The organism is Pseudomonas sp. GWSMS-1, assembly GCF_049847425.1.
Classification (GTDB): Bacteria; Pseudomonadota; Gammaproteobacteria; order Pseudomonadales; family Pseudomonadaceae; genus Aquipseudomonas.
Genome location: NZ_JBMHHV010000005.1, coordinates 2508288 through 2562408, shown reverse-complemented (window position 1 = coordinate 2562408; position 54121 = coordinate 2508288). Strand labels below are relative to the sequence as shown.

Sequence of the window (54121 nt, the reverse complement as noted above, 5' to 3'; positions counted from 1 at the left end):
TGGGCCTTTAGGTAGGCGGGCTGGCTCATGGCTTGAGACTGGCCAGCTTGGCGTCGATAAGACGGTGCAGTCGCTCGCGCTCAACATAAATCGTGTACTCGCAGCAGTGTGCCTTTTCATCCAGCGGCACCGGCTTGCATGGATCAATGCGCGGGAACTTGCTACGCAACAACTCAACCAGCTCAGCGTCAGGCGATGGCTGGGCTGTGTAAAGCGGAACAGCCTTGTTGCCATGCTCATCGAGTAGCTCGCACATGCCAATCGCCGACCGACACCACATGCGAATGTTTCCGTTTTCAGCAAAGGCTGCGTAGGCAACAGGCTCAACTGTCAAGGATTGCTTGACGGTTGATAGTTCTCGCTCAAGCCTGCCGACCTTTGCGCGTAGTTTTGCGTTCATAGCGCCAAGCGATTTGCGGCTGCCTTTTGTATCGTGCTTTACGATTTGCTCTTCATAGCTGCGCGAGTCGGGGTGCCAGGTTGTTACAACCTCAACAGCCTCGCCCCCTTGGCTGGGCAGCTGGGCGCGGTAATCAGGCGAAAGTATTCGACATATCTCGCCGTGCTGATGATCCGTCATCTCTCCGCAAATTGTGCTTTGGCCGCTCGCCCACTTAATAACAAGTTCGTATTTGCCAGTAGTCATAATCCTGCCTCGATCATTCGCCCTTTCAGCTCTGCCGTTTCTTTCATCTCGCTAAGCATCGCAGCGGCGTGCTCGTCAGATATTGCGTGGAAATACCAGCAAAACTCGCCGTCAGGCGTATTGAATTGGAATGTGTACAAGCTCCATTGGATACCATTAACAATGCAGCTAATTGGCAGTTCTACTTTGTCTGACATCGTTAGTTACTCCGCTGCTGGTCGTTGTAGTCCTGCCAGGCCCAGCGCCACACGGCCCAGCGGTTCCAGTGAATGGCTGATTCTTCCTCGTCGCTCTCGCGCTCAAAGAGAAAGTGCCCGCTGTCTAGGCCGATCAGCAAATAGCCTGGCGGCATCTTCTTGATGCCCAGTCGGTTGGTGTAATCGAAGCTGGTGACGTTGTTTGCTGCCATCACCCTTGCTCCTTCTGACTGCCTGCTGATGGGGCGGCGTCTTCTACCGCGCAGCAATCAGCACAGCGGCGTTTTGGCTGATCACCGAAAAACATAAAGCGATGCTGGCAGGCAGCCGATGGGGCGGCGGCTATCCCCGCGAAATACAGTGACTGAGTTTCAACCAAATCCGAATCGAGCCCCTGGCGATCAAGCTCTGCCCATATCGCCGCCTTCATTTCAGGCGTGGCGACACGCGGAACCTGCACCTGCTCACTATGGTTAGCGGATAGGGCGGCGCGGGCGCTCCAGGCCATCCAGGCTTCCTGCTCGGCGGTGTAGTAGTAAACGTCTGGCGCGTTACTGCACTTTTTCAAGCGCTCGACACCACCGCAAAACTTCTCAAGCCGCCAAGCCTCAAACGCCACCCGCTCATCCACCACGCCTGTGATGACAGTAAGTGCTCCAGCAAGGTACTCACGCAGATAGCCTGCCGAGTCCATGTCGTTGGTTGGTTCTTCGTGCGAGCAGCGCTGACACACCCACACTTCATTGTCGAAGCGCTCCATCAGGTACGACAGGGTTTCCCGGTCGCCAGCGCTGGCAGGCTGGTTGAGGCGGGCGACTTCAGATAAGCACGCTTCCCACACCATCCAGCCGAACAGGGCAAAATCGTTTATGTACTGGCCGCCGCTATAGCGCAGTGGAGTATTACCGAGAGGGAGCGGCAAGGTCTTTGCTTTCTCAGCGTAAAAAGCCTCGTAAGCACTCGCATCGTCACGCTCCGGCAGCACCACCCCGCTCGGCTGTGCTTTCATGGCGGCAAGCTCAAGGCGAATCTGGCCCCAATCAACCAACACATCCTCAAGCTCGGCACCAAGCCGCTCAATCTCCCGCGCCTGCTCGGCTATGGTTGTGATCGGCTTACCATCCGCATCCGCATCCGCATCCGCATCCTCGTACTTGGCCAGGCGGGCGCGGAGCACTTCGCAGTTATCAATCGTGGTGTCGATAGCAGTTTCAATTCGGGCTTGTTCGCTCATGGCATGCGCCTCCAGTTCTCGGGGTTGTTCAGCTGTTCGCGGCTGCGGTAGTTGGTGCCTCGGCCAATGCTTTCCAGCTCGCACATGCCGGCGCGCTCCATGACTACCCGGTAAACGATGCCGGTTGATAGCTGCTGGAAGCGTTCGTTTAGCTGGGCGTTGATGCGTTGTACGGCGGCGCTTTCGGTGAAGGTGGTCATGCTGCCTCCATATCGGCGTCATTCCAGCCGCCCAGCCATAGGCAGCGGCGGCGGATATCCAGGGTTGCGAACGGGCAAGCATTGCGCCCTTGTCCGGACTGCCTAGCAATCCGGCCGTCCAGATAAAGCGGGTGCCTATGGGGTGGTATGTCCATTGCTGGTTACTCCGGCGTGATGGGCTGGCAGCAGAGGCAAGGGCATACAGCCATGCGCTGCTTGGTGTGGCGGCAGTAGGTGGGGCGGGTCATCGCGCTATCACGCAGATGTCGTCGATTGTCTGGCCGAATATCTCGCGGGCGGTCTTGGCTGTAATCGGGACAACAATCAGCCCCTGGCTTAGCGCCTCCGCAACATTCTCTGCATCCTGCTCAGCAACGAAGCAGCAGCGGCGGTCTGATGGGTTGATGCCAGCGATGGCGAGAGTGACGGTTTCAATAGGCATGGTTATCCCTCGCCAGTGGCGTGATTCGTTTAAGTGGGGCTGCAACTGCAAAACCAATTTTTGCAATTGCAAAGGAATATTCTGCGGCGTGTGCTTAACTACCGCCGCCAACCTCCCGCCCGAGCATCAGGCAGGGAGTGGGCGGGTAGGGTGGTTACTTCCTGCGCCGGCGGTGGTGGTCGTGAAAGAACAGCTTACCCACCTCACCGCTTGCCGTTGTGAACTCAGTGCAGATGACTACCGTGTCGGCGCCGTCCTGCCGGTGTACTGGCATGGTGTGGAAGGGAAGGTGCAGGCAGTCATTAAGGCGCTTTGAGCAGGCTTGGCAGCGCGATCGCTTGGGGTAGTGGGTCACGGCTTCAAATCGTCCCATGGCTTCCCGATCAGCTCTTTAACCGCGCCCATGCTTTGCAAGATGGCGCTAAGCCGCTCTTCCTGGCTTGCTACCAATGCCTGATCGAGCAGCGCTGACTTGATCAGCCGAAGAACCTCATTGAGCTGTGAGCGGTTCTTATCCATCCGCTCAAGCATGCTGGTTACTTGTCGTCCTGCTCGGCTTACCTGATCAGCCAGGCTTAGCTTTTCGATCAGCTCGTCGTCATCGTCGCGGTCGTCGTAGTCGCCGCCAAGTTTCGTCGCGGCATCTACCCGCAATGCCAGCTCTTCAATCAGAAGCAGTAGGTACTCTTCTCGATCATTGTCAGGCTGGATCGCAAGCCTCAGCTCCATCGGGCCCAGGGTTTTGCATACGACTGGCACGCCCTTGCGGCCAATCAGCACAGATGAGTGCATATCTTTCTCCAGGCAATATCAGCCCGCTGCGCTGCTGGCGCTGGGCTTGGGATAGGGGTGTTAGGGCAGGTCGTCAGCGTCGAGCTTTGCCGCGCGGCGTGCACCTAGGTTGTATAAATCACGCGCCACGTTTTCGTTTATCTCGAAAGTGTGGCGCGGGCTTTTCAGTGCATGGGCGGAGCCTTCAGGCCCCAGGGCATGCAGGTTGATGATCATGCTCTGGATGGCTTCGGATATGACCGTGATGCCGTGCCAGCGCATGAGGTCGGCCAGCATGGCGCGGATGCCGGGGCGTACCTTGTGGCGCAGTTCTTCCTCGCCGGCTGCTGCCGCCTTTTTTGCCGAGTTCGCTGAGCGCTCCTGGGTGGTCTTGGCCATCACGCCTCCAGATCATTTTGGCGGCCGCGTGGGATGCGGTGGGTCCAGATCATGTTGAGCACGTACTTGGGCGTGAGCTTTGGCGTGAAGGGCGCCTGGTCGGCGATGTCTTCAATGGTCAGGCCCTTGCCGGCCAGCTCAGTGATGGCGGCGATCTTTCTTTGCTTGAGCACCATGTTGGGCCGTGGCTTGCGCTCGCCTGCCGTCTTGCGCACACGCACCACCGGGATTGCCTTGGGCTTGTCGGGGCAGTTGATGCGGAAAGCCGGCATGGGCTCGTTGCCGATGCGGATGGGCAGCGTTTGAACGGGGCCGTTGTGGGCTTCGAATGCGGCCATTTTGGCGGCCAGGTTGTGGCGCAAGCTGTTGCGCGCCTCGATGCTTGATTGGTCGATCATGGGGTGACTCGCAAAGAAAAGGGCGCTGTGTGCGCCCTGGTGTTGGTCAGATGATTAGGCACCGAGCGCCCCGGTAGGGGTCGGCAAACGGTATGTCGTCATCGAAGCTGTCGAAGTCCGGTGCCGGTTGCGCGCTGGGCCGGGGTGCCTGCTGCTGCGGGCGGGGCGTTTGCTGGCGATCAGGCGCGCTGCCCGACTGCTGACCTTCTGGCCGGCCGCCAAGCAGCTGCATACGGCCCTGCATATCCACCACAATCTCTGTGGTGTAACGCTTGATGCCGTCCTTCTCCCACTCACGGGTTTGCAGCTTGCCCTCGATGTACACCTGCGAGCCTTTGCGCAGGTACTCGCCCGCAATTTCCGCGACCTTGCCGAACAGCGACACGCGGTGCCATTCGGTCTTCTCGACCTTCTGGCCGGTTTGCTTGTCCGTCCACTGTTCGCTGGTGGCCAAGCTCAGGTTGGTGACCGCGTTGCCGTTGGGCAGGTAGCGGGTTTCCGGGTCTTGGCCGCATGTGCCCACTAGGATGACTTTGTTTACGCCGCGCGCCATTAACCTGCACTCCCGGCCATTGCTGGGGTGCCGGTGTTGCCGCTCACCAGGTCTCGCCCTAGCTGATCGGCCTCAAGGTAGCCTTGGCGAAAGCCAAGCGGCCGGCCGGTGTCGGCGTCACGGATGTGGACCATGCCGCTAAACACATAGAGCTGAACCGCGCGCGGCTTTGGCACTTCTGGCAGGCGCTTGGCTGCGAATGCGGCGCGGGCATGCTCTGTGCCACGCAGCAGGGTGGCAAGGTTTTGAATGGTGGCTTTGGCTTGCTGAATGGCGTTCATGCTGTGCACCTGTGTTGTTAGTACCCATAAGCCAGCCACACCTCACCACCAGACTCCCGCAAGGATGCGGCTTGATGGGGCTGCTTATGGGTACTGGGTAGGGAAAAAGCCCGGCATCGGGAACCCGGTGCCGGGAATCGCGCTGTACGTTCGGGTGGGGCTTTGGGCTTGGCCCAATGATGCGCGGTCACATCGTCGCCCCGCTTGGCCGCTGCCTGTCAGGTGCTGGGCGCAGCCTTCAGGCTTACTGCGCCGCGCAGGTGTTGCGATGGCTTACTTCATGGCTATGGCCTCCGGTTGCGCGCTCACTGGGCACGCAGTGGCCACCTATGGAATTAGTGCCGGTTGCGCCCTCCGGCTGCCTTTGGGTGTAGTAGCCCTGGCGGAATCAATCCCTATGTAAACCTGGCTCGCGAGTGCCGCCTCCCGGCGGTGTACCTACCCAGTCGGAATGAACGATTCGCTCTGGTTGTGATGCGCGAAAGTGCGCATCGGGGTTTGATCTGGCCGCCTCGGTGGCGGTGGCATTTTTTCGGCTCAGCTTTACCCGTTAACCGCTGGTGCTACCCCGGCATACGCCAGACGGGCTGCCAACTTCCAGTTGTGCGCTTTCCTGCGCATCCAGATCACACCCGATACGCCCTGCATGCAGGTGATCGGTGCCTTATGCCCAGGCGGCAAACCTGCATAGCCCCAGCGCGGCATCATGCGTTGCTGGGTGGCGCCCCCGATTTGTCGGTGGGGGATTGGGTTAGCGGTAGCGCTGAACCTGCTCAACTGCATCCATGCGACTAAGAGGACGCAACTGGAAGTGGCGACGATTCAGACTGGTGCGCAGTACACGCGCCATGCTGTGTTCGCGAATAAGCTGCTTGCAGCTCTTATGGTTGTTAGGGCTGGCCATGGTGGTTCCTCTACTCGGTTGTTTTCCCAATGCGCCCTGTTGCCAAGGCGCATCAGTGAAAACTTGGTGTCTCTAAAGAGCATCTCCATCTGGAGCCAGTCGGTCCCTTTGTCAGGGGCTGGGGGATCGGTTCGCCTGTCCCGTGCTAGCCGGCGAGTCTCCGGCTTGTCTTGCTGCCGGTGTTGGCCGGCGATGGAGTAAATATCAACCACGGGTTGATATATGTCAACAACCGAAAGTTGATATTTTATTCCAGGCATAAAAAAACCCGCCGAAGCGGGTTTTTGTGGAGCTTTAGGTTAGGCGTCGCACTTAAGCGGCTCTTGCTCCCAGCGGCGGGCCAGTACCTCGAACTCTTGGAATAGGGTTTCGATCTTGTTCTGGCGGCGCAGCTCCATGATGAAGGCCTTCATTGCCCGCCAATCACGCAGCACTTGGCTGTAAACGGCGCGCTTGTAGATGTTTTCATCCAGTGCGCCTTCACGTATGCCTAGGGCAATAAATTCGTAATTGTTGATGATTGATAGGATGTGCCCGCGTTCCGGGTCTTGGGTCTTATTGGCCGCCGCCAGGGAGGTGAAGTCCCCTCCGGTGTTGTGGATAGACCCAACCGCTTTTTTGGCGGTGGTAAGGGTGTTGTCTGCGCGCTGGGTCATCAGCAGGTCGATGGTGGCCCGTTGCCGTGCAATTTTTTCGTTGTGTTCAATCGACGCCCTGTTGAGTATGCCGTTGTGATTGATCGACTCACGTGACAAGCGCCCATTGAACCATATAGTAAGAACGGCAGCCCCTGCGCCAAGCAGGATGACTGCCGTCTGTATCCAAAACCCTATGGTTTCGCCGAGTATTAGGTACGCTCCTTGTTCCGCTACAGCCATTTAGTAGTCTTCCCAGCCATCTCGTAGGTTGTGCATAGGTCCCCTCCTAGGTTTGTTTTGTGTTCACTGTATTAGTCTAGTTTATAGCATCTTGGTTCCGTCTGGATTATTACCAGACGTAATGATGTGTTACCGGTGCTTCACTCTTCGGTCACTAGTTTGTAGGTGGCTCGCTCTTGTTCAGTTAGCGGGTCACGCTCAACGTAGCGCATCACTTTAACGGCAACCGTCATGCCTAAGGTGTACTGCTGCACATGCTCGTACTGTTGGCGGTTGTAGCTGATCTTCACCTGGCTGCCATCCTCTTCGCGGATGTAAAACGCGCCGGTGTCTTTAAGCTGCGCTACGCGGCCATGCAGGGTTATTTCTTCTGGCTTTATGCGCTCAAGGGGGGATAGGCGCTCATGCGCTTGGCGTACATCTGCCAGACTACCGCCCCATTTGTAGAGCTTGGCGTTCGGCGCCGGCCAGGTCAGCTCGGCCCCGATGTCTTGCCGCTCTAGGTCGCCCAATAGCTCGCTCAATGTCTTGGTGGCGGGTACCCCAATAACGGTTACCAGTTCGCGTATCTGCGCCTGCTCTTGGCTCTCAAGTACGGAGAATATTTTCTCCAGGGCGCCGCCCATGGCTGAGTCACCGGTTAGGTCTGGGGCGATGTTGCCGGCGAATACCAAGCGAGTTGAGCCAAATGTTAGGCCTGAGAGGCGCATGTCCATCTCGTCAAAAAGAGGTTCAAGCCCTTTACGTTTTGGGCCTTTGCCGTGGCGCAGATGGTAGGCCGTGTGCGCCAGTATGGTGTTGAATTTACCCGACAATTTGGTGAGCAAACGCAACGGTATGCTGCCGTCCATGCGGCGGCCTATGAGGCGCAGCTCTACAACCTCATGCTGCAAGGCGGCTTTTGCTTGGCGCAGCTCCTGGCGCAGCTCTTCTTGGTGGGTTATCCAAGAGTCCAAAGACAGTTTGGCCGAGAACTTATTAGGCTCTGCTTGCAGGCGCTCCCGGTCACGGGTGATGAAACCATTGACCTGAGCTAGCTGGCGCTCAAGCCAATCTATGCGATTTGCTTGCTCAGTCATGGTTGATCCTCAGTTCAGCCAGCCCTTTAGGGGTGACTTCATCGCGCTGCGTGCCAAATTTCTGAAACCAAAAGGTTAGCCCGTCTTCATCATCGGATGCCACGTTAAAAACGTGAAGGCCAAAGCGGGCTTTTACAATTCTGGTGTCGAGAAGGCCTGTAATTACTTCCCATGATGATTCTGGAAGGGTGTCAACGCGAGCAGCGTCATACACCACAACCAGGTCGATATCGTCGGGCTCAGCCTTGGTGCACATAAATGAGCCATCGACCCAAATGAAGGCTGCTAGGCCTGTGCACTCCAACAGCTCCAAGTATACGGTCAGCGTGTTGAAAAGCTGTAACCGCCGAGCTGAATCCGGGAAGGCGTCCACAGTCATAGCTCTTAGCGACGCCAAGGTATGCGGGTATAGGCCTGAATCTGGGATCAGGGGAGGGTGATCAGTTTTTGTTTGGTCCATTATCCGGCATCAACAAATCCATTGCTTGCTTGAGCTTCCTGGCCTGTTCCGGCGATAGCTTGAGCATCTTCTCGGCCATGTCGTCGACGGCCTCGCGCTGCTCGACCGGTGCTGCCTCGTAAAGGTCGGTTTGGTAGTGCCTTGGGTTTTGCTGGTGCAGCTGCTCAAGCAGTGAGGCGCGTGGAGTTTGTTCATCCGCTACTGGCGGGGTTGGGCGCATGTCGCCTTCGCCATAGGCCAGCCATTCGGCTCGCACGTTCAACCACTCAGCGATAGCCAGCATGTTGCCGCGGCTTGGCATTGACTCACCGCTTAGCCATTTATGTGTCGCTTGCGTGCTTGCCTTGGCCTGGGGGTTGTTACGGATTCCCTCGTAGAGGTCAACATTCCGCCCACGGCCAGCCCTAACACCCGGAATGGCGTCTAGAGCCTTATTCAGGCGGGCTACAAATCCCGCTTTTATGTCTTGAGTATCAACCATGAGTTGATGGTTGCACACAGCTTGCGCAATAGTCAGTTGATCTCTAATATCAACCGCAAGTTGATAAGAGCGGGACGCCATGAGCGCAATCTCCATAGCTGTCGAAAAGGTAGGCGGCGCAATTTCTGCCGCGAAGGTCTGCGGTGTTCGCCGCCAAGCAGTTGATAAGTGGCTTGCAAAGGGAACTCTTCCTAGAACCGATTACACCGGTGAAACCACCTACGCCGTAAGCCTCGCTAGGGCCTCAGGCGGAGAGTTCACCGCTGACTGGCTATTGGCTAAGGCGGCCCCGAAGAAGTCCGCCGCCTGATCCATTGACACCAGATTCGCTCAGGCACAGCCAGGGCACCACGGAAAGAACAACGAGGTTTTACGAGATGGAAGATTTCCTGCGCGCCTGCCACGACACGATCAAGGACAACGAGCCAAAGAGCTTGGCGGCCAAGATGGGCTTGCCTCATGTGAGCCTTCTGCAGCGCTCAAACCCTGACAACGATGCGCACCACCTGACCATCGAACACCTCTACGGCGTGATGCTGCACACAGGCGATTTGCGCCCGCTGCAGGCGCTGGCGGCCGAGTTCGGCCAGGCCTTGGTTAGCCGTGAGGCCGCTACGGCGCTGCCTGTGCAGTTGGCACTTAACGAGGTGGTGGCTGAGTTCGGCGATGTAGCGCGCACCGTTCACGACGCGCTTGCAGACAACGTGTTGACCAGCCTTGAGCGGCGCCAGATCAGTAAGCAGGCGCAGGAGCTGATTGACGCCCTACAGGGCCTTATTACTTCCGCAAAAAAAGCTTGAGTCGGCGCAATGCGCGGATCGGTAGCGGGGGTTTTGGCCTTGCACTAGCTAATACCACCCTCTGAATTTCAGGCACAAAAAAGCCCGGGGGCAACCGGGCTTCTTCAACAACAACATACGGAGTCGATTATGCACATGCAGCCTTCCCCGAGCAATACCACCCTAACCGCGCCACGTTTTGCGCAATGTGAAAACGTAGCGCGAGAATTGCCGATGTTATGCGATTACCGAAACGATCCATTCCCATGGATTCAATTTCCGGGCGAAACCATCGCGGCCGTGCCTGCGAAGGTTTGCATTGAAGCTTGGCTTTTCCAAGGCGCTGATGATGTGGACATCTTCGCCGGTGAGAGCGCTGATTTGTTTGTCCAGGGTCTGCAGGTCGAGGCTGTCTTTATCTGCTCGCAGTTCACACCAGCGGCGTTTGAGGTCTGCGTGCCGCGCGATTTTGTCGGCCGGTGCCAGCAGGTGGTCAATGATGGCCGCCAAGGCGATAGCCGCGCCCGTCCACTTTGCGTAACCGCCAAGCGCCGAGATGTTGCTGAACACGGCGGCGCCGCCTGCCAAGAACACCAGGCTGAATACCCAGCGCAGGTGCCGGTAGAGCTTGAGGTGGCGGGCGTGCAGCTCGATGGCGTAGTCGATATCGAGACCGGCTTCGTAGTGGGTGCGGCTATAGCTCATTTCCTATTCCTTTTCGGGCGTGGGCTCCGGCGGCGGATTGCGGTACGGAGGAACCTGGGTTTTGTAATCTTCTGGGTCAATTTTCATGAGGGCTCCTTGCTTAAGGTTTGGGTGCTTGGTGGCATTTGGATCGTAGCATGTGAGCCCTCGCTTTTTGAGGTGTGCGATCGTGAGAGCGAGACGCGCATCGGGCAGGGGGGTGGCCTGTGAATTTCTATTCATTCCACCCTGGCGATTACACCCTGCGCACTGCTCACCTTGAGCCGCTTGAAGACTTGGCTTATCGCCGCCTGCTTGATCTGTATTACCTCAACGAGAAGCCCTTGGTTGGCACGCCTGACGAGTTGGCGCGGATCATCCGTATGCGCCAGTCAGCCGGTGAGGTTAAAGCGGTGCTTGATGAGTTTTTCAGCCTCTCTGATGCCGGCTGGAGCCACAGCCATTGTGATGAGGTGATAGCCAAGTACCACGCGAAAGCTAAGCAAGCCGCTACCAATGGCAAAGCCGGTGGGCGCCCGAAGAAACCTAGCAATAACCCAGAAGAAACCAAGCCGGTTATTTCTGGGTTGCTAGATGAAAGCGGATCGAAAACTAACCAAGAACCAGAAACCAATAACCATAACCAAGAAGATCAAAAGCCTTCGGCATGCGCCTCAGCACCTGCCGCATCGAAACCTGATCCGCTGGATGGGTTCGCTCAGTTCTGGTTGGCCTACCCCCGCAAGACTGCCCGGCAGGGCGCCGAGAAGGCCTGGGCAAAGCTGCGCCCTGATCGCTCGCTTCAAGCTCGGGTGTTGGTGGCCCTGGCCAAGCAGGCTAAGTCCCCGGACTGGACCAAGGACGGTGGCTCTTTCATCCCGCATGCAGCCACCTGGCTGAACGGCAAGCGCTGGGAGGATGAGCTGCCCGCCGCGTTGCTGGGCAAGCATCACGGGTTTAACGGCGAGCGCGATTACACCGAAGGTTTGGAGGGCAACGGCGATGGCACGTACAAATTCTGATTTGGTTGTGCAGCCGCTTGAGGCGCGCTTTGGGGTGATCGCTAAGCGTTATGCGGACTGCCAGCAGCATGGCGAGTACATCGCGACCCTGACCAAGCACCGTGAGGATTACAGCGGTTGCCCGGCTTGCGCAGAGCATGACCAGCGCCGGCGTGATGCCTTGGAGCAGGGCGAGCAGCAGAAGCAGCATGCACTGGAGCGCCTTGAGCGCCGGCTTGGTAATGCACTGATCCCCCCGCGCTTTGCCGGTAAGAGCTTTGCTGATTACCGCGTTGTGGGTGCTCGCCAGGCCTCGGTGCTGAAGGCGTGCCAGGACTATGCGCAGCGCTTCGATGAGCACCGCGCCGCCGGCCGTTGCTTGCTGCTGCTGGGCAACGTGGGCACTGGCAAGACGCACTTGGGTGCGGCTATTGCGGCGCATGTGGTGCGTGAGCATGGCGGTGCGGCGGTGTACCGCACGGTGCATGGGCTGATGCAGTTTGTTAAGGCCAGCTTTGGCCGTGACGCGGAATACACCGAGGCGCAGGCCTATGAGCGGCTGATTGCCCCTGCGCTGCTGGTGATCGATGAGGTGGGTGCCACCAAGCAAACCGAGTTCGAGCAGGCTGCGTTGTTCAACGTGATCAACGGGCGTTACGAGCAGCAGCTGCCGACCGTGATTATTTCCAACCTGATGCCGGGCGAGCTGCCGAGCGCACTGGGTGACCGTTGCGTTGACCGTTTGCGCGAGAACGGCGGCATTGCCCTGGTGTTCGATTGGGGTTCTGAGCGGGCACGGGCGGCCAATGAGTAAGCGTGTAGGAGGTGGCCGTTGAAGTGGGCCAAGCAATCCGAGTTCGTTGCGCTGAGCAACACCACGCCGACCTACAAGGTGGCGAAGTTCGTCGTCGACGGCGCCGCGCTTTACCGGGCCAGTGTGCGCGGGGAGTTCATCGGCAAGGTGTGCGATGACCCGAAAGAGGCTCAGGCGATCTGCGAGCGGCATTTGATGATTGTTGGCGAAGAGAAGGAGGTGGCGTGATGGCTGAGCCAATCAAGACTGAAAGCGCCTTGGATACCCAGGTGGGTGGCGCGCATTACAAGGGCATGAAGATCCAGCCCATGGAGTACAGCATGGCCAACGGCCTGGACGCCTGCCAGCACACGGCCATCAAGTACATCTCGCGGTTTCGGCAGAAGGGCGGCATTCAGGACTTGGAGAAGGCCAAGCACTGCATCGACATGCTGATTGAGTTTGAGCGCCGGGCAATGGCTGAGGCTGAGCACTGATGGCTGCTGCAAGCAAGAAGGCGGGCGAGCTGCGCACCACGGGTGATGTGGTGTTGTGGTGGCTGCGCAGGGTTGAGCAGAAGTATCCGGCGAACTCGGATTACAGGAAGAACGTGGTCTCGATGGCCAAGGTGAACATTCTCCCGGCCCTGGCGCGTGTGGCCATCAAGAAGCTGGATCGGCGGGTTGTGGATGACAAGCTGATTTGGCGCATGGGTGGCGACGGGAAGAAGCCCGCCACCCAGCAGAAGGCCATTCAGGTGTTGCGTCGGGCGTTCGCGACAGCCGAGAAGACGGGGCGCATCAAGATCAACCCGATGGCCTCTATCACGTTCAAGGACTTCGACAGCGCACCCATCAAGAGCAAGCCTGCTGCGTTGTCGCGCATCGACCTGCCGCCTTTGGTGGCGCACCTTTCAGAGGCCTTCGACAAAGACCCGGTGAGCGGCCTGTTGCCTTTGATGATGTTGGCCCACGGCACGCGCATATCGGAAACGCTCAAGGCCACTTGGGCGCATATTTCGAGGGCTGAGCGCTTTTGGGTGATCCCCGCGAACAAGTCCAGCCGCCTGCATGAGCTGCCTTTGACGCCTCAGGTGCTGGCGTTGCTGGCGCGCTATCGGGCTGCCTTGCCTGATGCCCGCGCCCAGGGTGATTGGGTGTTCCCGGTGAGGGGCGGCGCTCGGTTGTCGGCCACTACAGCGCATTCAATGTTCCGGTCGATATCGGGCGGCAAGTGGTCGAGCCATGACCTGCGCAAGCTGATGCGGGCCTCGCTGTCTGAGCTGGGTGTGGATCACTTTATCGGTGAGCGGCTGATCAACCACAGCCTTGGCAAGACAGCCGAAACCTATCTGACCCGTGACGTTGCAGGCCGCTGCCGTGAAGCGCTTGAGCTATGGCATGCCCGTCTTGATGAGTGCGGCTTTGCAATCGCGCACGGCCTAAATGTTGCCGCTGCTGCATCCCCGCAAACAGCCGCAAGCCTAGACGCTGCGGGCGCTCCGGGCGTTTCCAGTGTATTCACGGGTAGAGGATGAAGATGGGCAAAAAGGACTGCAATCAGGTGCTGCTGCCCTGGCCTCCGAAGGTGCTGAGCCCGAACGCTCGCAGCCATTGGGCGACCCGCAGCCGTGCTGCCAAGGCGTACCGCAACAGCTGCTTGTTGCACGCCAAGCTGGTTGGCCTGACTGCGCCTGCTGGGCGGTTGCTGCTGGTGATTGAGTTCATGCCACCGAACCGCCAACGCCGTGACGACGACAACCTGATCGCCGCGTTCAAGTCTGGCCGTGACGGCTTGGCCGATGCCTTGGGCGTTGATGACTGCTTGTTTGTGACGCAGTGCAGCCTGAGCACTGAGGTTCGCCCAGGCGGTGCGGTGCGGGTAACGCTGAAGCCTTATGTCGAGGCGGCGCAGTGAGCAGGCAGGTGGCGGTAATCCCTCTGGTGCGCTGCGAGGTGTGCCAAGGGCAGGGCGTTATCAAGGGCATCTTTCATGTGATGGATTGCGCGGGCTGCAACGGGGCTGGGTTGATCGATCGTGCGACCAATCAGGCGCTGAGCCTTGAGCAGATGGTGCAACAGCTGCGGGTAAGGCTGAACCGGGCCAATCGGCAGGTTGAGCAGCAAAGAGAACAACTGGAGCGTGCTGGCCTGGTTCCCGTAACGGGGCCGGCGGCGGACTACCAGGGCAACAACAAGAAGGGCGCGGGCGGCGCGCACTTCACTGGCGATTGAGGGGATAGCCATGCAACACCTGGATACTGAGTACATGCTGCAAGAGTGGGGTGTGTGGCTGCGTGTGCAGTCCGGCGTGCCGAGCTACGTTTCACCCAGCCTGGCGCTTATGCGTGACCATGTGCAGGTTGAGCGCGCCCCTGATCCCTGTATCACTGATGAGCTGGCCCTGCTGATCGATGGCAAGGTGTGCCGCTTGTTCGAGCGCTATGAGGAAGCGGGCCTAGCCCTGTGGAACTACTACCGGCACCAGGGCATGAGCTACCGCCGCCTTGGTCAGTTGATGACCGCGGCGCTGGGCAAGCCTGTGACCCATGTTCGCGCTCAAGAGTTGGTGATGGTGGGTGCTGCCTGGGTTGATGCCGCGCTGTGCCACTACCAAGAGGTGGCGTGACTGTTTAAATGTACACGCTGTGGTTATTGACAGTGGATTACACGGGCTGTACATTTCTCCCCATCTTGCGGTTTTACCGCTTCAAAAGCCCTGGCCTAACCGCCGGGGCTTTTTCGTTTCCGCTATCCCCCAGCTGTTACCCAACAGCCCTTGCCCGATCACACCGGGCCTTTTATCCCTGACACCCAGCACACATGCACGCCTCTTTGCTCCAAGCGGATGGCGGCGCATTGCTGTGCTGGACCTATAAGCAGAGACCGGCCGGCGATGGCCAAGGTATCCACTATGCGAGCACGTGACATGACTGAGCCAGCCTCCACCGCATTCGGCGGGATCGCGCTGTACAAGCTTGGCCTGCTGGGCGCGTTCTCTGCAGTGTTGGTGACCATCGTTGTGATGGCGATGACATTGCCCAAGACGCCGCGTGAGTTCGTGGTGGCGATGATCTGCACTGTTGTATCAAGCCTGACTGGCGGAGCGTTCGTGATCCGCTGGTTTGAGCTGCAGCATTGGGCCAACGACGATATCGGGCTGATTGCATTGGCCGGCGCCTTCTTCGTGTGCGGCCTACCTGCCTGGGTGATGGTGCGTGGTTGGTTCGTGTATGCCGAGTTGAGCAAGCACATGAGCCTGCCCGACATGCTGCGCGAGCTTAAAGCGGTGGTGTGGAAGTAGATGGCACTCAAGCCACCCAAGCCATGCGCATGGCCTGGCTGCAGTGTGTTGGTGCGTGGTGTGAGCCACTGCCTGACTCACAAGCCATTGGCCGATGAGCGCAGGACAGAGCAGCTGAAGCGCGCCCACAAGCAGTACAACAAACGGCGTGATGAGTCTGATGAGTTCTACAAGACAACGCGCTGGACCCGCTTCCGCGTCTATTACCTGCGCCTGCATCCTCTGTGTGTCGAGTGCACCAAGCATGACCGTGTGACGGCCGCTGTGATCCTCGACCACATCAAGCCTTACAAGACTCACCCTGAGCTGGGCCTGGACTGGCACAACGTCAGGCCGCTGTGCAGGCCATGCCACAACCGCATCGGTGAGCGGGTCGGCCTTTCCCCTTCGGTGCCAACTGTTTGACGGTTTTATAGATTTATTAAAATCTTATTTTTTTAAGCCGGAAAACAGGTAGCGGGCTCTAGGGGAGGGGGAGGGTCAAAAGTAGGGCAAAAACGCCTTCCCGAACGACGGGGGGAACCTTTTTCTTACGTCTCCAAAATAATGGTTTTCAAAAATGAGCAGACCAAGGACGCCGACCAACGTGCTCGACGCCCGTGGCGCATTTAAAAAACACCCCGAGCGAGCGCGCACTGACGCTCCGACTGCCGGCCCGCTTGGCAAAGCGCCCGCCCATATCGACGGCGAAGTGCTCAAGGCCTGGAAGGAAATCGAGAAGTCAGCACCGCTGGAAGTGCTCACCGCTTCTGACCGGCTAGCCCTTGAGCTGGCCGCAAACCTGCTGGCTCAGTTCCGGCTTAATCCGATTGACTTCCCGGCCGCCAAGTTGGTGCGCCTTGAAGCCCTACTGGGAAAGTTCGGCATGACCCCGGCCGACCGCGCCAAGGTCGGCGGCAAGAAAGACGCCCCCAAGGGCAACCCATTCGATGACCTGTAATGGCCGCCAAGAAAACCTATCCGCTGGTAAAAGCAGCGGAGGCCTACGCACGCCAGGTGATCAGCGGGAAGATCCCGGCCTGCAAGTGGATCAAGCTGGCCTGCCAGCGCCACCTCGATGACGTAAAGCGCTCCAAGTCGGCCGACTTCCCCTATGTGTTCGACCCAGCCAAGGCCGAGCGCGTTGCCAAGTTCCTGCAGCTACTGCCGCACACCAAAGGCAAATGGGCCAGCAAGCGCGAGACCATCAAGCTTGAAGGTTGGCAGCTATTCAGCGTGTGCATCCCGTTTGGGTGGCTGCGCAAGAAAGACAAAACCCGGCGCTACCGCACCATCCTGATTTTCGTGCCGCGCAAAAACGGCAAGTCGATCATCGGCGGCGGCCTGGGCCTGTACATGTTCACCGCTGACGGCGAGTTCGGCGCGGAGGTCTACAGCGGCGCGACCACCGAGAAACAAGCCTGGGAGGTGTTCCGCCCGGCCAAACTCATGGTTGACCGCACCCCCGCGCTGCGCGACCACTACGGCGTCGAGGTCAACGCCTCCAACATGTGCCGCCTTACCGATGGCTCACGCTTTGAGCCGGTGATCGGCAAGCCCGGTGATGGCTCCAGCCCAAGCTGCGCCATCGTTGACGAATTTCACGAACACCAAGACTCAACCCTGTTTGACACCATGGAAACCGGCATGGGCGCCCGCGAGCAGCCCGTCATGCTGGTCATCACCACGGCAGGGTCGAGCATCGGCGGCCCCTGCCACCAACTGGTCAGGGACTCCGAGCGCATGCTCGAAGGTGCCATTGAGCGCCCCGACCTGTGGGCCATGCTCTACACGATTGACCCCGGCGACGACTGGACCAGCGAATCGGTACTGATCAAGGCCAACCCGAACTACGGCATCAGCATCAACGGCGACTTTCTGCAGGCCCGCCAGCGTGACGCCATGCAGAGCGCCGCCAAGCAGGCCACGTTCCGCACCAAGCACCTCAACGAGTGGGTGGGCGCCAAAAACGCCTGGCTCAACATGCTGCGCTGGAAAGAAGCCTCGACCCGCAAATCGCTCGCAGAGCTTGAGGGCAGGCCATGCATCATCGGCCTCGACCTGGCCAGCAAGATCGACATCGCCGGCAACCTGCTGCTGTTCCCGCCGGTTGAGGGCGACCCGCTCTGGCACGTCCACGGCCGGTACTACCTGCCCGAAGTGCGCGTGATCGAGGAACTGGACAGCAACACCGCCCGCTACCGCGAGTTTGACGCCCTGGGCCTGCTGACCCTCACCGATGGGGAAGTGATCGACTTCGAAGTCATCAAAGAGGATCTGCGCGAGTTCGCCGGTCGCTTCGATGTGCAGCAAGTCGCCTATGACCCCTGGCAGGCCACCCAGCTTGCGCAGGAAATGCAAGCCGAAGGGCTGTTGATGGTCGAAGTACGCCAGACGGTGCAGAACATCAGCGAACCCATGAAAGAGCTTGAAGCGCTCACCCTGCGCCGCGTGCTGGCCCACGGTGACTGCCCAATCCTCACATGGATGGCCAGCAACGTGATCGCCAAGCTAGACGTAAAAGACAACATCTACCCCAACAAAGAACGGCCAGAGAACAAGATCGACGGCATCGTCGGCTTGATCATGGCCATCAGTCGGGCAATTGCGGGCAGAGAAGAAGAAGCCCCAGGGCTTTCTGACCACATCGTGAAACACGGAATCAGGACGCTCTGATGGGAATACTCAAAAGCCTCGGCCGGCTGTGGGCGAAAAGTGATCCGCAGATCATCGACACGCCCGAAAAGCTGGCCCGCGCCCTTGGCGTTGAATACGAAACCCACAGCGGGCAAGTAGTCACCACCAACAGCGCCATGCAGCAGCTCACTGTATTTAACTGCGTTCGGGTGCTGGCTGAGTCGGTTGGCATGCTGCCTTGTCGGCTGTTTCAGCAAGTCGGCCGCGAGCGCTCAGGCGCCACCGGCCACCGGCTTTACCCGCTGCTGTCCGTCGCACCTAACGGCTACATGACCGCCCAGGAAATGTGGGAGCTGCTGATTGCCTGCCTGTGCCTGCGCGGCAACTTCTACGCCTACAAGGTCATGGCGCTGGGTAACGTGGTTGAGCTGCTGCCAATCAACCCAGCCAACGTAAAGCCCAAGCTTAACGACGACTGGACGGTTGAGTACCAGGTTACGTTCAAGGATGGCGTTCGCACGCTAACCCAAGATGAAATCTGGCACGTGCGGCTGTTTACCCTAGACGGCCTCAACGGCCTGAACCCCATCGCCTACGCCCGCCAGGCGCTGGGTCTTGGCCAGGCAATGGAGCAACACGCCGCCAAGCTGTTCACCAATGGCGCAGTCACCTCTGGCGTACTGGCTACCGAACAGCAGCTAACAGACGAAGCATTCAAGCGCCTTAAGACAGAGTTTCAAGGCGAGCACATGGGCGTGGCCAATGCCTACAAGCCAATGATTCTTGAGATGGGCCTGAACTGGAAACCGATCAGCCTCAATGCTCAAGACTCGCAATTCATCGAATCGCGCAAGCTGACAGACGCCCAAATCTGCGGGCTGTTCCGGGTGCCGCCCCACCTGGTGGCCAGCATGGAAAAGATGACGCTCAACAACATCGAGCACATGGGCATGAGCTTCGTGAACTACAGCCTGGTGCCGCTGCTCACCCGTATCGAGCATCGCATTCAGGTTGGGTTGCTGAGCGAGAAAGACCGCCTTACCCACTACGCCAAGTTCAATGCCGGCGCGCTGCTGCGCGGCGACATCAAAGGCCGCTATGAGTCCTACGGCAAGGGCATTCAATGGGGAATCCTCAGCCCCAACGATTGCCGCGAACTGGAAGACCTCAACCCGCGCGATGGTGGCGACATCTACCTGACCCCATGAACATGACCACCAACCCGGAGGCCGGGAATGAAGACAAAACAGCGCCTTGATATGCCGATGACCGTTAAATCGGTCAGTGACACTGGCGAGTTCGAAGGCTACGGCTCTGTGTTTGGCGTCGAAGACAGCTACGGCGACGTGGTTGTGCGCGGCGCGTTCACCGCAAGCCTTGAGCGCTGGGCAGCCAAAGGCCGGCTGCCGGCCCTGCTGTGGCAGCACAACATGAGCGAGCCGATCGGTGTTTACACCGAGATGCGTGAGGACGAAACCGGCCTCTACGTCAAAGGTCGCCTGCTCATTGATGCCGACCCGCTTGCCAAGCGCGCCCACGGCCACATGAAGGCCGGCAGCCTGTCCGGGCTATCCATCGGCTACATGCTCGATGACTACGAATACGACAAAGAAAAGGGCATCTGGATTCTCAAGGCCATCGACCTTTGGGAAGTCTCGCTGGTGACGTTCCCGGCCAACGATGAAGCCCGTATTTCTGACGTGAAATCCCTGCTGGAGCGCGGTGAAACACCGCCCCCCAGCAAGGTCGAGAAGGCCCTTCGAGAGGTTGGGTTTTCCGGCACACAAGCCAAGGCATTCATGGCCAAAGGCTATAGCGCCATCACCCCGCGAGAGGCGGGCGCAGACGAAGCGCTGCAAACCCTGAAATCCCTAATCGCCAAAATGTAAGGAGCCTCTCATGGCTGTTGAATTGAAAGACGTGCAAGACGTTGCCGAAGCACTCGGCAAGAAGTTTGATGAGTTCAAGGGCGCCAACGACAAGCGCGTTGATGCCCTGGAAGCCGAAAAAGGCAAGCTGTCCGGCCAGGTTGAAGCCCTTAACGGCAAACTGACCGAGCTGGACGCCCTCAAGTCCGAGCTTGAAAAAGAGCTGGCCGGCATCAAGCGCCCAGGTGGCAACGCCGACAAAGTGGTGTCTGAGCATAAAGCTGCATTCATGCAGTTCGTGCGTAAAGGCAAGGACGACGGCCTGGGCGAACTGCAAGCCAAGGCCCTGCAGACCACCGTTGAAGCTGACGGCGGCTATGCCGTACCGGAAGAACTTGACCGCGCCATCCTTGAGCTGCTGCGCGACGAGTCGCCCATGCGCCAAGTGTGCAGCCAGATCACCGTGTCCACCCCGGATTACAAGAAGCTGGTGAACCTGGGTGGCGCGGGCTCTGGCTGGGTTGGTGAGACTGACGCCCGCCCAGCAACCGGCACCCCAACCTTGGCGCAAATCAGCGCCGTCATGGGTGAGATTTACGCCAACCCGCAGGCCACCCAAACCAGCCTCGACGACATGTTCTTCGATGCTGAAGGCTGGCTGAATGCCGAAGTCGCCCGTGAGTTCTCCGAGCAGGAAGGCTTGGCGTTCCTCACCGGCAACGGCACCAACAAACCAAAAGGCCTGCTGGCATACACCATGGCCCTGACCGCCGATGATGTTCGCGCCTTCGGCACCATCCAGAACATCAAATCGGGCACTGCCGGTGACTTCGACACCGACGACCTGGTGAAGCTGGTTTACACCCTGCGCAAAGGTCACCGCGCCGGCGCAAGCTGGATGCTGCCGAACATGACCCTGTTCAAGATCCGCACCATGAAGGACCTGGAAGGCAACTACATCTGGCGCCCAGGCATCGAAGCCGGCCAGCCGTCCAGCCTGCTGGGCTACGGCGTGACCGAGAACGAAGACATGCCAGCAGTGGCTGCAGATGCCAACGCGGTGCTGTTCGGCGACTTCCGCCGCGCATACACCATCGTTGACCGAATCGGCACTCGCGTACTGCGCGACCCCTACACCAACAAGCCGAACGTGGGTTTCTACACCACCAAGCGCGTAGGCGGCATGTTGACCGACTCCAACGCCGTGAAAGTGCTCACCCTGAGCGCCTAACCCTGATAGGGCCAGCTACGGCTGGCCCTTGCTGAGGCCATTAACATGCCAAAAATTAACGTCACCCAAGCGTTCCCGTTTTCGCCCGACGGCAACACCGTTGTGCAAATCGAACTGGGCGAGCAAGAAGTCTCCGAGCGCTGCGCCGTTGTTGCGGTCGAGCAGCTCAAAGTTGCAACACTGGCAGGAGCGCCGGCTAAAAAAGAAAAGCCCGCCCCAGAGCCTAAAAAATGATTGCCCTTGCCGCCGTGAAGGCGCACCTGCGCGTCGAGCACGACGACGAGGACACAATGATCCAGGGCTACATCGACGGTGCCATCAGCGCCTTCGAAGTCTGGACCAACCGTAAGCTGGTTGCGGACGAAGCCTCATTGCCGGAGCCAATCGGCAACGCCCTGGTCATCAGCAAAAGCATCCAGCAAGGCGCACTCATGCTCATCGGCCACTGGTACGCCAACGCTGAAAGCGTAGTAATCGGCACCATCACCGCTGAACTGCCCTTTGCCACTCATGCGCTGTGGCAGCCCCATCGCTGGATGAACATCTGATGCGCGCCGGGAATTTGCGCCACCGCGCCACCATCCTCAGCCTATCCGCTGACCTATGCCCGGTTGAGCACGGCGCCCGCTGGGTCAGCATCCGCGCCAAGGATGCCGGCGACGTAGCAGCGCCGGCCGGCCTGCGCTCTACCGGCTTGGTCGAAGTACGCGCCCGCTACACCAATGAGCTGCAACAAGGCCGCTACCTGCGCAACGGTAACCGCCTACTGTACATCGCCAGCGCCCCGCGTGACCCCATGGGCACCAAGGCCGAAATGGTCATGAGCTGCGCCGAGCTGGTTGGTCAGTGCGCCGAGTACCGCCCGCAGTCGGGTGTGCCGGTTGAATGCCGCGTACACCTTAGCCATCAAGCGCCGTATCTGGACGATCTAGGCCAGGTGACCGACTACAAGACCCGCGCCGAGGTGGCCGTGATCGAAGTAGGCCGGCCAGAAGAAGGTGATCAGCTAATGATTGCCGGCACCCTTTACAACGTCATCGCCTACGCCCGCGACAGCGACGACGGGGTGGTTCGTGGCCTGTGGCTTGAGGTGGTCTGATGAATGTCACCATCAAGGTGCTGGGCCTAAAGCAGGCGCAGAAGCAGCTTGAGGCGCAGGCCAAGAAGGTTGACCCGGTATTAAGGGGCGCACTCAACACAACGGCCACCAAGACGCGCACAGAGCGCTTTGTTAATCCGCTTGCGCAGTCGATAAGGCCGCAGCGGGTTCGTGCTGCGCTCAAGGTTAAACGTGCCCGCCGTGGCCGAATGGATGCACGCATTATCCCCAGTAGCTCCGGCGTGCTAGTTGCTAATTACCGCACCTGGGGCTTTGACGTAATCGACGCCACCCGCGCGCGTATATGGGTACGCGGCCCGCGTGGCAGGAAGATTGCCGCCGGCTTTGTAAACCCGTCCAGCAGTCAAAAGCTGCCGCTCTCTACCCGTAGCAGCAAGACCACGGCAAGGGGCAAGACCTACGCCTACAAGCGCGCCCTGCAACTGGCGCGCGGCCCGAGTACCGCTTATTGGTTTAAGCAGCTCGCCACGACCCAAACAATCAAATGGACCAGCGATTATTTACAGGCTGAGTTCGCCAAGCGCCTACAGAAAGAAATCGACAAGGGGCCACGATGACCAGAGGTACTGAGCTTTCCGAAGCGCTGGAAGTGCGCCTTGATGCCATCAAGCAAGCTGCCGGCTTTCATACCGAGATAGCGGGTGTGTATGGCTTCGGCAAAAACAAGCCCGACAAAGCGCCATTGCCCTTTCTGCTGATGCGAATCACAGGCGATGACAAAGAGGATGAGCGCGCCGGCAAGTTTATCCGCGCCGCCAGCTACCAGATTGAGGGCGTGCTGCCGCGCACCGCCACGCTGCAAGATTTGCAGCACCTGCATCACGACATCATCAAAACCATCGGCGCTGACCCGTTGCCCATGATCCGCCCCCTTGCGAGCGGCTGGCTGAGCGAAGAGTCGACCGAGTACGACCCCGATAACGACGGCAGCACCTACCGCACCGTGGTCGTCAACGTAACGCTTCGATACGTCGAAACCTACTAACCCCAAACCAACACCCAAGCCCGCCATGTGCGGGTTTTTTTCGTCTGGAGAAAACCTCAAATGGCCAACTATGCATACATGGGTAAGGGTGTTGTAACCCTCGATGCCCGCGACGTGGGCAACGTCAGCAGCCTGCAATTCAACATCAACGAGAACATCATCAAGCAGCCGAACTACCGCACAGCCGGCGGCGGTACTTATGCCCAGGTGAACCGCATTGAGTCGGTTGAGTTCACGGCCACCCTGCATGACCTCAGCCCTGAGAACATGGCCATGGTCCTGTTCGGCACCACAAGCACCGTGTCGGACGTGGCCACCATCGAGGCGTTGACCTCGGGCGCGCAGACTTTCGAGATGGTCTTCTCGGGCCTCAACGAAGCGGCCACCGGCAAGACCGTGACCGTGACCGTATACAAGGCCAAGATCGGTGCCGCGCAGGGCCTGGGCTTTATCGGTGACGACTTCGGCGCACTGGAAATTACCGGCGAAGTGCTGATTGATACCAGTATCGTCGCCGCCGGCAAGTCGCAGTTCTTCAAGATTGACATGGACGTGATCACCTAAGAGCGGCGTGCTAAAGTCCCTCCCTTATCAACTGGGAGGGAGTCCGTTATGCAGTGTCCAGAGTGCAGCCATATACCGCTAGCCGGCAATCAGCCAGACCCATCACGCTGTCCTGAGTGCGGAATCTTCTACCAGAAGGCCATTGAACTGAGGCGCACCCGCGAGCAGCAATTGCAGCAGCAGGCAGCCGCTGATGCTGCTGCGAAGATGCAGGCGGCCAACGCGCTGTCTCCCGCTGTACGCGGCGCGCTGGTTGAGTACAAGGGCGCGCAGCCGGTAGTTGTGCTGGACGTTAGTATGAGCTTCGGCTCTATGGTTGTATTCATGATCAAGTGGGCCCTGGCTGCTATACCTGCGCTTTTGATATTGGGTGTGATCGGCTTCTTCGCGATGGCCTTCCTTGGCGCCCTAGGTCGATAGGCCAGAGAACCCACAAAAACCCGCTACGGCGGGTTTTTTATTGCCCGGAGTTTATATGTCAGAGCTTGAGATTCTGTTCCCTGAACCAGTGCCGGTTCTGCTGCGCGGCAAGCGCGCCCTCATTTATCCAGTGAAGCTGCGCGACTTTGAGTTGTACGGGAAGGTCGCGGGCGGATTCGTTGCGCTGCTGGATACCGCCAGCATTGAGCAAATCAACCGCTACGGTGAAAGCAACAGCGCTGCCATTCGCAAGCTGTTACGGGTGACCACAAGCCTGACTCGCTGGCAGATCCGCCGCTTACCATCGACCGTTTCGGTGTCGTTGTTGGCTGACGTTGTGCGGGTGAATTCCGGTTTTTTCGCAGACGCCCTGCCAATGATGGTCAGGGCGCTGGCTGGGGCGATGTCGCCCAACGCTTAATCAGCGCCGGGCATGTAGCCATTGGCAATTACACGCTTCCCCAGGTCGAGATTTATCTCGCCGCCATCGATAAGCAAGCCCGCGAGAGCATGCGCAACGCCATGGTTGCCGCGCGTGCCGCGCAGGCTGACGCCAAGGCCTTTAAGAAAATAATGAAGGGGTACGAGTAATGGCTCGCAAGGCAGAGGCTCAGCTGGTCATCAGTGGCGAGAACAAAACCCGCGCGGCTTTCACCGAAGTTAATAACTCGCTGAGCGAAATGAACAAGCGCGTCAACTCGGCTGCCGTAGCGTTAAAGGGCTTGATCGGCGTGTCTGTCCTTAAGGGGGCTGCGGTCCAGTACGCGAGCCTTGCCGACCAGGCCAAGCAGATCGACGCGCGACTGAAGCTGGCCACAAAGTCTCAAGTGGAATTCAACAAGGCTTCGGCCGATGTGCGTCGTATCGCCAACGAAAACGGCGCAGCGCTGGGCGCTGTCACTCAGCTGTATGCGCGCCTCGCTCCATCACTGCGAGAGGCGGGCCGCAGCCAGGCAGAAATCTCTCAGGTGGTTGAGGCGGTTACAAAGTCGCTTCGAATCTCAGGAGCATCGGCGGCTGAATCTGAAGGCGCAATCACACAGTTTGCCCAGGCTCTTGGCGCTGGCGCGCTGCGCGGTGATGAATTCAACAGTATTGCAGAGGCGGCCCCGCGCCTTATGCAGGCCCTCGCCGCCAGCCTTGGCGTGCCAGTTGGTGCGCTGCGTGACATGGCAAAGGCCGGGCAGTTGACGGCCGATGTTGTGGCTAACGCTCTAATCCAGCAGCTGCCACAGCTGACCAAGGAGGCCGAGGAATTTGGCCTAATGATAGGCACATCGGCTCAGCAACTCGAAAATGCCGCGCTCGATATGGTGGGTGCTTTTGATCGCCTGACTGGAGCCTCGGCTCGGGCGGCTAAGTCAATGAGCGAGGCAGCGGCGGCGGCCAATGGTTTATCTTCCGGCGAAAAGCCAATCGAGAATATCGCCCGACTGCTAAAGGAAGTGGCGCGCCTCACTCCACAGGCTTCTCTGTTTTTTGCGGCCGCCGATAAAGGCCTCGGCGCGCTCGGTTTGACCGGCAAGAAAGCGCTGGATGAAATCGCCAGCGCCGCCAAGACCTACCAGTTACAGCTCGACGCCATCGAGAAAGAGCAGGTTGACAAAGACATTCGCCGCCTGGCTGATGAGCAGAAAGCCGCCGCCGATATTGCAGGTATCAAGTACGACGAGATTGCCGCACTTAAGGACTGGGCGGAAAGCATGGGCGAGGTATACGAGGACTTTATTGCCCGCGAACAAGAACGTCATCGCCTGCGGGTTGCCGGCGACATGAGCGCCAACAAGCTGGTGGCTGATGCGCGCAAGTCAGGCCTGGCCGATCTAAAGAAGGACATGGACTCGCAGCTCAAACTGCTTGAGGCCGAGAATAAACGCCTAGCCAAGGCGCGCGAGAATACCCTCAGCATTGAGCGTGAGTTCAATCTGTTGGCCTCGGAGATTCGTGCTGGCGGTGGCTCAAGTGAGCCGACATATGCAGCCGCTCAAGATGCGCTGATTGCAGCGCGCCAAGCCAAGCAGCGCGGCGATAACAAGCTGGCCATCGAGCAGGCTCGCCAAGCCGGCGAAATCATCAAGGGCATTCAGCAGTCAGGCCAGAACACTTACGGCCTGGCAGGTATGGCTGATGAGCTTGGCCGAATTGCTGTTGAGGCATCTAAGCTGGATGAGGTCAGCGTCGAGAAGGATGTTGCCGCGGTATCAGCCCGCATAAATGACTTGGCCAAGCAGGCCGAAGCATTGAAGGTGGTCAACATCGAGGTTCAGATCGACGAAACCAACGTCGAGCAGGTCAAGGCCCGCATGCAACAGCTTGCAGCCGATATTGCCAAGCTGCTTGTTATTCAGCCCGTTATCTCAGCGGGAGGTGAGCAGGTTGCGCCATTGCCCGGCTTTGCTACAGGCACCAACAATGCCCCGCCGGGTTACGCGTGGGTAGGCGAGCGCGGCCCTGAGCTGGTGAACTTCCAGGGCGGCGAGCAAGTATTGACGGCAACCGCCTCGCGCCTGCTTGCCTCGCGCTCTGCCGGCGTCGACCCTCTAATGACCGAAGTGCTTGCAAACTCCGCCCCCAACTTCCCCGACCTTGGCCGCGTGGCCTTTGAGCTGGGTGGTGAGAGTGTGAACGTGTACGCCAGCCCCGGCGAAGCACTCAACCTGCAACGCCTGGCCATGAAGCACGGCCGCAAAAGATAACAGCCCGCCCAGCACTGGCTTTTTAATGCCTGGAGTTCCCCCAATGTCCGTACCCCTCATGCTCGGCGGTGTGCCGATTGTGCTGCATGCTGGCGCCCCGGATTTGACCGTGCAGCCCATCGGCGGATCTTCGCAGGACCGCATGAGTGATGGTGCTCTGGTCAAGCAAACCCACTGGGAAAAGGCCGGCGGCACCATCAGTGCACAAGGCTGGATGCCGCCGGGCCTTGATGGCCTGGATTACACCGGTCCGCTTGAGCTGCGCAGCACGCAAGCCAGCAATATGCAGCAGGCCGGCCTGGTGTTCACCCTCACCAGCACGCCGCGCCCGGACGATGCCCCGTGGGCGTTTGCCCTGGTCGGTGAGCAGTGGGTGGATGCTGCGGTTGTCACCGTTGATGGCGTTGCTACGGTAACCGCCGTGCCTGGCGCAACGCTGTACCAGGTGTGGTGGTGGCCGGTGTATTCGGTGTTTTGCAGCCGGCCGGTTAAGAGCCAAGCCGGTGGCTTTCAGTCGTGGTCCATCAGCTGGGAAGAAGCCTAATGCTTATCGGTTTCAGCCCACTGGGCTCCGCACCGCTGGGCAGCGCCGGCGCAAGCGCTGCGCCTGTGCCCGAGCCGGTTTATGTGGTGCGCGGTATCTCGTTTGTGTGGCGCGTGCGCTTGCTGGTGGGTGGGGTCGACCTGACTCACCTGCTGACGGGCCTGATCGATATCGACCGGGAAGAAGGCGCCGCTGGCGTGGCCGGGTTTAGCCTGCTGCTGCCGCCTGGCCCTGTGGTGCCGCCGGAATGGACGGGCAAGCCGGTTGAGCTGGATTACATCAGCCGAAACCGTGACGGCGTGGTGACCACAGCCCGCCTGTATACCGGCGCGCTGGAGATGCCCGCATGGGACAGCACCACGCGCATTCTGAGCTGCGAGTGCAGCGACCAACGCCAAGATCGGGTTGAGGCGCTGACGATCGAGCAGATCAACGCGCTGATCCCGGGCAACTGGTCGGCGGATGCCTTCGAGCCGCTGGAAGGCCGCAGCCGCTGGGAGTACGCCGAGGAACTGCTGAGCACCGTAACCGCTTCGCTGGACTGCTCCGCCACCGGTGAACTGCGCACAACCAGCTGGTACGCCACCACGCCGGCCTTCGTGTTCGGCCCCGGCACCACGCTGTATAAAAGCGTGCAGATCGACCTGCAGCCCCTGGGCGCGATCAGCAACACGGTCGAGATTGAGGCCAGCTACCGCTACCCGCGCCTGTATCAGCACAATGTTCAGTTTGGCTGGTCGCATCCACAAACAGGCGGCTCTGGTGGCATTGGCGCGTTCTGCGCCTGGCGTACCTGGACCACCGACCTGCCCAGCGCGGATATGGTCGCGAGTGAAATATCCGGCGCCGGCCTGACCATGATCGGCCGCCCGGGCGGGACTACGCTGCCACCAAGCATGCCCAACCCCTGCGGCGACGAAGTGCCGTGGATCAATACCTTTGGCGATCTTTTCCTTTCGGTCACCGCCTCCGGTGCGCAGCGCTGGGCGCAGTCGATTACCGAGCGTTACAGCATCACCATGACCGCCGGCAACCTGACCACCCCAGTGATCACCCGCCAGGCGGTGAGCTTTGAAGTGGAAGACAGCCGCGCGGATGACTGGCAGGCCGCCACGCCGGTTGGCAACAGCAGCCTGGAAGACCTGAACGATGAAAGCCGCCGAGTCAGCTTCCTGAATTGCATGCTCAGCCAGGGCAAGGCCACGCTGGTCAGCGCCCACCGTGGCACCACGGTTAGCTGGAAAACGAAAACCGACATGGCCTTGGGCGTCGACCTCACGCACACCCTGCGCCTGGACGACACCGCCAAGGCCACCGGCAAGTGCCGCCGCATCCAGCACAACATTGACCTGGCCGCTGGGCGCGCTAACACCACGCTCAGCATCGCAGTGATGCGCGGTGGCGGCGTGAATGACCCGCTCACCGTTCCGGCGGCGCCCGATACAACGCTGCCACCGATCCCTGCCTCGGGCGGCTCGCTGCCCACTCAGTTGGGCGGCCGGCTGAACAACCCAATCAGCGGGGGAGCGGTGCCGGCGTATGACGATGAGCGCCTGGGCTTTGCCGGCAACTGGACGGCCAAGGATGACTTGACCGCCGAAGACTTCCCGCGCCGCTTCAAAGTGCGCAGCGTTGAGATTGATGCGCTGTACCGCGACGAGCTGCAACGCGACGTGAGCGCGACTTACCGGGTGGCCATCCCCAACGATCAGCTGGAGCTTTGATATGACCAACGAGCAACGGCGCCGGGCACCAGGCGCTGCCAATGCCGCCAACCGCCAAGGCAGCGGGGCTGCTAATGCCGCCGAACGCCGTGCCGGTGGCGCCGCGATGATCGAGCGCCGCACTGGCAAGAGCCAGGTGGATGAAATCAACTCAGTCGTGGTTCAGCCTAAGGCGCGCAAAACCCTGAGAACAATCAGCCCGCGCGGCCCGCTGCCGGCACAAACCAGCCCCGGCACCGATACGCCAAACCCGAAGCCAACCGGCGGCGGTGGCGGCATTGCTAGCCCGCTGACTGAGCCAGATGCAACCCAGCGCACGTATTACGACCCCGTGCTGCTGCCCACCACGGACGGTCTCGCCTGGGTGAGCTGGCGCAGCGTGCGGCGGATTGAGATGGTCGATGCGGGTAACGCTGAGGTCGTGCTGGAGTTCGCCAATGGCCTTTCCTAACAGCCCAGTCGACCCCGAGATTGTGAACTGGGGCTGGCCCTGGCATGGGCGCATCGAGTCGCCGACGTTTGGCGCCGCAACCGGTGTGCTACGCCTCCCCAGCGGCGCCACGATGACAGTGAAAAGGCCCACCGACCACTGGACTTACCTCTGGGATATCGGCATGCCGCCACCAGGTGTAGCCAGCGAAAACCCGGATGAGCAGTGGCTCAGCAAGGCCATCATTCGCAGCACGGAAAGCAATGGCGCGCGCACTACAGCTGTATGGTACGGCGGCGCTACAAGCGGCGGTAACGCAGAGCGCTACCCCATGTATGTACCCGGGCGCGGCACGCTGCTGCGCCGGTTCAATCTCACCCCTAACGCAAATGCAACGTCATTCACCGTAAGGCTTGAGGTGCTAGGCGTTGGTGCTGTTGAGCGGATTTATACGCGCGCCCAGCTCGGCCTGAACGTGACAGATGCAGACGTTAGCTCTGTGACCATAACGGCCATGGACAACTCCTCACGCGGCGGGCGCTGCCTTTTGTTGCTGGTGCCCAACAGTTGGCAGGGTGAGCTTTTCGGCCGCTCGGTTATCGAGCTAACCGCTATCGTCGGCGACCTTGGGCTTGATGTCGGGCTCAGCGTACTGGCGCAGTACAGCGACAAAACCGCCAGCTATGAAAACGGCTTTGATTCCCTCGATGCGGAGCGCGCGCAAACCATGGCGGTTTGGGTGTCGCGCGTCCCTGATGTGCCGAACTTCACCGGCATTCTCGCAGACGGCCCGCCTGGCGACCCGCGAGACTGGACGGTAGCCGCCCGCTGGCCGGTAGGCAGCAACACGTCGTCGCAGTCATACGAGGGCGTGATTTGGGCCTGGTACAAGCCGGACGGCTCAGCCGAACTGGTTAAGTACAGGCAGGCGTCTGCAACAAACGGGTCTTGGTCGGGCGGGGTTACCAGTCGATCGGGGAGCTACACGACGACCGAAACGCGCTCAGTGTTGGCGGGCGGGCGGTCTGCCGATCTTGTGATCGTAAGTGTGGTAACGCTGTCGGGCGACAACATGTCCGCGGATAGGGTAGGCACCCTAACCATTGAGGGCGACCTGATCAGGACTGGCACTGAGACTGCGGGACCGATAGAGCTTTTTGTGCCGGGCTACCTGCCGATTGAGATAGCCCCGACCGAGCCGCCGATAATCAGCACGTTCGCACTTGGCTTTATGTTGCTCAGCAACAAGCTGATTGCGCCGTATCTGCCGGGCATCAGGCGAGACCCAGCCCTGCCGGCATCCGAGGATTGGACGGGGCCAGCTCTGCATCCGACCGGCATGGATGCTGGAAGCCAGACCCGACAAAGCACCTGGCCAGAGGCTGATCGCGACCGTTGGGCGCTCGGCTCGTACAACCCAATTACCGGGCAAGTGGTGCGCCACTTGCGTGACCTTTACTGCACATGGGTCTGATATGAACTACATCAATAACTGGCTGCGGCCGATCACTCTCGGCGCGGCAGATACATCAACTGCGCTTGATTTGCCCGATGGCACTTATCGTCTGTGCATCATCGGCGCTGGTGACCTATTTGAAGTGGTGGACGCGGCTGTCGTGGGCGGCACCGCCACGCTAACGCGTGGCCTTGAGTGTACAGCCGCGCAAACCTGGCTATCTGGTAGCACGATCACTGCCTCGGTAACTGCCGAGATGCTGGAGAGCTTCGCGGCTGCGGGCGCGACCTGGGGCGGGATCACCGGTTCCCTGGCTGATCAGGCAGATTTACAGGCCGCGCTAAACAGCAAGGCTACAAGCGCGCAAGGTGCCAAAGCTGATTCTGCTGTGCAGCCTGGCAACCTCGCGGCGGTTGCTTCCAGCGGAAGCTACTCAGACCTGGCCAGCAAACCATTCATCCCGGCCGCGCCAGCCGATATAGGCGCCGGCACAGCTGCGCAGGGTGCGCTTGCTGACACAGCGGTACAGCCTCCAGCACTAACAGCGGGGCTGTTACTAAAAGTCGACAAGGTGGCGGGCTACGACCTCAGCCAAGAAAACTACACGCCAGCCGAAAAGGCCAAGCTGGCCAGCTTGGATGGCAGTCTGTGGAAAGGTGAGTACCCGACACTGGCGGCGCTGCAGGCCGCACACCCCACGGCTGCGCCTGGTAGCTCGGCCAACGTCGACTCCGGCGCGGGTGATCCGGTGCTGCGCTACATCTGGGACGACAACGACACCGAGTGGGTGGCGCAGGCAGGCAGCTCTGACCCTGTTACGGCCGCACAGGTCAAAGCGCTCTATGAGGCCAACCCGGACACCAATGCCTATACCGACACTGAGAAGACGAAGCTTGGTGGTATAGCGGCGGGCGCAACCGTTAACGTCGACACAGACAGCTTGAGCGAGGGCAGCAGCAATCTCTACCACACCGCCGCGCGCGTTCTTGCTGCCGTGCTAAGCGGCCTCAGCCTTGCGACTGGAACGCCGGTAGTAAGCACCGACAACGTATTGGTCGCGGTCGGCAAGCTGCAAAAGCAGATCACCGACCTGAATACAGTGGTGGCGGGCAAGCAGGCCGCGCTGATCAGCGCCACGAACATCAAGACCATTAACGGGGGCAGCCTGCTCGGTGCTGGTGACCTGGCCGTTTTAGCCGCGCCGGCACCCGTAATAACAGAGCCGACAATCGCACGCACCCTTAGCCTGACCGATGCGGGCGCTTACATCCGCCCCGCCAATGCAGAAGCCTCGATCATCACGGTCGCGCCGCAATCCTCAGTGGCCTGGGCCGCCGATACCGAGGTGCACATTCGCCGAGCAGGCGCTGGGAATCTAATCCTAAGCGCAGGCGCAGGCGTAAGCCTAAACGCCCCGAGCGGAGGAACCCTGGTTATGACTGACCGCATGAGCGTTACCCTCAAGCGCGTTGCTACAGATGTGTGGGACGTGATCGGCCAGACGGTGGCAGCATGATTCCCGGTATTGCTGCGGCGCAGATGCGCATTGGGGGGGCGTCCGTTTTAGAGCGGCTGATATTTCCACTCACATATGACGAACAAGACCTCGACGGCTTGCTGACTTGGAGCCGAACCGGATCAGCGCCGCACGTTACGCCCGAGGGTTTCGAGGGGATGGGTACGGTGCTCGCTACAAGGGTGCGGGGCTGCCCTATTGGATGGGAGCTGATGGCCCGGTAACTTTGGCGGCATCGGTGCGAGCGCCACTAGCTCGACTGTCATCGAGTCGGGCTGTGCTTGTCGGTCTAGTTACTGACGATGTAACAGCCAGTCCGCGTATCCAGATAGCAAATGTGCTAGATCCTCGATCCGCTCCAGAGGGGGGCATTGCGGTTATCTGCGGCGGCAGCGAGCAGATAGTGGGGCGCCCAGGCTGGCGCTATGAGTTCCGTTCTCCGGTGCTTTCGGCTGGCGGCTATACAGCTAAACCGCAGGCCTTGTTATTTCTAGATGCGGACACAGTAGCCTTTTCAGTCCATCTAGATGATACGGAAAGCCGTGTTTATAAGTTGCGTCTTAGTGACGGCGCCCTCTTAGGCGAGTTTACTTTTGGCACGTCGACATACCAGCATATTGCGACTTTTGCGCGCCGCTCAAATGGTGACGTGTGGGCCAGCGACTACGACACGAATAAGTTGTTGCGTCTTGACCTTGAGGCCTCTTTCTCTTCCGGCGCCGCCGTTATCCTTGATATCTACGACACTACCGCTCTTGCGCCCTATGTAGGGTCGATTGAGTTCGTGACCGTATCCGGTGCGGAATATCTGCTGTTAGCGTTGTTCAGCACGACAGAGACCGGGATTGCTACATACGTCATTCCGGCTTCACTGCTGGGTACTTCAATTTTCACCATCGGCCAGGAATTTAAGCGGTTTGATATTGGTCGCCGCATCCAAGGCATTGCTATGCGCAGTGGCAAAATGATGGTGACACGCAATGCTCTCTACGGCACAAGTGGTGCCGTCAACGGATACATCCAGGAGATTGATATTGTTGGGGCTATCACTTCGCTCCCAACCAACTCGCGTATCGATGCCTCAGTCAATCCGACTTACCTCACGGGCCAGTGGTTCGGCCCGTCTTCTTATGTCGAAGACGTTGCGATACATCCTATTACCAACTGCATTTTTGTCCCGACCGAGGGGGCATACGCGGTTGCGGATGAACCTGGCTTTCTTGCGCTTTGGAGTAGCGACTTGAGCTACGAGGGTGTGCGCAACGATTATGTGCTGGAGCACGACGGGGAAGGGCAGCTCAAGGTTTCGATCAATGGCCGCTTGTTCGGTAGCTATAACTTGCCGCTGAGTGTTACCGCCGGCGCTCTGGTTGTGGGAGGGCCGCCGGCAGGTGGTGCTGGATTCAGCGGCAGCTTCACCACTGCGGTCATCGCTAACGTGCTGGTTCAGAATCAACCGTTAAGCATTGCTGACCGCAACACGCTTTTCAGTGGCGGATATGAGCTGCGGGAACTGAAAGCTTACGGCCTGACGCTGGCCAACCCGGGCGCGGAGGCCGGCAATACTTCTGGCTGGACGGTTGAGCTGGGTGGCATGACAGTGCGGCAAGCCACTCCAGGGCCATTTAATGGTGCCTACTACTTCACGGGCGGAAGCTTCGTGCAGTCGGTGAGCCGCCAGCGTCTCAGTTTATTAGCGCAGGGCTTGCAGGTCGCCGAGTTGGACTCCGGCCTTATGTGGGCTAAGGTCCGCTGGAAGCAATCGGCTTATAGTGACCAAGACCCCGGCGGCATGGGTCTGCGGATGCTCAACGCGTCGGCCGGAACTATCAGTACCAACTACTCGCCGTTTGCCTGGACGCTTGGCGGCGGCGGGGCACCAGGGCCCTGGTATTGGCAGCCGCGATCATTCCCGGTGCTTGTTCCGCCTGGTACAAGAAGCATCGATGCACTCTACAACGCATCGGGCAGAACCTCGGGCACGGCTAACGACTTCTATGTCGATGACATTGAAGTCACTGTGTACTCGAAATAGGTGTGCGCCGCGGCGCTTTCAGCCACTGCTCCACGGCGTAATAACTGATGGCCGCGCATACAATTCCGCCGATTCCGGCAATTATCAGGTTCTCAGCCCAGTGCAGGCCATACTCTCGGCCAAACTTGATGAAGAGGTAGTGCCATATGTAGATACCGTAGGACATTTTGCCTAGCCATGGCAGGACTCCCTTCCCCAGAAAAGCAGGACTCGCCATTACGATCATTAGCGAGAAGATCTCGGCGAGGCTTATACCGACCGCTGCCGTAGCTCGTGTTTTCCAGTCAAAGATTACGAGCACGGCCATCAAGCCGAGCAGCCCGATCCAACCAAAAATCGCCCGAGGTCTAATCGAGGTAAGCGCGGCCAGCGACCCCAGCAACAGGCCGCTGCAGTGAGTATCGAAGCGGAAGTAGACGTGCCAGTAGCGATCTAGCGTTTCGACGTTATACGCGCGCCATAGCGTGACGCCGACAAACATCGCAGCGACAAGCAACTGAGCCTGGCTACGGCGCAGGCGCATTGCAATAGCCACGGTGAATGGCCAGAGCAGATAAAACTTTTCTTCAATCCCAAGTGACCAAAGATGGCTTATCACTGCTGTTGGCCGACCTGTTGCGGTGGCGTAGTCGCCCATGTAGAAGCCAGCGATGAAGGCATCCCACTCATGTTTCTCAGTGGGTATCTCTGGCCATATGAATGGTGCCGCGCCAAGGTAAACGAGCAGGAAGAGGATCAGTGCAGGGTATAGACGGCGCAATCGTCGGGCGGTGAAGCCTGTGTAGTCGATCGCGCCGGTACGCTCATGCTCGGCGATCAGCAGCTTCGTAATCAGAAAGCCAGACAGTACAAAGAAGACATCCACACCCACGAATCCTGCAGACATGCCAGGCACCTTTGCGTGAAACATGAGTACTAGGAGCGCGGCTATGGCGCGCAGCCCATCGAGGCTTGGCTGGTAGTTCATCGGCCAACCATATCGCGATTAAACGAGCTGCGGGAATGATCCGCGTCATTTCTTACAGAGCGAATACCTGATCTATGCTGCTAAGCACCTAGCAAAAGGAGCTTGCTCATGAAATCCAGCCTCATCCTGCCGCGTGTTGTGTTCTACCCCTGCATCGCAATCTTCGCCATAACCTGCTGGTACATCGGCTATAGCCAAGGACAAAGCGCAATCCCGATAGGGTTTGAAGTGATCGAGCTGCCGGCATGCGTGCCTGAGCCGGCCGCCGAGGAAAGTTATCTGTAGCCAATCAGCCATTTAAAAGAGCCCGCCCAGTGCGGGCTTTTTGTTGCCCGGAGAAAAGTATGACTCTTTCCGAAATACGCCGCTCAGCGATTGAGCCAGCGCTTGCACTGCTGCCGGCGAAAATGTCTAGCCAGCAGGCGGAGGTGATGTTGCTGGCTATCGGGCTGCAAGAAAGCCGCTTTGTTCACCGTCGACAGATCAAGGGGCCGGCCCGTAGTTTTTGGCAGGCAGAGAAGGGCGGCGGCATGGTCCATGGAATTGCTCGCCATCATCTGACTGAGTTTCTGGCCTTGGCTGTGGCCGATGCCCGCGGCGTTGCTCCGGTAAATGACGATCAGGTTTATATCGCCATCGAGCATGACGATGTGCTGGCCGCCGCCTTGGCTCGTCTGCTGCTGTGGACAGATCCCTTCAAGCTACCAGCCGAGCATGATGTTGAAGGCGCATGGCAGCTCTACCTGCGCACCTGGCGCCCTGGTGCACATAGCCGAGGCACCCAGCAGCAAAAGGATGAGCTTCGCGCTAAGTGGGCCCGCAACTACGCCGCTGCAATTCGTGAGGTGTACCGGTGACCGGCTGGCTGAAGCTGGTGCCAGCCTGGGCGTACTGGGTGCTGGCGCTGGGCCTGGTTGCCGGCGCCCAGCAGTTGCGGGTTGCTACTGCACAGGTTGAGGCTGCTGGCGCTGTAACAGCACTGGCTAGCTATAAGACCGAAGTTAGCGAGCGCGATCGTCGCACGACGCTGGCGGCTTTACAGGAAACCAAGCGCCGGATGCTGGCGAGTGAAGAGGTGCAGAAAGATGCTGAGCAACAACTGGAAGCGGCACGCGCTGATGCTGTTCGTGCTGGCACTGCTCTTGAGCGGCTGCAACAGCGCCTCGATCTTACCGAACGCCGCAGCCGAGCAGCCGGCAATACCATCACTGCCCAGCTCAGCTCGGCAGCAGAAGCCGAGGCCAGAGTGCGTGCCGAGTTGTTCGGCGGTCTTGGAGCGCTGGCTGGACTCTATGCTGACATCGCCGACGACAGAGGAATAAGGGGCGCCGCTTGCGAGCGGCATTATGATTCTTTGGGTGGTGGTTGAACGTAGCCAGGACGGCCGGGGTGGGGCTGGAATGCTGTCTAATACTACCTATGCCTATCGCGTCGTTACTGGCCTGCAGCGCGGCTATCTGGTGATTTCTTTTTAGACAGCACAAAGGTGCGCGCCAGTGTTTGCGCGGGCTTTGGTTGGATTAAGCAGATACTGTTGCAGTAGTGGATGGTGGATAAATCCTCTCCAAAACCCAACCGTAAGTGTTTGATTTAATTAGGCCGGTAAGTCGTGAAAAGCGCCCCATTGCGGGGCGCTTTTTGTTGCGTAAGCCTTTGATGTGAAAGGGCTTTATTGATTTCGCTTAGGCATCCCAGGCTTTGATGCCAAACAGGGTGTTGCTCATGCGTCGAGGCCCTTCACAAAATCACGAATACGCTCTGCCGCTGTCACGCACTCCGCCAGTGGGGCGACCAGCGCCATACGCACGCGGTTCGCGCCTGGATTATGGCCATCGACACTGCGTGACAGGTAGGAACCGGGCACTACGGTGACATGCTCGCGAGCAAACAGCTCGCGGGTAAATGTTTCATCGTCTATCGGCGTTCTGGCCCATAGGTAGAAGCCGCCGTCCGGGCGCTGTACATCCAATACGCCGTCAAGAATCGCCAGCACTGCGTCGAACTTCTCGCGGTACAGCTCGCGGTTGGCCTTAACGTGCTCTTCATCGCTCCAGGCGGCTACGCTGGCCAGCTGGGTTTGTACCGGCATCGCGCAGCCGTGGTAGGTACGGTACAGCAGGAAAGATTTCAGAATGTCGGCGTCGCCGGCGACAAAGCCTGAACGTAGGCCTGGCAGGTTGGAACGCTTGGACAGGCTGTGGAACACCACGCAGCGCGCAAAATCATGCCGGCCCAGTTCGGCGCAGGCACTCAGCAGGCCGGCAGGCGGGTTGCCTTCATCGAAGTACAGCTCGCTGTAGCACTCGTCGGCGGCGATGACGAAGTCGAATTTATCGGCCAGGGCGATCAGCTTTTTCAGTGTCTCGAGCGGAATCAGCGCGCCCGTCGGGTTGCCGGGCGAGCAGAGGAAGAGGATCTGGCAGCGCTGCCAGACGTCATCGCTGACCGCGTCGAAGTCCGGGTTGAAGCCATGTTCTGCCAGGCACGGCAGGTAGTGCGGCTGCGCGCCGGCGAGCAGGGCGGCGCCTTCATAGATTTGGTAGAACGGATTGGGGCTGACCACCAGACCGTCAACATCACGCTGCACCACTGCCTGGGTAAAGGCGAACAGCGCCTCACGCGTGCCATTGACCGGCAGTACATGGCGCGCGGGGTCGAGTACGCCGGCTGGCAAACCGAAGCGGCGGCTGGACCAGGCGGCAATGGCTTCGCGCAGCGCCGGAACGCCCAGCGTGGTCGGGTACACCGCGAGCAGGTCAAGGTTGGCGCTGAGCGCTGCGGCCACAAACGCCGGCGAGCGGTGTTTGGGCTCGCCAATGGACAGGGCAATTGGGGTTTTGCCGGTCGGCGCAGTGGCGCTGCCGAGCAGGGCGCGCAACTTCTCAAAGGGGTAGGGCTGGAGGTGGGCGAGGGCGTGGTTCATGACGGATCGCTACTGGAATGCTTAAAAGGTCGCGACACTAGCACGTTAAGACGCATTTAGAGAATTCTGTGGGGTTGATTTACGGCCTAATCCCCCGCCGCCTTGCTCCAGCTGCGGCCCCCGCCAACGCGAGCCAATGGCCTGGCACTCTGCTGTGCCTTGCCTGGGGTAAGTGGTACCTGCCTTTTTAACTAAAGCCCCTGTGGTTTGGGCCGATAGTCGGCTTACCGGACAAAAAGCCGGATGCCTATTGCTGACCCGCTAAACGAGAGTATTAATGCGTAACCTAAAATTCAGCCACAAGATCATGTTGGCTGCGTCGTTGGTGGTGATTGCGGCCTTTGCCTCATTCGCCTTGTACAACGACTACATGCAACGTAACGCCATCCGCGAAAACCTTGAGAACTACCTGCGTGACATGGGCAATGTCTCGGCAGGCAATATCCAGCACTGGCTCAATGGCCGCGTTCTGCTACTCGACGCGCTTGGCGAGACCGTGGAGGATAGCGGCGATGCTATCGCGCTCAACAAGAGCCTTCAGCATCGCAGCATTGCTTCCTCATTTTTATACGCCTACCTCGGTGAAGCGGACGGCACCTATACCCAATACCCCGCCAGTGACTTGCCGGCCGGCTATGACCCACGTCAGCGCCCTTGGTACAAAATGGCCCAGGCGGGTTCTGGCGTCGGCCTGACCGCGCCTTACCTGGCGGCTGATCCGCGTGATGGCTTGTTGATCACCATTACCCGCGCAGTCCGCCGTGATGGCGCGCTGGCGGGGGTGGTGGGGGGCGACCTGAAGCTGGAAACCATCGACACTATTCTCGACTCGCTGGATCTCGGCGGGCTGGGGTATGCCTTCCTGGTCGATGACAACGGCACTGTGCTGGTTCACTCGGACCGCGAGCAGGTGCTCAAAGGTTTGGGAGACCTCTTTCCTGGCGGCAAGCCCATGCTCAGCACTGCCCTGCAAGAGGTGCAGGCGGCCGATGGTGCGGCGCGTATGGTCACCTTTATTCCGGTGCAAGGCCTGCAAGGGGTGCGCTGGTATGTCGGCCTGTCGGTCGACAAGAGCAAGGCCTACGCCGCGCTGCAGGAGTTCCGTTTGTCGGCGTTGATGGTGATGGTGATTGGCGTCGCGGCGATTTTGCTGCTGCTCGGGCTGTTGATTCGCTTTCTGTTGCAGCCACTGCATCTGATGAGCCGCGCCATGGGCGATATCGCGCAAGGCGAGGGCGACTTGACCCAGCGTTTGCAAGTTAACTCGCTGGATGAGTTCGGTGAGCTGGCGGTGGCATTCAACCGCTTTGTCGAGCGGATTCACGAGTCGATCCGCGAAGTGGCGTCCACCACCAGTGCGGTGCATGAGCGCGTGCGCACCGTGGTGGCGGCGTCTAATGCGTCGATGAGCAACTCCAGCGAGCAGGCCGCGCGGACCGACAGTGTGGCGGCGGCGATCAACGAGCTGGGCGCTGCTGCGCAGGAGATCGCGCGCAATGCCGCCGATGCCTCCACTCAGGCCAGTGGTGCACGCCAAGGTGCCGAGAATAGCCAGCAAATGGTCGAGAAAACTCTGGGGGCGATGAGTGATCTGTCGAGCAAGATCGAGGCGGCCGGTTCGCACATCGAAACCCTGAGCCAGAAGAGCAACGATATCGGCCAGATCCTTGATGTGATCAAGGGCATCTCCGAGCAGACCAACCTGTTGGCCCTTAACGCGGCTATCGAAGCCGCTCGCGCCGGCGAGGCTGGGCGTGGCTTTGCGGTGGTAGCGGACGAGGTGCGTAACCTGGCGCAACGCACCCAGAGTTCGGCGCAGGAAATCCAGCAGATGATCGAGCAGCTGCAAACGGGCGCTCAGGATGCAGTCAATACCATGGTCGAAAGCCGCCGTTTCAGTGATGACAGCGTGCGTATTGGCAAGCAGGCTGGGGAAAATCTGCAGAGCGTGACACGGCGCATCGGTGAGATTGACGGCATGAACCAGTCAGTGGCCACCGCGACCGAGGAGCAAACCTCGGTGGTCGAAAACCTCAACATGGACATCACCGAAATCAACGTGCTGAACCAAGACGGCGTGCGCAACCTGGAAGCCAGTCTGCGGGCGTGTACCGAGCTGGATCAGCAGGCCGGCCGGCTCAAGCAGCTGGTGGACAGCTTCCGCATCTAAACGGCCGGGCGCGTGAGGCGGGGCGGGTCCCTGTCTCGCGCGCCAGGTGTGTCAGATGATGTGCTGTGACGGTTGGGTTTCGCCGGTACTGGGCGCCGATAGCTTGCGCACGATGGTGGCCTGCAGGTTGGCGCACAGCTCGGGGTCGGAGAGTGGCTGGTTGTTCGCGTCGGTGACAAAGAACACGTCTTCTACCCGCTCGCCCAAGGTGGCGATCTTGGCGTTCTGCAACGACAAGTCGAAGTCCAGGAAGATTCGCCCGATGCGCGCCAGCAGGCCGGGGCGATCTGGGGCAATTACTTCCAAGATGGTCACCGGGCGGTTGGCGTCGTTGTGGATGGTGACCTGTGGGGCAAAGGCGAAGTGCTTGAGCTGGCGCGGCACCCGGCGCTGAATGATGCTGGGGTAATCGTCGGGGTTTTTCAGTACGTCGATCAGGCCCTGGCGAATTTCGTTGATGCGCGCTGGGTTGTCGCCAATCGAGCCGCCGTCACTTTCCAGCACGATGTAGGTGTCGAGGGTGAACTGGCTGGTGGACGTGAGAATGCGTGCGTCATGGATATTCAGGTTGAGCTGAGCCATGGCTGCCACGGTTACCGCAAAGAAGTCATGCTGATCTTCGGCGTAGATAAAGATTTGCGTGCCGCCTTCAAACTCACGCTGGGTGGTTTCCTTGATCAGCACCAGTGGGTTGCCGTCATTGGGGTGGCTAATGATCGCCAGCGTATGCCACGCCACATCTTCGGCCGTATGGCGCAAGAAATAGTCATCGCCTAGCTGTGCCCACAGTTGCTCAGCGACGTCAGCATCGGCGCCGCCGCGCACCAGAATGTCCAGGGCGGTGCCTTGCGTCAGGCGAATTTGTTCCTCGCGGTCCAGTGGGTTCTCCAGGCCGCGGTTCAGGGCGCGTTTGGTTTCGGTATAAAGCTGACGCAGCAGGCTGGCACGCCAGGAATTCCACAGGCTTGGGTTGGTGGCGTTGATATCAGCCACGGTCAGCACGTAGAGGTAGTCCAGGCGCGTTTGGTCGCCGACCAGGTGGGCAAAGTCGGAGATCACCTGCGGGTCGGAGAGGTCTTTGCGTTGTGCGGTGGTGGACATGCTCAGGTGGCTTTGCACCAGCCAGCCAATCAGCTTGGAGTCCCAGCTGGGCAATTGGTGGCGCGCGCAGAAGGCGGCGGCATCGACCGCACCGAGTTCAGAGTGATCACCGCCGCGGCCTTTGCCGATGTCGTGGTAAATGCCCGCAAGGTAAATCAGCTCAGGCTTGGGCAGCTTGTCGACCAGTTCACTGGCCAGGGGGAATTTCTCGGCAACCCCAGGCTTGGTCAGCTTGCGCAGGTGTTTGATCACGTTGAGCGTGTGCGCATCCACCGTGTAGATGTGGAACAGGTCGTGCTGCATCTGCCCGACAATCAGGCCGAATTCCGGCAGATACAATCCGAGAATGCCGTAACGGTTCATGCGCCGCAGGTTGCGATGGATGCCTTCCTTGCATTTGAACAGTTCGATAAACAGGCTGGTGTTGCGGATGTCGTTACGGAACTCATCATCGATCAGGTAGCGATGGTCGCGCAGTAAGCGGATGGTGTCGGCGCATATCCCTTCTATCTCCGGGTTCTGCGCCATCACCACGAAGATTTCCATAATGGCGAACGGCGTGCGCTTGAAGATGCCCGGGTGCACGGCTTCGATATAGCCGTTGCGCACTTGGAAGCGGCTGTTGAGGGCGGTGGCCTGCGTGACTTCGCCGGCACGCAGAATCTGCTCGTCAAAGTGCTGAATGATCAGGTCGCTCAGCTCTGCAATGGCCATCACTACGCGGTAGTACTTCTGCATAAAGCGCTCGATGGTGCGCTTGTTGTCCGGCTCTTTAAAACCCAGCAGCTCGGCCACTTTGACTTGGTGGTCGAACAGCAGGCGGTCTTCGGCGCGTCCGGCCAGCATGTGCAGGGCGTAGCGGACCTTCCAGAGAAACTCTTTGCTGGAAGCCAGTAGTGCGTATTCGCTTTCCAGTAAAAAGCCTTGGCCGACCATAGCGTGCAGGTTGAGCATGCCGAAATGCCGGCGTGCCATCCAGAGAATGGTCTGGATATCGCGCAGGCCGCCAGGCGAGCCTTTGACGTTGGGCTCCAGGTTGTACTCGGTGTTGTTGTATTTGGCGTGGCGTGCGCGTTGCTCGGCTCGTTTGGCGACAAAAAAATCTGTGCTGGCCCACATCTTTTCCGTGTTGGTGACGCTTTGCATGCGCTGACGTAAGCGCTCCGGCCCGGCAATGGTGCGGCTTTCCATCAGGTTGGTGATCACCGTAAGGTCGGCGCGCGCCTCTTCGGCGCACTCGTCTACGCTGCGCACGCTTTGCCCGACTTCCAGGCCGATATCCCATAGCAACGTGAGGAAGCGTTCGATCGGCTCGCGAAAGGTTTCGTGGTCGGCGTTATCGAGCAGGATTAGCAGGTCGATGTCGGAGAAGGGGTGCAGCTCACCACGGCCATAGCCGCCGACGGCCAGCAGGGCGATATCGGCGTCTTCACTCCAGGGCAGGCGCTGCCAGGCTTCACGCAGGATCTGGTCAACAAACCAGGCGCGGTCTTCGATCAGTCGGCGCACATCGCGACCGCTCTTGAAGCGCCCGTCGAGCACTTCGCGAGCGTGGCGGATGGCCTTTTTGAATGCCGCAATAGGGCTGGCCTTGAGGGCCAGTTCAGCCTGGAACTGGCCGCGGTCGAACAACTCTGGATCTACCTGCGGCATTGCGGCCTTCCTTCTATCTATAAAGCAGACTCGGTGATGGTTCAGGCCGACGTGCGTGGGATGGTGTCATCACTGCGCAGGGTGAAGATCTCGTAGCCGTTGGCTGTCACCAGGAGGGTGTGCTCCCACTGGGCGGACAGCTTGCGGTCCTTGGTGATCGCGGTCCAGCCGTCCCCAAGGGTACGGGTTTCGGCGCGGCCCTGGTTGATCATCGGTTCGATGGTAAAGGTCATGCCTTCTACTAGTTCCATGCCGGTGCCTGCGCGGCCGTAGTGCAGCACTTGCGGCTCTTCGTGGAACACCGCGCCAATGCCGTGGCCGCAATATTCGCGCACCACCGAGAAACCATTTTTCTCAGCATGCTTCTGGATCACTTCACCAATGTCGCCCAGACGGGTGCCCGGCTTGACCAGTTCGATACCTTTATACAGGCACTCCTGGGTGACTGTGGCCAGGCGCTCGGCCCACTCGGGCACTTTACCTACCATAAACATCTTGCTGGTGTCGCCGTGGTAGCCATCCTTGATCACGGTGATGTCGATGTTGATCACATCGCCTTCTTTCAAGGGTTTGTCGTTGGGGATGCCGTGACAAACCACGTGGTTGACCGAGGTGCAGATCGACTTGGGAAAGCCTTTGTAGTTGAGCGGCGCAGGAATGGCCTGTTGCACGTTGACAATATAGTCATGGCAGATGCGGTCGAGCGCTTCGGTGGTGACACCGGGCTTGACGTGCTCGCCAATCATTTCCAGCACGTCGGCAGCCAGGCGGCCGGCTACGCGCATTTTCTCGATTTCGTCGGGCGTTTTGATGGTGACGGTCATGTGCGGTTCTCGGACGCGAACAGAAAGTGCGTTATCTTAACAGCTACCAGCTGCAAGCCATAAGCGCTACGTGAGCGTGCGCCAGCAGCCCGGGGCACATGTATTGCGTTTGTCGGCTAGCTTGCGCTCGACTTCTATGGTATAAAACGCGCCGCTTTACGGGCGGTGCGCCCGAAAGCTTAAACCCACACACGTATCGACACGGTTTCCTGGGTGCTTAGCGACAAGTTCGCGGGTTGGAGATCGGGATACGTGGAGGCCTAACCCGACTTATCAAGGAACTATCATGTCCCAAGTCAACATGCGCGATATGCTGAAGGCCGGTGTGCACTTCGGTCACCAGACCCGTTACTGGAACCCGAAAATGGGCAAGTACATTTTCGGCGCGCGTAACAAGATCCACATCATCAACCTTGAAAAAACCCTGCCAATGTTCAACGACGCACTGTCGTTCGTTGAGAAGCTGGCTTCGGGCAAAAACAAGATTCTGTTCGTCGGCACCAAGCGTTCCGCTGGCAAGATCGTTGCTGAAGAAGCAGCACGTTGCGGTTCGCCATACGTCGATCATCGCTGGTTGGGCGGCATGCTGACCAACTACAAAACCATCCGTGCCTCGATCAAGCGTCTGCGTGATCTGGAAGTTCAGTCCCAGGACGGTACTTTCACCAAGCTGACCAAGAAAGAAGCGCTGATGCGCACCCGTGATCTGGAAAAACTGGATCGCAGCCTGGGTGGTATCAAGGACATGGGCGGTCTGCCAGACGCACTGTTCGTAATCGACGTTGACCACGAGCGCATTGCTATCACCGAAGCCAACAAGCTGGGCATCCCAGTTATCGGCGTTGTTGATACCAACAGCAGCCCGGAAGGCGTTGACTACATCATCCCAGGCAACGATGACGCCATTCGCGCCATCCAGCTGTACATGGGTGCCATGGCTGATGCCGTGATCCGTGCTCGCAACAATGCAAATGGCGGCACCGACGAGTTCGTTGAGCAAGCCCCTGCTGCAGAAGCTGCTGAAGGCTAAGTAAAACGCGTAAAGCGTTTGCTTAGTTCGCAAAAAGGGGGCTTGGCCCCCTTTTTGCCACCTTTAAAACCATCGCCGACGTGCAGCTGTAATTGTTTCTAGCCATTGTCGGCAGTGTGTTAAGAATTGAGCGCCCGTTTGTTTTTGGCGGGTGGAATGGTTAACAACCTATCCAGAGGATTTTGAAATGGCAGAGATTACTGCAGCGTTGGTAAAAGAACTGCGTGAGCGTACTGGCGAAGGCATGATGGATTGCAAGAAAGCCTTGACCAAGGCTGGCGGCGACATCGAAAAAGCCATCGACGACATGCGTGCTTCCGGCGCGATCAAGGCTGCCAAGAAAGCAGGCAACGTGGCTGCTGAAGGCGCTGTTGCAGTCAAAGATGACGGCAAAGTAGCTGTTCTGTTGGAAGTTAACTCGCAGACTGACTTCTTGGCTCTGCAAGATGACTTCAAGGCATTCGTAGCCGCCAGCGTTGAGCAAGCGTTTGCTGACAAGCTGACCGATGCTGCTCCGCTGATCGAAGCGCGTGAAGCTGATCGTCTGGTTCTGGTGGGTAAAGTTGGCGAGAACGTAAACATTCGCCGCCTGGTTCGCGTTGAAGGTGACGTAGTCGGTACTTACCTGCACGGTAACAAGATCGGTGTTGCTGTTGTTCTGAAAGGCGGCACTGTTGAGCTGGCTAAAGACATCGCTATGCACGTTGCTGCCAGCAACCCAGAGTTCTTGCTGCCTTCGGAAGTTTCCGCTGAAGCCATTGAGCGCGAGAAAGCCGTGTTCATGAGCCTCAACGAAGACAAGATCAAGGGTAAGCCAGCCGAGATCGTCGAGAAGATGGTTGGCGGTCGTGTGCAGAAGTTCCTCGCTGAAGCCAGTCTGGTTGAGCAGGCGTTCGTTAAGAACCCGGAAATCAAAGTTGGTGATCTGGCCAAGAAAGCCGGCGCTGAAATCGTGTCCTTTACCCGCTTCCAGGTTGGTGAAGGCATTGAGAAGCCGGTCGACAACTTCGCTGAAGAAGTTGCTGCCCAGCTGGCTGCCAGCAAGCAGTAAGACAGTTAATCGCTGTCGCCCCGAAGAGGCTGCCCGCTAACGCGCGCGGCCTCTTTGTCAAATTAAGGGGGCAGCTACGCTGTGGGGTGGTTGGGCTTTGGCACCAATGACTCGGGCGATTGTCAAAGCGCCCACTAAACGCGAACACAAGGTTCGCGCAGAATTCAAACGCCGCAGGAGAGACTCGCAATGGCTCAGCAGATGAGTGGTCGTCAACCGCGCTACAAGCGCATTCTGCTCAAACTTAGCGGCGAGGCCCTGATGGGGTCGGAAGACTTCGGTATCGATCCGAAGGTGCTTGATCGCATGGCCCTGGAAGTCGGGCAACTGGTCGGTATCGGCGTCCAGGTCGGCTTGGTGATCGGCGGTGGCAACCTGTTCCGTGGTGCGGCGCTGAGCGCAGCGGGTATGGATCGGGTCACCGGCGACCACATGGGCATGCTGGCGACCGTGATGAACGCCCTAGCGATGCGCGACGCGCTGGAGCGCTCGAACATCCCGGCCATCGTCATGTCGGCGATCTCCATGGTTGGTGTGACCGACCATTACGACCGCCGCAAGGCGCTGCGTCATCTGAAAACCGGTGAGGTGGTGATCTTCGCCGCTGGCACTGGTAATCCGTTCTTCACCACTGACTCGGCGGCCTGCCTGCGCGCCATCGAGATCGATGCTGACGTCGTGCTCAAGGCGACCAAGGTCGATGGTGTGTACACTGCCGATCCATTCAAAGACCCGCATGCCGAGAAGTTCGATCGCCTGACCTACGATGAGGTGCTCGACCGCAAGCTGGGCGTGATGGACCTGACTGCTATTTGTCTGTGCCGCGACCATGCTATGCCGCTGCGCGTTTTCAATATGAACAAGCCCGGTGCTCTGCTGAACGTTGTCGTCGGCGGCGCTGAAGGCACTCTGATTGAGGAAGATACCCATGATCAATGAGATCAAGAAAGACGCTCAGGCACGTATGCAAAAGAGCCTGGAATCGCTGATTCACGCCTTCAGTCGTATCCGTACCGGTCAGGCCCATCCGAGCATTCTCGGTGGCGTGATGGTGCCGTATTACGGTGCAGATACCCCGCTGAATCAGGTGGCCAACGTCACCGTCAAGGACGCCCGCACCCTGCAAGTTGTGGCTTTCGAGCGCAACATGTTGGCCGCTGTCGACAAGGCCATCCAAAGCTCGGGCCTGGGTTTTAACCCGACCAACTTGGGCGAATTGCTGCTGATCTCCATGCCTGCGCTGACCGAGGAAACCCGCAAGGGCTTCACCAAGCAAGCGCGTGATGCGGCTGAAGATGGCCGTGTAGCGGTGCGTAATATCCGTCGCGATGCCTTGAGCCAGTTGAAAGACCTGGTCAAAGAGAAGGAAATCAGCGAAGACGAAGAGCGCCGTGCGGCCGACGAGATTCAGAAGCTGACGGATAAGTTCGTCGCTGAAATCGAAGTGGCAGTGAAGCAGAAAGAAGCGGATCTTATGGCCGTTTAACGGCCAGGATATCGTCATGGAAATGACCAAAGACGGTAATCCGCCCGGCGTGCCACGGCATGTGGCGATCATCATGGACGGTAATAACCGCTGGGCGAAGAAGCGTTTTCTGCCCGGCGTTGCTGGCCATAAAGCCGGTGTCGATGCAGTGCGTGCGGTGATCGAAGTGTGCGCGGAGGCAGGCGTCGAGGTGCTGACCCTGTTTGCCTTTTCCAGTGAGAACTGGCAACGCCCGGCTGAGGAGGTCAGTGCGCTAATGGAGTTATTCCTCAGTGCGCTGCGTCGCGAGGCGAAAAAACTCAACGCCAACGACATCAGCTTGCGCATCATTGGTGATCGCTCGCGCTTTCACCCTGAGCTGCAAGCCGCGATGCGTGAGGCGGAGGCGCAAACCGCAGGCAATAAGCGTTTTGTCCTGCAGGTGGCGGCCAACTATGGCGGCCAGTGGGATATCGCCCAGGCTGCGCAGCGCCTGGCGCGTGAAGTTCAAGGTGGCCATTTGCGCGCCGAGGACATCACCCCTGAGTTGCTGCAAAGCTGCCTGGTAACCGGCGATTTACCTTTGCCAGACCTGTGCATTCGCACGGGTGGCGAGCACCGCATCAGTAACTTCCTGCTCTGGCAGTTGGCCTACACCGAGCTGTATTTCTCCGACCTGTACTGGCCGGATTTCAAACACGACGCCATGCGCAAAGCCTTGGCCGATTTTGCAAGCCGCCAGCGTCGCTTTGGGAAAACCAGCGATCAGGTGGCTGCTGAGGCTCGTAGTTAATGCTCAAGCAACGAATTATCACGGCGTTGGTGCTGTTGCCATTCGCTCTGGGTGGTTTCTTCCTGCTCGATGGTGCGTTGTTTGCGCTGTTTATCGGCGCTGTAGTCAGCTTGGGCGCTTGGGAATGGGCGCGTCTGGCCGGTTTGACTGCGCAGGTGCAGCGCGTGGCGTTTGCGGTGTTGGTTGCAGTGCTGCTGCTGGGCTTGTACCTAGTGCCTGTTTTAGCGCCTTGGGTGTTGCTGTGCGCGCTTATCTGGTGGGCGCTGGCGACCGCTTTGGTGCTCGGTTATCCGGCCAGTAGTCGCTACTGGGCTGGTCTGCCGGCTAAATTGATAATTGGCCTACTCATTCTTTTGCCGGCCTGGCAGGGGTTGGTGCTATTCAAGCAGTGGCCTGAGGCGAACTGGCTGATTCTGGCGGTGATGGTGCTGGTATGGGGCGCTGATATCGGTGCCTATTTCAGTGGGCGTCGTTTCGGTAAGCGCAAGCTGGCACCACAGGTCAGTCCTGGAAAAAGCTGGGAAGGGGTGTTCGGTGGTTTGCTGGCCACGCTGCTGATCTGTGTGAACGTAGCGATTTACCGCGACTGGTCATTTGCCAGCCTGCTGTTGGGCTTGCTGGGTACCGCCGTGGTGGTGCTGGTCTCGGTGGTTGGTGATCTGACTGAAAGCATGTTTAAGCGCCAGGCTGGGGTCAAAGACAGCAGCAATCTGTTGCCGGGTCACGGCGGCGTGCTCGACCGTATTGACAGTCTGACGGCGGCGATTCCGATATTCGCCGCGTTGCTGTGGCTAGCGGGCTGGGGCGCGTTGTGAGTCATCTGCAGCAGGTTACGGTGCTGGGGGCAACGGGCTCGATCGGCCTGAGCACCCTTGATGTCATTGCGCGCCACCCTGAGCGCTATCAAGTCTTTGCGTTGTCCGGTTTCAGCCGTCTGGCCGAGCTGGAGGCGCTGTGCATGATTTATCGGCCGCGCTTTGCCGTGGTGCCGCAGACGCTGGCGGCAGCTCAGCTGCAAGCAACATTGCGCGCAGCCGGGTTGGCCACTCAGGTGCTGCATGGCCCGGAAGGTTTGTGTCAGGTCGCGGCTCATCCTGACGTGGATACTGTTATGGCGGCCATCGTTGGGGCGGCCGGCTTGCCGCCGACTTTGGCGGCGGTGGAGGCGGGCAAGAAAGTCCTGCTGGCCAATAAAGAAGCGCTGGTAATGTCCGGCGCCTTGTTTATGCAGGCTGTCAAACGCAGTGGTGCGGTATTGCTGCCGATTGACAGTGAGCACAACGCGATTTTTCAGTGCCTGCCGGGCGATTATTCCCGTGGCCTGCAGCAAGTCGGGGTGCGACGTATTCTGCTCACGGCTTCGGGCGGGCCATTCCGTGAAATGCCGCTGGAGCAATTACATGCGGTTACGCCGGAGCAGGCCTGTGCGCACCCTAACTGGTCGATGGGGCGCAAAATTTCGGTCGATTCAGCCAGCATGATGAACAAAGGCCTTGAGCTGATCGAGGCCTGCTGGCTGTTTGACGCGACACCGTCGCAGATTGAAGTGGTGGTGCATCCGCAAAGCGTGATCCATTCGCTGGTGGACTATGTGGATGGTTCGGTATTGGCTCAGTTGGGCAATCCGGATATGCGTACGCCAATCACCCATGCCCTGGCTTGGCCGGAGCGTATCGATTCCGGTGTGGCGCCGTTGGATCTGTTCGCCATCGCCCGTCTGGACTTCCAGGCGCCCGATGAGCAGCGCTTTCCCTGCTTGCGCTTGGCACGCGAAGCGGCGCAAGCCGGCGGTACTGCGCCAGCGATGTTGAATGCGGTCAACGAAGTGGCTGTGGCCGCTTTCCTTGAGCGGCGCATCCGTTTTCCTGAGATCGCGCGTATGATCGAGGACGTTTTGCACGCTGAGCCCGCCCTGGCGGTTGAGAGTCTGGATGCGGTGCTGGCGGCTGATAGCCGCGCCCGTGATCTGGCTGAGCAATGGCTGAGTCGGCGCTAAGCGCCGACGCGGAGAAGTTTGATGAGTGCGCTTTATATGTTGGTTGGCACCCTGGTGGCGCTTGGGGTGCTGGTAACTATTCATGAATATGGCCACTTCTGGGTCGCGCGCCGCTGTGGGGTTAAGGTGCTGCGTTTCTCGGTGGGCTTTGGCAGCCCTCTGCTGCGCTGGCATGACCGCCACGGCACCGAATTTGTTGTGGCCGCCATCCCGCTGGGCGGCTACGTGAAAATGCTCGATGAGCGTGAAGGTGATGTACCGCCGGAATTGCTCGATCAGTCGTTCAATCGCAAGTCGGTCAAGCAGCGTATCGCCATTGTTGCGGCCGGGCCCGTCGCCAACTTCCTTCTGGCGCTGTTGTTCTTCTGGGTCGTGGCCATGCTTGGCAGCCTACAGGTGCGTCCGGTTATCGGTGCAGTTGAGTCGGGCAGCCTGGCTGAGGTTGCCGGTTTGCAGGCGGGGCAGGAGATCGTCGCGATTGATGGTCAGCCGACTACGGGCTGGGCGGCGGTTAATCTGCAGTTGGTCAGTCGTTTGGGTGAAAGTGGTCGCCTGGATCTTGCTGTACGCGAGCCCGGTTCGTCGGTCGACAGTTCACGGCAGATCGTGCTGGACAATTGGTTGCGTGGCGCTGATGAGCCTGATCCTATTGCGTCGCTGGGTATTCGCCCATGGCGCCCGGTGCTGCAGCCCGTGCTGGCGCAGCTTGATTCTGAAGGGCCTGGCGCCGCTGCAGGTTTGCAGGTCGGCGATCGTCTGCTCGCGCTTGATGGGCAACCTTTGGCGGATTGGCAGCAGTTGGTCGATCAGGTTCGGGGTTTGCCAGGTAAAACAATCACCCTGCGAGTTGAGCGTCAAGGTCGGCAGCTGGATGTGCCGCTGACCCTGGCGACGCGCGGGGAGGGCGAGGCGCTGAGTGGTTACTTGGGCGCTGGCGTAGCCGGCGGCGAGTGGCCGCCGGAGATGTTGCGCGAAGTCAGCTACGGCCCTTTAGAAGCCATCGGCGAAGGTGCGAAAAACACCTGGACGATGAGTGTTCTAACCCTTAATTCCCTGAAGAAAATGCTGTTTGGTGAGCTCTCGGTAAAAAACTTGAGCGGGCCGATAACCATTGCTAAAGTGGCGGGCGCTTCTGCTGAGTCGGGTTTGAGTGATTTCCTGAAATTCCTCGCCTACCTGAGCATTAGCCTGGGGGTTCTTAATTTGCTGCCTATCCCTGTGCTGGATGGGGGCATCTGCTGTTTTATCTGGTCGAGTGGGTGCGTGGTCGTCCACTGTCGGAACGGATACAGGGTTGGGGGATGCAGATCGGCATCAGTCTGGTGGTCGGGGTTATGTTGCTGGCCCTGATCAATGATTTGAGTCGCCTGTAGCTAGCGCTGAATTACGCTCTCCGTATGTACAAAAAGTGTCGCCTTAAGCGGCAGATTTTTTATTGTCAGTTGATATAAGAAAGGACTTCATGAAACGTCTGCTGCTACCTGCGGTGCTTGCCGCACTGATGATCACCGAAGTTCACGCCGAGTCCTTCACCATCTCCGATATTCGGGTCACCGGTCTGCAGCGCGTCTCTGCGGGTAGCGTATTCGGTGCCTTGCCGCTTAATGTCGGCGCGCAAGCTGATGACCGCGCCTTAGTCGAAGCCACTCGCGAACTGTTCAAAACCGGTTTCTTCCAGGATATCCAGCTTGGCCGTGATGGCGATGTGCTGGTGATTACCGTGGTTGAGCGGCCGTCGATTTCCGGCATCGAGATCGAGGGTAACAAGGCCATCAGCAGTGAAGACTTGCTCAAAGGCTTGAATCAGTCGGGCCTGGCTGAAGGTGAGATTTTTCAGCGCGCCACGCTCGAAGGCGTGCGTAATGAGTTGCAGCGTCAGTATGTGGCGCAGGGCCGTTATTCTGCTGAGATCGAAGCCGAAGTGATTCCGCAGCCGCGTAACCGCGTGGCGCTGAAGATCAATATCAACGAAGGTTCAGTTGCCGCCATTCAGCACATCAACGTGGTGGGTAACTCGGTTTTCTCCGATGAAGACCTGATCGGCCTGTTTGAGTTGAAAACCACCAACTGGCTGTCCTTCTTCAAGAATGACGACAAGTACGCCCGTGAAAAGCTCTCCGGCGACTTGGAACGTCTGCGCTCCTATTATCTGGATCGCGGCTATATCAACATGGATATCAGCTCCACTCAGGTGTCCATTACCCCGGACAAAAAGCACGTCTATGTCACGGTCAACGTGGATGAAGGCGAGAAGTTCACCGTAGGTGAGGTCAAACTCAGCGGTGAATTGAAGGTGCCGGAAGAAGAAGTCCGCGCCTTGTTGCTGGTTCAGCAAGGCCAGGTGTTCTCGCGCAAAGTGATGACCACCACGTCCGAACTGATCACCCGTCGTCTGGGTAACGAGGGCTATACCTTCGCCAACGTCAATGGTGTGCCGGAAGCCCATGATGATGGCACCGTGTCCATTACCTTTGTGGTCGACCCGGGCAAGCGTGCCTACGTCAACCGGATCAACTTCCGTGGTAACACCAAGACAGAAGATGATGTGTTGCGCCGTGAAATGCGCCAGATGGAAGGCGGCTGGGCGTCGACCTATTTGATCGATCAATCGAAAACCCGTCTGGAACGCTTGGGCTATTTCAAAGAAGTTAACGTCGAAACCCCGCAAGTGCCGGGCACCGATGATCAGATTGACGTCAACTACAGCGTTGAAGAGCAGGCCTCTGGCTCGATCACCGCTAGCGTCGGTTTTGCCCAGAACGCCGGCCTGATTCTGGGTGGTTCGATCACCCAGAATAACTTCCTTGGTACCGGTAACAAGGTCAGCGTGGGCCTGACCCGCAGCGAATACCAGAGCAGCTACAACTTCGGTTTTGTGGACCCTTACTGGACGCCAGACGGCGTTAGCCTGGGCTACAACGCCTTCTTCCGTGAGACGGATTACGACGAGCTGAACACCGATGTGTCCAGCTACTCGGTGGACAGCTACGGTGCGGGCGTCAGTATTGGTTATCCGATCAGTGACACCTCGCGTCTGACCTATGGCTTAACCGTACAGAACGACAGTATTGGCACCGGTATCTATACCGTTGACGAAATTTTCGACTTTATCGAAGCCGAAGGTGACAGCTACCTGAACCTTAAAGCTTCGGTCGGCTGGTCGGAGTCGACGCTGAACCGTGGCGTGCTGGCTAACCGTGGTCATTCACAAAGTTTGGTGTTTGAAACGACGGTGCCGGGCAGCGACCTGTCCTTCTTCAAAGTGGATTACCGCGGGCAGATTTTCAAACCGCTGAGTGATACCTATACCCTGCGCCTGCATAGCCAGTTGGGTTATGGCGAAAGCTATGGTTCGACCAGCGAGTTGCCGTTTTATGAAAACTACTACGCCGGTGGTTTCAACTCCGTGCGTGGCTTCAAGGACAGCAGCCTGGGACCGCGTAGCACGCCGAGCAAAGGT

Annotated in this window: 65 protein-coding genes and 2 pseudogenes (1 of these 67 running past the window's edge); 46 read left to right on the top strand and 21 right to left on the bottom strand. The window is 59.1% G+C overall.

Annotation, left to right across the window (positions count from 1 at the left end):
• Positions 1-25 precede the first annotated feature (25 nt).
• From ACEPAJ_RS15730 to ACEPAJ_RS15655, 16 genes are all read right to left on the bottom strand, one after another.
• Positions 26-646, bottom strand: coding sequence for a hypothetical protein (locus ACEPAJ_RS15730; RefSeq protein WP_425915999.1), 621 nt, complete (start codon positions 644-646; stop codon positions 26-28).
• A complete protein-coding gene (locus tag ACEPAJ_RS15725) occupies positions 643-843 on the bottom strand; it encodes a hypothetical protein (protein ID WP_425915997.1) in 201 nt (66 codons plus the stop codon). Before ACEPAJ_RS15725 ends, ACEPAJ_RS15730 begins: the two co-directional genes overlap by 4 nt.
• A 2-nt stretch (positions 844-845) precedes the next feature.
• Positions 846-1055 (bottom strand): hypothetical protein, encoded by a 210-nt coding sequence (locus ACEPAJ_RS15720; protein WP_425915995.1) that lies wholly within the window; start codon positions 1053-1055, stop codon positions 846-848.
• Positions 1055-2077: a hypothetical protein gene (locus ACEPAJ_RS15715; RefSeq protein WP_425915994.1), complete on the bottom strand. Its 1023-nt coding sequence runs from the start codon at positions 2075-2077 to the stop codon at positions 1055-1057. Before ACEPAJ_RS15715 ends, ACEPAJ_RS15720 begins: the two co-directional genes overlap by 1 nt.
• The gene (locus ACEPAJ_RS15710) at positions 2074-2277 is read right to left on the bottom strand and encodes a hypothetical protein (RefSeq protein WP_425915992.1); all 204 of its coding nucleotides are present in this window, start codon (positions 2275-2277) and stop codon (positions 2074-2076) included. The genes ACEPAJ_RS15715 and ACEPAJ_RS15710 overlap by 4 nt, the downstream gene beginning before the upstream one ends.
• A gap of 244 nt (positions 2278-2521) precedes the next feature.
• Positions 2522-2719, bottom strand: a complete 198-nt coding sequence (locus ACEPAJ_RS15705) for a hypothetical protein (protein WP_425915990.1) — start codon at positions 2717-2719, stop codon at positions 2522-2524.
• 351 nt (positions 2720-3070) lie between these two features.
• The gene (locus tag ACEPAJ_RS15700) at positions 3071-3499 is read right to left on the bottom strand and encodes a hypothetical protein (protein WP_425915988.1); all 429 of its coding nucleotides are present in this window, start codon (positions 3497-3499) and stop codon (positions 3071-3073) included.
• A gap of 72 nt (positions 3500-3571) precedes the next feature.
• On the bottom strand, positions 3572-3889 hold the full coding sequence (locus ACEPAJ_RS15695; RefSeq protein WP_425915986.1) for a hypothetical protein: 318 nt from the start codon (positions 3887-3889) through the stop codon (positions 3572-3574).
• Complete coding sequence (locus ACEPAJ_RS15690; RefSeq protein ID WP_425915984.1) at positions 3889-4287, bottom strand: hypothetical protein; 399 nt, start codon at positions 4285-4287, stop codon at positions 3889-3891. The genes ACEPAJ_RS15695 and ACEPAJ_RS15690 overlap by 1 nt, the downstream gene beginning before the upstream one ends.
• A 46-nt stretch (positions 4288-4333) precedes the next feature.
• Positions 4334-4840, bottom strand: coding sequence for a single-stranded DNA-binding protein (locus ACEPAJ_RS15685; RefSeq protein ID WP_425915982.1), 507 nt, complete (start codon positions 4838-4840; stop codon positions 4334-4336).
• Entirely contained in the window at positions 4840-5121 is a 282-nt protein-coding gene (locus tag ACEPAJ_RS15680) for a hypothetical protein (RefSeq protein ID WP_425915980.1), read from the bottom strand. Before ACEPAJ_RS15680 ends, ACEPAJ_RS15685 begins: the two co-directional genes overlap by 1 nt.
• Before the next feature lie 751 nt (positions 5122-5872).
• Positions 5873-6025: a hypothetical protein gene (locus ACEPAJ_RS15675; RefSeq protein ID WP_425915978.1), complete on the bottom strand. Its 153-nt coding sequence runs from the start codon at positions 6023-6025 to the stop codon at positions 5873-5875.
• A gap of 299 nt (positions 6026-6324) precedes the next feature.
• Complete coding sequence (locus tag ACEPAJ_RS15670; RefSeq protein WP_425915976.1) at positions 6325-6903, bottom strand: DUF4760 domain-containing protein; 579 nt, start codon at positions 6901-6903, stop codon at positions 6325-6327.
• 140 nt (positions 6904-7043) lie between these two features.
• Positions 7044-7982, bottom strand: coding sequence for a hypothetical protein (locus tag ACEPAJ_RS15665; RefSeq protein WP_425915974.1), 939 nt, complete (start codon positions 7980-7982; stop codon positions 7044-7046).
• Positions 7975-8442, bottom strand: coding sequence for a DUF6932 family protein (locus ACEPAJ_RS15660; protein WP_425915972.1), 468 nt, complete (start codon positions 8440-8442; stop codon positions 7975-7977). The genes ACEPAJ_RS15665 and ACEPAJ_RS15660 overlap by 8 nt, the downstream gene beginning before the upstream one ends.
• Positions 8423-9019, bottom strand: a complete 597-nt coding sequence (locus ACEPAJ_RS15655; protein WP_425915970.1) for a hypothetical protein — start codon at positions 9017-9019, stop codon at positions 8423-8425. Before ACEPAJ_RS15655 ends, ACEPAJ_RS15660 begins: the two co-directional genes overlap by 20 nt.
• Here ACEPAJ_RS15655 and ACEPAJ_RS15650 point away from each other — a divergent pair.
• Both ACEPAJ_RS15650 and ACEPAJ_RS15645 read left to right on the top strand, forming a co-directional pair.
• A complete protein-coding gene (locus ACEPAJ_RS15650) occupies positions 9003-9233 on the top strand; it encodes a hypothetical protein (RefSeq protein WP_425915968.1) in 231 nt (76 codons plus the stop codon). The genes ACEPAJ_RS15655 and ACEPAJ_RS15650 overlap by 17 nt on opposite strands.
• A 67-nt stretch (positions 9234-9300) precedes the next feature.
• Positions 9301-9723, top strand: coding sequence for a phage regulatory CII family protein (locus ACEPAJ_RS15645; protein ID WP_425915966.1), 423 nt, complete (start codon positions 9301-9303; stop codon positions 9721-9723).
• A 216-nt stretch (positions 9724-9939) separates the two neighbouring features.
• Here the strand turns inward: ACEPAJ_RS15645 and ACEPAJ_RS15640 are convergent, their stop codons facing one another.
• Positions 9940-10407, bottom strand: a complete 468-nt coding sequence (locus ACEPAJ_RS15640; RefSeq protein ID WP_425915964.1) for a hypothetical protein — start codon at positions 10405-10407, stop codon at positions 9940-9942.
• A 206-nt stretch (positions 10408-10613) separates the two neighbouring features.
• Here ACEPAJ_RS15640 and ACEPAJ_RS15635 point away from each other — a divergent pair, with 206 nt between their 5' ends.
• The 30 genes from ACEPAJ_RS15635 to ACEPAJ_RS15490 all read left to right on the top strand — a co-directional run bounded on the left by ACEPAJ_RS15635 (position 10614) and on the right by ACEPAJ_RS15490 (position 34688).
• Complete coding sequence (locus tag ACEPAJ_RS15635; protein ID WP_425915962.1) at positions 10614-11408, top strand: YdaU family protein; 795 nt, start codon at positions 10614-10616, stop codon at positions 11406-11408.
• On the top strand, positions 11389-12201 hold the full coding sequence (locus ACEPAJ_RS15630) for an ATP-binding protein (protein WP_425915960.1): 813 nt from the start codon (positions 11389-11391) through the stop codon (positions 12199-12201). Before ACEPAJ_RS15635 ends, ACEPAJ_RS15630 begins: the two co-directional genes overlap by 20 nt.
• An 18-nt stretch (positions 12202-12219) precedes the next feature.
• Positions 12220-12429 carry a hypothetical protein gene (locus ACEPAJ_RS15625; protein WP_425915958.1) on the top strand — a complete coding sequence of 70 codons (210 nt, stop codon included), beginning with the start codon at positions 12220-12222 and terminating at the stop codon, positions 12427-12429.
• Positions 12429-12677: a DUF3310 domain-containing protein gene (locus ACEPAJ_RS15620; RefSeq protein ID WP_425915956.1), complete on the top strand. Its 249-nt coding sequence runs from the start codon at positions 12429-12431 to the stop codon at positions 12675-12677. The genes ACEPAJ_RS15625 and ACEPAJ_RS15620 overlap by 1 nt, the downstream gene beginning before the upstream one ends.
• Positions 12677-13717: a tyrosine-type recombinase/integrase gene (locus ACEPAJ_RS15615; protein WP_425915954.1), complete on the top strand. Its 1041-nt coding sequence runs from the start codon at positions 12677-12679 to the stop codon at positions 13715-13717. The genes ACEPAJ_RS15620 and ACEPAJ_RS15615 overlap by 1 nt, the downstream gene beginning before the upstream one ends.
• The gene (locus ACEPAJ_RS15610) at positions 13714-14097 is read left to right on the top strand and encodes an endodeoxyribonuclease RusA (RefSeq protein ID WP_425915953.1); all 384 of its coding nucleotides are present in this window, start codon (positions 13714-13716) and stop codon (positions 14095-14097) included. Before ACEPAJ_RS15615 ends, ACEPAJ_RS15610 begins: the two co-directional genes overlap by 4 nt.
• Positions 14094-14414, top strand: coding sequence for a hypothetical protein (locus ACEPAJ_RS15605; protein ID WP_425915951.1), 321 nt, complete (start codon positions 14094-14096; stop codon positions 14412-14414). Before ACEPAJ_RS15610 ends, ACEPAJ_RS15605 begins: the two co-directional genes overlap by 4 nt.
• Positions 14415-14424: 10 nt before the next feature.
• Positions 14425-14808: a hypothetical protein gene (locus ACEPAJ_RS15600; RefSeq protein WP_425915949.1), complete on the top strand. Its 384-nt coding sequence runs from the start codon at positions 14425-14427 to the stop codon at positions 14806-14808.
• 285 nt (positions 14809-15093) lie between these two features.
• Entirely contained in the window at positions 15094-15483 is a 390-nt protein-coding gene (locus ACEPAJ_RS15595) for a hypothetical protein (protein WP_425915947.1), read from the top strand.
• 60 nt (positions 15484-15543) lie between these two features.
• Entirely contained in the window at positions 15544-15888 is a 345-nt protein-coding gene (locus ACEPAJ_RS15590) for an HNH endonuclease (protein ID WP_425915945.1), read from the top strand.
• A gap of 154 nt (positions 15889-16042) precedes the next feature.
• Positions 16043-16423, top strand: coding sequence for a hypothetical protein (locus ACEPAJ_RS15585; protein WP_425915943.1), 381 nt, complete (start codon positions 16043-16045; stop codon positions 16421-16423).
• Positions 16423-18138: a terminase large subunit gene (locus ACEPAJ_RS15580; RefSeq protein WP_425915941.1), complete on the top strand. Its 1716-nt coding sequence runs from the start codon at positions 16423-16425 to the stop codon at positions 18136-18138. Before ACEPAJ_RS15585 ends, ACEPAJ_RS15580 begins: the two co-directional genes overlap by 1 nt.
• Positions 18138-19307: a phage portal protein gene (locus ACEPAJ_RS15575; protein WP_425915939.1), complete on the top strand. Its 1170-nt coding sequence runs from the start codon at positions 18138-18140 to the stop codon at positions 19305-19307. Before ACEPAJ_RS15580 ends, ACEPAJ_RS15575 begins: the two co-directional genes overlap by 1 nt.
• Before the next feature lie 27 nt (positions 19308-19334).
• Positions 19335-19988, top strand: a complete 654-nt coding sequence (locus tag ACEPAJ_RS15570) for an HK97 family phage prohead protease (protein WP_425915937.1) — start codon at positions 19335-19337, stop codon at positions 19986-19988.
• A gap of 10 nt (positions 19989-19998) precedes the next feature.
• On the top strand, positions 19999-21198 hold the full coding sequence (locus ACEPAJ_RS15565) for a phage major capsid protein (RefSeq protein ID WP_298187811.1): 1200 nt from the start codon (positions 19999-20001) through the stop codon (positions 21196-21198).
• A 45-nt stretch (positions 21199-21243) separates the two neighbouring features.
• On the top strand, positions 21244-21432 hold the full coding sequence (locus ACEPAJ_RS15560) for a hypothetical protein (protein WP_298187813.1): 189 nt from the start codon (positions 21244-21246) through the stop codon (positions 21430-21432).
• On the top strand, positions 21429-21746 hold the full coding sequence (locus ACEPAJ_RS15555; protein ID WP_425915934.1) for a head-tail connector protein: 318 nt from the start codon (positions 21429-21431) through the stop codon (positions 21744-21746). Before ACEPAJ_RS15560 ends, ACEPAJ_RS15555 begins: the two co-directional genes overlap by 4 nt.
• The gene (locus tag ACEPAJ_RS15550) at positions 21746-22297 is read left to right on the top strand and encodes a head-tail joining protein (RefSeq protein WP_425915932.1); all 552 of its coding nucleotides are present in this window, start codon (positions 21746-21748) and stop codon (positions 22295-22297) included. Before ACEPAJ_RS15555 ends, ACEPAJ_RS15550 begins: the two co-directional genes overlap by 1 nt.
• Positions 22297-22875: a hypothetical protein gene (locus ACEPAJ_RS15545; protein WP_425915930.1), complete on the top strand. Its 579-nt coding sequence runs from the start codon at positions 22297-22299 to the stop codon at positions 22873-22875. The genes ACEPAJ_RS15550 and ACEPAJ_RS15545 overlap by 1 nt, the downstream gene beginning before the upstream one ends.
• Positions 22872-23303 (top strand): hypothetical protein, encoded by a 432-nt coding sequence (locus tag ACEPAJ_RS15540; RefSeq protein WP_425915928.1) that lies wholly within the window; start codon positions 22872-22874, stop codon positions 23301-23303. The genes ACEPAJ_RS15545 and ACEPAJ_RS15540 overlap by 4 nt, the downstream gene beginning before the upstream one ends.
• 60 nt (positions 23304-23363) lie before the next feature.
• Positions 23364-23867 carry a hypothetical protein gene (locus ACEPAJ_RS15535; protein WP_425915926.1) on the top strand — a complete coding sequence of 168 codons (504 nt, stop codon included), beginning with the start codon at positions 23364-23366 and terminating at the stop codon, positions 23865-23867.
• 48 nt (positions 23868-23915) lie between these two features.
• Positions 23916-24287, top strand: coding sequence for a hypothetical protein (locus ACEPAJ_RS15530; RefSeq protein WP_425915924.1), 372 nt, complete (start codon positions 23916-23918; stop codon positions 24285-24287).
• A 55-nt stretch (positions 24288-24342) separates the two neighbouring features.
• On the top strand, positions 24343-24708 hold the full coding sequence (locus ACEPAJ_RS15525) for a hypothetical protein (protein ID WP_425915922.1): 366 nt from the start codon (positions 24343-24345) through the stop codon (positions 24706-24708).
• A 169-nt stretch (positions 24709-24877) separates the two neighbouring features.
• Positions 24878-26983, top strand: coding sequence for a tape measure protein (locus ACEPAJ_RS15520; RefSeq protein ID WP_425915920.1), 2106 nt, complete (start codon positions 24878-24880; stop codon positions 26981-26983).
• Between the two features lie 43 nt (positions 26984-27026).
• A complete protein-coding gene (locus ACEPAJ_RS15515; protein ID WP_425915918.1) occupies positions 27027-27527 on the top strand; it encodes a hypothetical protein in 501 nt (166 codons plus the stop codon).
• Entirely contained in the window at positions 27527-29251 is a 1725-nt protein-coding gene (locus ACEPAJ_RS15510) for a hypothetical protein (protein ID WP_425915916.1), read from the top strand. The genes ACEPAJ_RS15515 and ACEPAJ_RS15510 overlap by 1 nt, the downstream gene beginning before the upstream one ends.
• 1 nt (position 29252) lies before the next feature.
• Positions 29253-29702 (top strand): hypothetical protein, encoded by a 450-nt coding sequence (locus tag ACEPAJ_RS15505; protein ID WP_425915914.1) that lies wholly within the window; start codon positions 29253-29255, stop codon positions 29700-29702.
• On the top strand, positions 29689-31155 hold the full coding sequence (locus ACEPAJ_RS15500) for a hypothetical protein (RefSeq protein WP_425915912.1): 1467 nt from the start codon (positions 29689-29691) through the stop codon (positions 31153-31155). Before ACEPAJ_RS15505 ends, ACEPAJ_RS15500 begins: the two co-directional genes overlap by 14 nt.
• A gap of 1 nt (position 31156) precedes the next feature.
• Positions 31157-32653: a hypothetical protein gene (locus tag ACEPAJ_RS15495; protein WP_425915910.1), complete on the top strand. Its 1497-nt coding sequence runs from the start codon at positions 31157-31159 to the stop codon at positions 32651-32653.
• 277 nt (positions 32654-32930) lie between these two features.
• On the top strand, positions 32931-34688 hold the full coding sequence (locus tag ACEPAJ_RS15490; RefSeq protein ID WP_425915908.1) for a hypothetical protein: 1758 nt from the start codon (positions 32931-32933) through the stop codon (positions 34686-34688).
• Here the strand turns inward: ACEPAJ_RS15490 and ACEPAJ_RS15485 are convergent.
• Complete coding sequence (locus ACEPAJ_RS15485; protein ID WP_425915906.1) at positions 34669-35655, bottom strand: acyltransferase family protein; 987 nt, start codon at positions 35653-35655, stop codon at positions 34669-34671. The two genes, ACEPAJ_RS15490 and ACEPAJ_RS15485, sit on opposite strands and share 20 nt — an antisense overlap.
• A gap of 108 nt (positions 35656-35763) precedes the next feature.
• On the opposite strand from ACEPAJ_RS15485, the gene ACEPAJ_RS15480 reads away from it, so the two are divergent.
• From ACEPAJ_RS15480 to ACEPAJ_RS15470, 3 genes are read left to right on the top strand one after another with little or no spacing between them, the layout of a single operon-like run.
• On the top strand, positions 35764-35940 hold the full coding sequence (locus ACEPAJ_RS15480) for a hypothetical protein (protein WP_425915904.1): 177 nt from the start codon (positions 35764-35766) through the stop codon (positions 35938-35940).
• A gap of 59 nt (positions 35941-35999) precedes the next feature.
• On the top strand, positions 36000-36512 hold the full coding sequence (locus tag ACEPAJ_RS15475; RefSeq protein ID WP_425915902.1) for a hypothetical protein: 513 nt from the start codon (positions 36000-36002) through the stop codon (positions 36510-36512).
• A complete protein-coding gene (locus ACEPAJ_RS15470; RefSeq protein WP_425915900.1) occupies positions 36509-37024 on the top strand; it encodes a DUF2514 family protein in 516 nt (171 codons plus the stop codon). The genes ACEPAJ_RS15475 and ACEPAJ_RS15470 overlap by 4 nt, the downstream gene beginning before the upstream one ends.
• Before the next feature lie 351 nt (positions 37025-37375).
• On the opposite strand, the gene dapC is transcribed toward ACEPAJ_RS15470, so the two are convergent.
• The gene (gene dapC / locus ACEPAJ_RS15465; RefSeq protein ID WP_425915898.1) at positions 37376-38578 is read right to left on the bottom strand and encodes a succinyldiaminopimelate transaminase; all 1203 of its coding nucleotides are present in this window, start codon (positions 38576-38578) and stop codon (positions 37376-37378) included.
• Between the two features lie 277 nt (positions 38579-38855).
• On the opposite strand from dapC, the pseudogene ACEPAJ_RS15460 reads away from it, so the two are divergent.
• Positions 38856-39893 (top strand): annotated as a pseudogene (locus ACEPAJ_RS15460) (HAMP domain-containing protein); the annotation flags it as partial.
• Between the two features lie 90 nt (positions 39894-39983).
• Entirely contained in the window at positions 39984-40748 is a 765-nt protein-coding gene (locus ACEPAJ_RS15455) for a methyl-accepting chemotaxis protein (RefSeq protein ID WP_425918061.1), read from the top strand.
• A 51-nt stretch (positions 40749-40799) separates the two neighbouring features.
• On the opposite strand, the gene ACEPAJ_RS15450 is transcribed toward ACEPAJ_RS15455, so the two are convergent.
• The gene (locus tag ACEPAJ_RS15450; RefSeq protein ID WP_425915896.1) at positions 40800-43502 is read right to left on the bottom strand and encodes a [protein-PII] uridylyltransferase; all 2703 of its coding nucleotides are present in this window, start codon (positions 43500-43502) and stop codon (positions 40800-40802) included.
• A 41-nt stretch (positions 43503-43543) separates the two neighbouring features.
• Positions 43544-44326, bottom strand: a complete 783-nt coding sequence (gene map, locus ACEPAJ_RS15445) for a type I methionyl aminopeptidase (RefSeq protein ID WP_274086800.1) — start codon at positions 44324-44326, stop codon at positions 43544-43546.
• Between the two features lie 286 nt (positions 44327-44612).
• Here map and rpsB point away from each other — a divergent pair, with 286 nt between their 5' ends.
• From rpsB to bamA, 9 genes and pseudogenes are all read left to right on the top strand, one after another.
• Positions 44613-45356: a 30S ribosomal protein S2 gene (gene rpsB / locus ACEPAJ_RS15440; protein WP_425915893.1), complete on the top strand. Its 744-nt coding sequence runs from the start codon at positions 44613-44615 to the stop codon at positions 45354-45356.
• 187 nt (positions 45357-45543) lie between these two features.
• Entirely contained in the window at positions 45544-46407 is an 864-nt protein-coding gene (gene tsf / locus ACEPAJ_RS15435; RefSeq protein WP_425915891.1) for a translation elongation factor Ts, read from the top strand.
• 189 nt (positions 46408-46596) lie between these two features.
• A complete protein-coding gene (pyrH, locus tag ACEPAJ_RS15430) occupies positions 46597-47346 on the top strand; it encodes a UMP kinase (protein WP_274086797.1) in 750 nt (249 codons plus the stop codon).
• Positions 47336-47893: a ribosome recycling factor gene (frr, locus tag ACEPAJ_RS15425; RefSeq protein ID WP_274086796.1), complete on the top strand. Its 558-nt coding sequence runs from the start codon at positions 47336-47338 to the stop codon at positions 47891-47893. Before pyrH ends, frr begins: the two co-directional genes overlap by 11 nt.
• Before the next feature lie 16 nt (positions 47894-47909).
• Positions 47910-48665: a polyprenyl diphosphate synthase gene (gene uppS / locus ACEPAJ_RS15420; protein WP_425915888.1), complete on the top strand. Its 756-nt coding sequence runs from the start codon at positions 47910-47912 to the stop codon at positions 48663-48665.
• Positions 48665-49480, top strand: a complete 816-nt coding sequence (locus tag ACEPAJ_RS15415) for a phosphatidate cytidylyltransferase (RefSeq protein WP_425915886.1) — start codon at positions 48665-48667, stop codon at positions 49478-49480. The genes uppS and ACEPAJ_RS15415 overlap by 1 nt, the downstream gene beginning before the upstream one ends.
• A complete protein-coding gene (gene ispC, locus ACEPAJ_RS15410) occupies positions 49477-50661 on the top strand; it encodes a 1-deoxy-D-xylulose-5-phosphate reductoisomerase (protein WP_425915884.1) in 1185 nt (394 codons plus the stop codon). The genes ACEPAJ_RS15415 and ispC overlap by 4 nt, the downstream gene beginning before the upstream one ends.
• Before the next feature lie 21 nt (positions 50662-50682).
• Positions 50683-52034, top strand: a pseudogene (gene rseP / locus ACEPAJ_RS15405) (sigma E protease regulator RseP).
• A gap of 89 nt (positions 52035-52123) precedes the next feature.
• Positions 52124-54121, top strand: the 5' portion of a protein-coding gene (gene bamA, locus ACEPAJ_RS15400) for an outer membrane protein assembly factor BamA (RefSeq protein ID WP_425915882.1). It continues 351 nt past the right edge of the window; the window shows 1998 of its 2349 coding nt (coding positions 1-1998); its start codon is at positions 52124-52126; its stop codon lies off the right edge, out of view.

Excerpts from the sequence above, each read along its gene's own strand:
- ACEPAJ_RS15535 (WP_425915926.1), top strand. The coding sequence starts at position 23,364 with ATGGCCAACTATGCATACATGGGTAAGGGTGTTGTAACCCTCGATGCC.
- ACEPAJ_RS15690 (WP_425915984.1), bottom strand. The coding sequence starts at position 4,287 with ATGATCGACCAATCAAGCATCGAGGCGCGCAACAGCTTGCGCCACAAC.
- tsf (WP_425915891.1), top strand. The coding sequence starts at position 45,544 with ATGGCAGAGATTACTGCAGCGTTGGTAAAAGAACTGCGTGAGCGTACT.
- ACEPAJ_RS15570 (WP_425915937.1), top strand. The coding sequence starts at position 19,335 with ATGAAGACAAAACAGCGCCTTGATATGCCGATGACCGTTAAATCGGTC.
- ACEPAJ_RS15550 (WP_425915932.1), top strand. The coding sequence starts at position 21,746 with ATGCGCGCCGGGAATTTGCGCCACCGCGCCACCATCCTCAGCCTATCC.
- dapC (WP_425915898.1), bottom strand. The coding sequence starts at position 38,578 with ATGAACCACGCCCTCGCCCACCTCCAGCCCTACCCCTTTGAGAAGTTG.
- ACEPAJ_RS15600 (WP_425915949.1), top strand. The coding sequence starts at position 14,425 with ATGCAACACCTGGATACTGAGTACATGCTGCAAGAGTGGGGTGTGTGG.
- ACEPAJ_RS15675 (WP_425915978.1), bottom strand. The coding sequence starts at position 6,025 with ATGGCCAGCCCTAACAACCATAAGAGCTGCAAGCAGCTTATTCGCGAA.
- ACEPAJ_RS15705 (WP_425915990.1), bottom strand. The coding sequence starts at position 2,719 with ATGCCTATTGAAACCGTCACTCTCGCCATCGCTGGCATCAACCCATCA.
- ACEPAJ_RS15575 (WP_425915939.1), top strand. The coding sequence starts at position 18,138 with ATGGGAATACTCAAAAGCCTCGGCCGGCTGTGGGCGAAAAGTGATCCG.
- uppS (WP_425915888.1), top strand. The coding sequence starts at position 47,910 with ATGGAAATGACCAAAGACGGTAATCCGCCCGGCGTGCCACGGCATGTG.
- ACEPAJ_RS15540 (WP_425915928.1), top strand. The coding sequence starts at position 22,872 with ATGACCAGAGGTACTGAGCTTTCCGAAGCGCTGGAAGTGCGCCTTGAT.
- ACEPAJ_RS15485 (WP_425915906.1), bottom strand. The coding sequence starts at position 35,655 with ATGAACTACCAGCCAAGCCTCGATGGGCTGCGCGCCATAGCCGCGCTC.
- ACEPAJ_RS15715 (WP_425915994.1), bottom strand. The coding sequence starts at position 2,077 with ATGAGCGAACAAGCCCGAATTGAAACTGCTATCGACACCACGATTGAT.
- ACEPAJ_RS15560 (WP_298187813.1), top strand. The coding sequence starts at position 21,244 with ATGCCAAAAATTAACGTCACCCAAGCGTTCCCGTTTTCGCCCGACGGC.
- ACEPAJ_RS15500 (WP_425915912.1), top strand. The coding sequence starts at position 29,689 with ATGGCCTTTCCTAACAGCCCAGTCGACCCCGAGATTGTGAACTGGGGC.
- rpsB (WP_425915893.1), top strand. The coding sequence starts at position 44,613 with ATGTCCCAAGTCAACATGCGCGATATGCTGAAGGCCGGTGTGCACTTC.
- ACEPAJ_RS15645 (WP_425915966.1), top strand. The coding sequence starts at position 9,301 with ATGGAAGATTTCCTGCGCGCCTGCCACGACACGATCAAGGACAACGAG.
- ACEPAJ_RS15515 (WP_425915918.1), top strand. The coding sequence starts at position 27,027 with ATGTCCGTACCCCTCATGCTCGGCGGTGTGCCGATTGTGCTGCATGCT.
- ACEPAJ_RS15565 (WP_298187811.1), top strand. The coding sequence starts at position 19,999 with ATGGCTGTTGAATTGAAAGACGTGCAAGACGTTGCCGAAGCACTCGGC.
- frr (WP_274086796.1), top strand. The coding sequence starts at position 47,336 with ATGATCAATGAGATCAAGAAAGACGCTCAGGCACGTATGCAAAAGAGC.
- map (WP_274086800.1), bottom strand. The coding sequence starts at position 44,326 with ATGACCGTCACCATCAAAACGCCCGACGAAATCGAGAAAATGCGCGTA.
- ACEPAJ_RS15710 (WP_425915992.1), bottom strand. The coding sequence starts at position 2,277 with ATGACCACCTTCACCGAAAGCGCCGCCGTACAACGCATCAACGCCCAG.
- ACEPAJ_RS15475 (WP_425915902.1), top strand. The coding sequence starts at position 36,000 with ATGACTCTTTCCGAAATACGCCGCTCAGCGATTGAGCCAGCGCTTGCA.
- ACEPAJ_RS15695 (WP_425915986.1), bottom strand. The coding sequence starts at position 3,889 with ATGGCCAAGACCACCCAGGAGCGCTCAGCGAACTCGGCAAAAAAGGCG.
- ACEPAJ_RS15545 (WP_425915930.1), top strand. The coding sequence starts at position 22,297 with ATGAATGTCACCATCAAGGTGCTGGGCCTAAAGCAGGCGCAGAAGCAG.
- ACEPAJ_RS15660 (WP_425915972.1), bottom strand. The coding sequence starts at position 8,442 with ATGGACCAAACAAAAACTGATCACCCTCCCCTGATCCCAGATTCAGGC.
- ACEPAJ_RS15630 (WP_425915960.1), top strand. The coding sequence starts at position 11,389 with ATGGCACGTACAAATTCTGATTTGGTTGTGCAGCCGCTTGAGGCGCGC.
- ACEPAJ_RS15455 (WP_425918061.1), top strand. The coding sequence starts at position 39,984 with ATGAGCAACTCCAGCGAGCAGGCCGCGCGGACCGACAGTGTGGCGGCG.
- pyrH (WP_274086797.1), top strand. The coding sequence starts at position 46,597 with ATGGCTCAGCAGATGAGTGGTCGTCAACCGCGCTACAAGCGCATTCTG.
- ACEPAJ_RS15640 (WP_425915964.1), bottom strand. The coding sequence starts at position 10,407 with ATGAGCTATAGCCGCACCCACTACGAAGCCGGTCTCGATATCGACTAC.
- ACEPAJ_RS15685 (WP_425915982.1), bottom strand. The coding sequence starts at position 4,840 with ATGGCGCGCGGCGTAAACAAAGTCATCCTAGTGGGCACATGCGGCCAA.
- ACEPAJ_RS15610 (WP_425915953.1), top strand. The coding sequence starts at position 13,714 with ATGAAGATGGGCAAAAAGGACTGCAATCAGGTGCTGCTGCCCTGGCCT.
- ACEPAJ_RS15555 (WP_425915934.1), top strand. The coding sequence starts at position 21,429 with ATGATTGCCCTTGCCGCCGTGAAGGCGCACCTGCGCGTCGAGCACGAC.
- ACEPAJ_RS15655 (WP_425915970.1), bottom strand. The coding sequence starts at position 9,019 with ATGGAGATTGCGCTCATGGCGTCCCGCTCTTATCAACTTGCGGTTGAT.
- ACEPAJ_RS15620 (WP_425915956.1), top strand. The coding sequence starts at position 12,429 with ATGGCTGAGCCAATCAAGACTGAAAGCGCCTTGGATACCCAGGTGGGT.
- ACEPAJ_RS15595 (WP_425915947.1), top strand. The coding sequence starts at position 15,094 with ATGCGAGCACGTGACATGACTGAGCCAGCCTCCACCGCATTCGGCGGG.
- ACEPAJ_RS15730 (WP_425915999.1), bottom strand. The coding sequence starts at position 646 with ATGACTACTGGCAAATACGAACTTGTTATTAAGTGGGCGAGCGGCCAA.
- ACEPAJ_RS15415 (WP_425915886.1), top strand. The coding sequence starts at position 48,665 with ATGCTCAAGCAACGAATTATCACGGCGTTGGTGCTGTTGCCATTCGCT.
- ACEPAJ_RS15525 (WP_425915922.1), top strand. The coding sequence starts at position 24,343 with ATGTCAGAGCTTGAGATTCTGTTCCCTGAACCAGTGCCGGTTCTGCTG.
- ACEPAJ_RS15495 (WP_425915910.1), top strand. The coding sequence starts at position 31,157 with ATGAACTACATCAATAACTGGCTGCGGCCGATCACTCTCGGCGCGGCA.
- ACEPAJ_RS15615 (WP_425915954.1), top strand. The coding sequence starts at position 12,677 with ATGGCTGCTGCAAGCAAGAAGGCGGGCGAGCTGCGCACCACGGGTGAT.
- ACEPAJ_RS15530 (WP_425915924.1), top strand. The coding sequence starts at position 23,916 with ATGCAGTGTCCAGAGTGCAGCCATATACCGCTAGCCGGCAATCAGCCA.
- ACEPAJ_RS15480 (WP_425915904.1), top strand. The coding sequence starts at position 35,764 with ATGAAATCCAGCCTCATCCTGCCGCGTGTTGTGTTCTACCCCTGCATC.
- ACEPAJ_RS15720 (WP_425915995.1), bottom strand. The coding sequence starts at position 1,055 with ATGGCAGCAAACAACGTCACCAGCTTCGATTACACCAACCGACTGGGC.
- ACEPAJ_RS15510 (WP_425915916.1), top strand. The coding sequence starts at position 27,527 with ATGCTTATCGGTTTCAGCCCACTGGGCTCCGCACCGCTGGGCAGCGCC.
- ACEPAJ_RS15520 (WP_425915920.1), top strand. The coding sequence starts at position 24,878 with ATGGCTCGCAAGGCAGAGGCTCAGCTGGTCATCAGTGGCGAGAACAAA.
- ACEPAJ_RS15450 (WP_425915896.1), bottom strand. The coding sequence starts at position 43,502 with ATGCCGCAGGTAGATCCAGAGTTGTTCGACCGCGGCCAGTTCCAGGCT.
- ACEPAJ_RS15580 (WP_425915941.1), top strand. The coding sequence starts at position 16,423 with ATGGCCGCCAAGAAAACCTATCCGCTGGTAAAAGCAGCGGAGGCCTAC.
- ACEPAJ_RS15650 (WP_425915968.1), top strand. The coding sequence starts at position 9,003 with ATGAGCGCAATCTCCATAGCTGTCGAAAAGGTAGGCGGCGCAATTTCT.
- ACEPAJ_RS15725 (WP_425915997.1), bottom strand. The coding sequence starts at position 843 with ATGTCAGACAAAGTAGAACTGCCAATTAGCTGCATTGTTAATGGTATC.
- ACEPAJ_RS15585 (WP_425915943.1), top strand. The coding sequence starts at position 16,043 with ATGAGCAGACCAAGGACGCCGACCAACGTGCTCGACGCCCGTGGCGCA.
- ACEPAJ_RS15505 (WP_425915914.1), top strand. The coding sequence starts at position 29,253 with ATGACCAACGAGCAACGGCGCCGGGCACCAGGCGCTGCCAATGCCGCC.
- ACEPAJ_RS15665 (WP_425915974.1), bottom strand. The coding sequence starts at position 7,982 with ATGACTGAGCAAGCAAATCGCATAGATTGGCTTGAGCGCCAGCTAGCT.
- ACEPAJ_RS15680 (WP_425915980.1), bottom strand. The coding sequence starts at position 5,121 with ATGAACGCCATTCAGCAAGCCAAAGCCACCATTCAAAACCTTGCCACC.
- ACEPAJ_RS15670 (WP_425915976.1), bottom strand. The coding sequence starts at position 6,903 with ATGGCTGTAGCGGAACAAGGAGCGTACCTAATACTCGGCGAAACCATA.